This window comes from Microbacterium sp. KSW4-4 (genome assembly GCF_023091185.1).
Classification (GTDB): Bacteria; Actinomycetota; Actinomycetes; order Actinomycetales; family Microbacteriaceae; genus Microbacterium; species Microbacterium paraoxydans.
The window spans coordinates 1,675,264-1,730,700 of the sequence record NZ_JAHWXJ010000001.1 but is presented as its reverse complement, the minus strand read 5'-3'; the positions used below and the strand labels follow the sequence as shown (position 1 = coordinate 1,730,700).

At 71.1% G+C, this 55,437-nt stretch carries 53 protein-coding genes and 1 riboswitch (2 of these 54 cut by a window edge); of the genes, 36 read left to right on the top strand and 17 right to left on the bottom strand.

Going from position 1 to position 55,437, the window contains the following annotated elements; all coding sequences use genetic code 11:
* On the bottom strand, window positions 1-638 hold the 5' portion of the coding sequence (locus tag KZC57_RS08650) for an MATE family efflux transporter (protein ID WP_247641502.1). Its footprint begins 685 nt before the window's first position; only the first 638 of its 1,323 coding nucleotides appear in the window; it begins with the start codon at window positions 636-638; the stop codon falls past the left edge of the window.
* A 94-nt stretch (window positions 639-732) separates the two neighbouring features.
* Here KZC57_RS08650 and KZC57_RS08645 point away from each other — a divergent pair, with 94 nt between their 5' ends.
* The 4 genes from KZC57_RS08645 (at window position 733) to KZC57_RS08630 (ending at window position 5,045) form a co-directional block, all read left to right on the top strand.
* Complete coding sequence (locus tag KZC57_RS08645; RefSeq protein WP_060921513.1) at window positions 733-1,278, top strand: DUF1992 domain-containing protein; 546 nt, start codon at window positions 733-735, stop codon at window positions 1,276-1,278.
* 45 nt (window positions 1,279-1,323) lie between these two features.
* A complete protein-coding gene (locus KZC57_RS08640; protein ID WP_247641501.1) occupies window positions 1,324-3,309 on the top strand; it encodes a M13 family metallopeptidase in 1,986 nt (661 codons plus the stop codon).
* A gap of 111 nt (window positions 3,310-3,420) precedes the next feature.
* A complete protein-coding gene (locus KZC57_RS08635; RefSeq protein WP_060921515.1) occupies window positions 3,421-4,386 on the top strand; it encodes a serine hydrolase in 966 nt (321 codons plus the stop codon).
* A 260-nt stretch (window positions 4,387-4,646) separates the two neighbouring features.
* Entirely contained in the window at window positions 4,647-5,045 is a 399-nt protein-coding gene (locus KZC57_RS08630) for a hypothetical protein (RefSeq protein WP_060921516.1), read from the top strand.
* Between the two features lie 90 nt (window positions 5,046-5,135).
* Here the strand turns inward: KZC57_RS08630 and KZC57_RS08625 are convergent, their stop codons facing one another.
* Window positions 5,136-6,575 carry an MFS transporter gene (locus KZC57_RS08625; RefSeq protein WP_247641500.1) on the bottom strand — a complete coding sequence of 480 codons (1,440 nt, stop codon included), beginning with the start codon at window positions 6,573-6,575 and terminating at the stop codon, window positions 5,136-5,138.
* 56 nt (window positions 6,576-6,631) lie between these two features.
* Here KZC57_RS08625 and KZC57_RS08620 point away from each other — a divergent pair, with 56 nt between their 5' ends.
* Window positions 6,632-7,252, top strand: coding sequence for a hypothetical protein (locus KZC57_RS08620; RefSeq protein WP_247641499.1), 621 nt, complete (start codon window positions 6,632-6,634; stop codon window positions 7,250-7,252).
* A gap of 47 nt (window positions 7,253-7,299) precedes the next feature.
* The gene (locus KZC57_RS08615) at window positions 7,300-7,989 is read left to right on the top strand and encodes a GNAT family N-acetyltransferase (protein WP_247641498.1); all 690 of its coding nucleotides are present in this window, start codon (window positions 7,300-7,302) and stop codon (window positions 7,987-7,989) included.
* A 12-nt stretch (window positions 7,990-8,001) separates the two neighbouring features.
* Here KZC57_RS08615 and KZC57_RS08610 read toward each other — a convergent pair whose 3' ends face one another.
* Complete coding sequence (locus tag KZC57_RS08610) at window positions 8,002-9,471, bottom strand: peptide MFS transporter (protein WP_105950549.1); 1,470 nt, start codon at window positions 9,469-9,471, stop codon at window positions 8,002-8,004.
* A gap of 116 nt (window positions 9,472-9,587) precedes the next feature.
* Between KZC57_RS08610 and KZC57_RS08605 the strand changes: the two genes are divergently transcribed.
* The 3 genes from KZC57_RS08605 (at window position 9,588) to KZC57_RS08595 (ending at window position 13,649) form a co-directional block, all read left to right on the top strand.
* The gene (locus KZC57_RS08605) at window positions 9,588-10,973 is read left to right on the top strand and encodes a glycine--tRNA ligase (protein WP_060921520.1); all 1,386 of its coding nucleotides are present in this window, start codon (window positions 9,588-9,590) and stop codon (window positions 10,971-10,973) included.
* Between the two features lie 46 nt (window positions 10,974-11,019).
* Window positions 11,020-11,691, top strand: coding sequence for a hypothetical protein (locus KZC57_RS08600; protein WP_060921521.1), 672 nt, complete (start codon window positions 11,020-11,022; stop codon window positions 11,689-11,691).
* A gap of 278 nt (window positions 11,692-11,969) precedes the next feature.
* Window positions 11,970-13,649, top strand: a complete 1,680-nt coding sequence (locus KZC57_RS08595; RefSeq protein ID WP_247641497.1) for an ABC-F family ATP-binding cassette domain-containing protein — start codon at window positions 11,970-11,972, stop codon at window positions 13,647-13,649.
* A gap of 90 nt (window positions 13,650-13,739) precedes the next feature.
* On the opposite strand, the gene KZC57_RS08590 is transcribed toward KZC57_RS08595, so the two are convergent.
* Genes KZC57_RS08590 through KZC57_RS08580 form a run of 3 tightly spaced genes read right to left on the bottom strand, consistent with a single transcriptional unit; the run spans window position 13,740 to window position 16,115 of the window.
* Entirely contained in the window at window positions 13,740-14,165 is a 426-nt protein-coding gene (locus KZC57_RS08590) for a DUF1801 domain-containing protein (RefSeq protein ID WP_247641496.1), read from the bottom strand.
* On the bottom strand, window positions 14,165-14,773 hold the full coding sequence (locus KZC57_RS08585) for an HhH-GPD-type base excision DNA repair protein (protein ID WP_247641495.1): 609 nt from the start codon (window positions 14,771-14,773) through the stop codon (window positions 14,165-14,167). The genes KZC57_RS08590 and KZC57_RS08585 overlap by 1 nt, the downstream gene beginning before the upstream one ends.
* Window positions 14,774-14,798: 25 nt before the next feature.
* Complete coding sequence (locus KZC57_RS08580; RefSeq protein ID WP_247641494.1) at window positions 14,799-16,115, bottom strand: glutamyl-tRNA reductase; 1,317 nt, start codon at window positions 16,113-16,115, stop codon at window positions 14,799-14,801.
* A 72-nt stretch (window positions 16,116-16,187) separates the two neighbouring features.
* Between KZC57_RS08580 and hemE the strand changes: the two genes are divergently transcribed.
* Entirely contained in the window at window positions 16,188-17,210 is a 1,023-nt protein-coding gene (gene hemE, locus KZC57_RS08575; RefSeq protein WP_060921526.1) for a uroporphyrinogen decarboxylase, read from the top strand.
* Between the two features lie 51 nt (window positions 17,211-17,261).
* On the opposite strand, the gene KZC57_RS08570 is transcribed toward hemE, so the two are convergent.
* Window positions 17,262-18,155: an NAD(P)H-binding protein gene (locus tag KZC57_RS08570; protein ID WP_247641493.1), complete on the bottom strand. Its 894-nt coding sequence runs from the start codon at window positions 18,153-18,155 to the stop codon at window positions 17,262-17,264.
* 66 nt (window positions 18,156-18,221) lie between these two features.
* On the opposite strand from KZC57_RS08570, the gene KZC57_RS08565 reads away from it, so the two are divergent.
* From KZC57_RS08565 to KZC57_RS08515, 11 genes are all read left to right on the top strand, one after another.
* The gene (locus KZC57_RS08565; RefSeq protein ID WP_060921528.1) at window positions 18,222-18,533 is read left to right on the top strand and encodes a metalloregulator ArsR/SmtB family transcription factor; all 312 of its coding nucleotides are present in this window, start codon (window positions 18,222-18,224) and stop codon (window positions 18,531-18,533) included.
* A 92-nt stretch (window positions 18,534-18,625) separates the two neighbouring features.
* Complete coding sequence (locus KZC57_RS08560) at window positions 18,626-20,134, top strand: NAD(P)/FAD-dependent oxidoreductase (RefSeq protein ID WP_247641492.1); 1,509 nt, start codon at window positions 18,626-18,628, stop codon at window positions 20,132-20,134.
* Between the two features lie 169 nt (window positions 20,135-20,303).
* Complete coding sequence (locus KZC57_RS08555; protein WP_060921530.1) at window positions 20,304-20,717, top strand: hypothetical protein; 414 nt, start codon at window positions 20,304-20,306, stop codon at window positions 20,715-20,717.
* A 1-nt stretch (window position 20,718) separates the two neighbouring features.
* A complete protein-coding gene (locus tag KZC57_RS08550) occupies window positions 20,719-21,126 on the top strand; it encodes a phage holin family protein (protein ID WP_025104873.1) in 408 nt (135 codons plus the stop codon).
* Window positions 21,113-21,385, top strand: coding sequence for a hypothetical protein (locus KZC57_RS08545; protein ID WP_144881912.1), 273 nt, complete (start codon window positions 21,113-21,115; stop codon window positions 21,383-21,385). Before KZC57_RS08550 ends, KZC57_RS08545 begins: the two co-directional genes overlap by 14 nt.
* 79 nt (window positions 21,386-21,464) lie before the next feature.
* Window positions 21,465-22,142, top strand: coding sequence for a hydrogen peroxide-dependent heme synthase (hemQ, locus tag KZC57_RS08540; protein WP_174521419.1), 678 nt, complete (start codon window positions 21,465-21,467; stop codon window positions 22,140-22,142).
* 5 nt (window positions 22,143-22,147) lie between these two features.
* Window positions 22,148-23,149 carry a hydroxymethylbilane synthase gene (gene hemC / locus KZC57_RS08535; protein ID WP_247641491.1) on the top strand — a complete coding sequence of 334 codons (1,002 nt, stop codon included), beginning with the start codon at window positions 22,148-22,150 and terminating at the stop codon, window positions 23,147-23,149.
* On the top strand, window positions 23,146-23,943 hold the full coding sequence (locus KZC57_RS08530) for a uroporphyrinogen-III synthase (protein WP_060921535.1): 798 nt from the start codon (window positions 23,146-23,148) through the stop codon (window positions 23,941-23,943). The genes hemC and KZC57_RS08530 overlap by 4 nt, the downstream gene beginning before the upstream one ends.
* On the top strand, window positions 23,940-24,917 hold the full coding sequence (gene hemB, locus KZC57_RS08525) for a porphobilinogen synthase (RefSeq protein WP_062637133.1): 978 nt from the start codon (window positions 23,940-23,942) through the stop codon (window positions 24,915-24,917). The genes KZC57_RS08530 and hemB overlap by 4 nt, the downstream gene beginning before the upstream one ends.
* A 90-nt stretch (window positions 24,918-25,007) precedes the next feature.
* Window positions 25,008-26,330, top strand: coding sequence for a glutamate-1-semialdehyde 2,1-aminomutase (locus tag KZC57_RS08520; protein ID WP_247641490.1), 1,323 nt, complete (start codon window positions 25,008-25,010; stop codon window positions 26,328-26,330).
* A 298-nt stretch (window positions 26,331-26,628) separates the two neighbouring features.
* Complete coding sequence (locus KZC57_RS08515) at window positions 26,629-27,078, top strand: hypothetical protein (protein ID WP_025104866.1); 450 nt, start codon at window positions 26,629-26,631, stop codon at window positions 27,076-27,078.
* A gap of 55 nt (window positions 27,079-27,133) precedes the next feature.
* Here KZC57_RS08515 and KZC57_RS08510 read toward each other — a convergent pair whose 3' ends face one another.
* Complete coding sequence (locus KZC57_RS08510; RefSeq protein WP_247641489.1) at window positions 27,134-29,125, bottom strand: ATP-binding cassette domain-containing protein; 1,992 nt, start codon at window positions 29,123-29,125, stop codon at window positions 27,134-27,136.
* A gap of 110 nt (window positions 29,126-29,235) precedes the next feature.
* Between KZC57_RS08510 and KZC57_RS08505 the strand changes: the two genes are divergently transcribed.
* Complete coding sequence (locus KZC57_RS08505; RefSeq protein ID WP_247641488.1) at window positions 29,236-30,297, top strand: enoyl-CoA hydratase/isomerase family protein; 1,062 nt, start codon at window positions 29,236-29,238, stop codon at window positions 30,295-30,297.
* Window positions 30,298-30,305: 8 nt separating this feature from the next.
* Here the strand turns inward: KZC57_RS08505 and KZC57_RS08500 are convergent, their stop codons facing one another.
* Window positions 30,306-30,701, bottom strand: a complete 396-nt coding sequence (locus tag KZC57_RS08500) for a GntR family transcriptional regulator (RefSeq protein WP_105950536.1) — start codon at window positions 30,699-30,701, stop codon at window positions 30,306-30,308.
* Window positions 30,698-31,720, bottom strand: coding sequence for a hypothetical protein (locus KZC57_RS08495; protein ID WP_247641487.1), 1,023 nt, complete (start codon window positions 31,718-31,720; stop codon window positions 30,698-30,700). The genes KZC57_RS08500 and KZC57_RS08495 overlap by 4 nt, the downstream gene beginning before the upstream one ends.
* Window positions 31,721-31,923: 203 nt before the next feature.
* Between KZC57_RS08495 and KZC57_RS08490 the strand changes: the two genes are divergently transcribed.
* Both KZC57_RS08490 and KZC57_RS08485 read left to right on the top strand, forming a co-directional pair.
* Window positions 31,924-33,651 (top strand): ABC transporter ATP-binding protein, encoded by a 1,728-nt coding sequence (locus KZC57_RS08490; RefSeq protein WP_247641486.1) that lies wholly within the window; start codon window positions 31,924-31,926, stop codon window positions 33,649-33,651.
* Entirely contained in the window at window positions 33,648-35,957 is a 2,310-nt protein-coding gene (locus tag KZC57_RS08485) for an ABC transporter ATP-binding protein (RefSeq protein WP_060923392.1), read from the top strand. The genes KZC57_RS08490 and KZC57_RS08485 overlap by 4 nt, the downstream gene beginning before the upstream one ends.
* A gap of 58 nt (window positions 35,958-36,015) precedes the next feature.
* On the opposite strand, the gene KZC57_RS08480 is transcribed toward KZC57_RS08485, so the two are convergent.
* Window positions 36,016-37,503 carry a D-alanyl-D-alanine carboxypeptidase gene (locus KZC57_RS08480; protein WP_247641485.1) on the bottom strand — a complete coding sequence of 496 codons (1,488 nt, stop codon included), beginning with the start codon at window positions 37,501-37,503 and terminating at the stop codon, window positions 36,016-36,018.
* A gap of 70 nt (window positions 37,504-37,573) precedes the next feature.
* Window positions 37,574-37,683: riboswitch (TPP riboswitch) on the top strand.
* On the opposite strand from KZC57_RS08480, the gene KZC57_RS08475 reads away from it, so the two are divergent.
* From KZC57_RS08475 to KZC57_RS08455, 5 genes are all read left to right on the top strand, one after another.
* A complete protein-coding gene (locus KZC57_RS08475) occupies window positions 37,676-38,317 on the top strand; it encodes an ECF transporter S component (RefSeq protein ID WP_247641484.1) in 642 nt (213 codons plus the stop codon). Its footprint overlaps the riboswitch before it by 8 nt.
* Window positions 38,317-39,771 (top strand): ABC transporter ATP-binding protein, encoded by a 1,455-nt coding sequence (locus tag KZC57_RS08470; RefSeq protein ID WP_247641483.1) that lies wholly within the window; start codon window positions 38,317-38,319, stop codon window positions 39,769-39,771. The genes KZC57_RS08475 and KZC57_RS08470 overlap by 1 nt, the downstream gene beginning before the upstream one ends.
* The gene (locus tag KZC57_RS08465; protein WP_060923373.1) at window positions 39,768-40,559 is read left to right on the top strand and encodes an energy-coupling factor transporter transmembrane protein EcfT; all 792 of its coding nucleotides are present in this window, start codon (window positions 39,768-39,770) and stop codon (window positions 40,557-40,559) included. The genes KZC57_RS08470 and KZC57_RS08465 overlap by 4 nt, the downstream gene beginning before the upstream one ends.
* Window positions 40,560-40,660: 101 nt before the next feature.
* Entirely contained in the window at window positions 40,661-42,031 is a 1,371-nt protein-coding gene (locus KZC57_RS08460; protein WP_247641482.1) for a glutamate decarboxylase, read from the top strand.
* Between the two features lie 9 nt (window positions 42,032-42,040).
* Window positions 42,041-43,513, top strand: a complete 1,473-nt coding sequence (locus KZC57_RS08455) for an amino acid permease (RefSeq protein ID WP_247641481.1) — start codon at window positions 42,041-42,043, stop codon at window positions 43,511-43,513.
* Window positions 43,514-43,526: 13 nt separating this feature from the next.
* Here the strand turns inward: KZC57_RS08455 and KZC57_RS08450 are convergent, their stop codons facing one another.
* Window positions 43,527-44,252, bottom strand: coding sequence for an aminoglycoside 3'-phosphotransferase (locus tag KZC57_RS08450; protein WP_247641480.1), 726 nt, complete (start codon window positions 44,250-44,252; stop codon window positions 43,527-43,529).
* A gap of 133 nt (window positions 44,253-44,385) precedes the next feature.
* Between KZC57_RS08450 and KZC57_RS08445 the strand changes: the two genes are divergently transcribed.
* Together KZC57_RS08445 and KZC57_RS08440 are read left to right on the top strand one after the other, a co-directional pair.
* Window positions 44,386-45,144: an SDR family NAD(P)-dependent oxidoreductase gene (locus tag KZC57_RS08445; RefSeq protein WP_144881931.1), complete on the top strand. Its 759-nt coding sequence runs from the start codon at window positions 44,386-44,388 to the stop codon at window positions 45,142-45,144.
* A 79-nt stretch (window positions 45,145-45,223) separates the two neighbouring features.
* Window positions 45,224-46,057, top strand: coding sequence for an NAD(P)-dependent oxidoreductase (locus KZC57_RS08440; protein ID WP_247641479.1), 834 nt, complete (start codon window positions 45,224-45,226; stop codon window positions 46,055-46,057).
* 118 nt (window positions 46,058-46,175) lie between these two features.
* Here KZC57_RS08440 and KZC57_RS08435 read toward each other — a convergent pair whose 3' ends face one another.
* The 3 genes from KZC57_RS08435 to KZC57_RS08425 are packed head-to-tail and all read right to left on the bottom strand — an operon-like array spanning window position 46,176 to window position 48,296.
* Complete coding sequence (locus KZC57_RS08435) at window positions 46,176-46,925, bottom strand: sulfite exporter TauE/SafE family protein (protein WP_247641478.1); 750 nt, start codon at window positions 46,923-46,925, stop codon at window positions 46,176-46,178.
* Window positions 46,922-47,620 carry an ankyrin repeat domain-containing protein gene (locus KZC57_RS08430; RefSeq protein WP_247641477.1) on the bottom strand — a complete coding sequence of 233 codons (699 nt, stop codon included), beginning with the start codon at window positions 47,618-47,620 and terminating at the stop codon, window positions 46,922-46,924. Before KZC57_RS08430 ends, KZC57_RS08435 begins: the two co-directional genes overlap by 4 nt.
* 37 nt (window positions 47,621-47,657) lie before the next feature.
* Window positions 47,658-48,296: a bifunctional 4-hydroxy-2-oxoglutarate aldolase/2-dehydro-3-deoxy-phosphogluconate aldolase gene (locus KZC57_RS08425; RefSeq protein ID WP_060923635.1), complete on the bottom strand. Its 639-nt coding sequence runs from the start codon at window positions 48,294-48,296 to the stop codon at window positions 47,658-47,660.
* A gap of 131 nt (window positions 48,297-48,427) precedes the next feature.
* On the opposite strand from KZC57_RS08425, the gene rlmN reads away from it, so the two are divergent.
* Window positions 48,428-49,717, top strand: a complete 1,290-nt coding sequence (rlmN, locus tag KZC57_RS08420) for a 23S rRNA (adenine(2503)-C(2))-methyltransferase RlmN (protein WP_247641476.1) — start codon at window positions 48,428-48,430, stop codon at window positions 49,715-49,717.
* Between the two features lie 122 nt (window positions 49,718-49,839).
* Window positions 49,840-51,330 carry a DUF4407 domain-containing protein gene (locus KZC57_RS08415; protein ID WP_144881935.1) on the top strand — a complete coding sequence of 497 codons (1,491 nt, stop codon included), beginning with the start codon at window positions 49,840-49,842 and terminating at the stop codon, window positions 51,328-51,330.
* Here the strand turns inward: KZC57_RS08415 and KZC57_RS08410 are convergent.
* Window positions 51,318-51,647 (bottom strand): hypothetical protein, encoded by a 330-nt coding sequence (locus KZC57_RS08410; protein WP_247641475.1) that lies wholly within the window; start codon window positions 51,645-51,647, stop codon window positions 51,318-51,320. The two genes, KZC57_RS08415 and KZC57_RS08410, sit on opposite strands and share 13 nt — an antisense overlap.
* A gap of 19 nt (window positions 51,648-51,666) precedes the next feature.
* On the opposite strand from KZC57_RS08410, the gene KZC57_RS08405 reads away from it, so the two are divergent.
* Genes KZC57_RS08405 through KZC57_RS08395 form a run of 3 tightly spaced genes read left to right on the top strand, consistent with a single transcriptional unit; the run spans window position 51,667 to window position 54,733 of the window.
* On the top strand, window positions 51,667-53,160 hold the full coding sequence (locus KZC57_RS08405; protein WP_247641474.1) for a PLP-dependent aminotransferase family protein: 1,494 nt from the start codon (window positions 51,667-51,669) through the stop codon (window positions 53,158-53,160).
* A 9-nt stretch (window positions 53,161-53,169) separates the two neighbouring features.
* Window positions 53,170-53,667: a hypothetical protein gene (locus KZC57_RS08400; RefSeq protein WP_247641473.1), complete on the top strand. Its 498-nt coding sequence runs from the start codon at window positions 53,170-53,172 to the stop codon at window positions 53,665-53,667.
* 52 nt (window positions 53,668-53,719) lie between these two features.
* Window positions 53,720-54,733 (top strand): aldo/keto reductase family protein, encoded by a 1,014-nt coding sequence (locus KZC57_RS08395; RefSeq protein ID WP_144881943.1) that lies wholly within the window; start codon window positions 53,720-53,722, stop codon window positions 54,731-54,733.
* Window positions 54,734-54,799: 66 nt separating this feature from the next.
* Here the strand turns inward: KZC57_RS08395 and KZC57_RS08390 are convergent, their stop codons facing one another.
* Window positions 54,800-55,437, bottom strand: the 3' portion of a protein-coding gene (locus KZC57_RS08390; protein WP_199787660.1) for a carbohydrate ABC transporter permease. 283 nt of this gene lie beyond the right edge of the window; the window shows 638 of its 921 coding nt (coding positions 284-921); its start codon lies beyond the right edge, outside the window — the gene reads right to left on this strand; its stop codon occupies window positions 54,800-54,802.

The following is a 55,437-nucleotide window of genomic DNA, read 5'->3' as shown; positions in this document are numbered from 1 at the left end:
GTCGCCAGGCGCCGGACCACGAGCGCGTACGCCGCGACCATGCCCCATTGCGCCGTCACCGTGCCTGCCGCGGAGCCGGCGATGCCCCAGCCGAGGCCGTAGATGAAGAGCCAGTTCAGCAGGGCGTTCGCCGCGAAGCCGAGTCCCGCGATCCACAGCGGGGTCATGGTGTCCTGCATCCCGCGCAGGAGACCGGTGGCCGCGAACACGATGAGCATCGCGGGGAGACCCCACATCGAGATCACGAGGTATTCGTTCGCCTGTGCCGCCACCTCGGCGCTCGCCCCGAACAGGGAGACGAGCCAGGGGGACGAGACGGCGCCGACGACGGCGAGCACGGCACCCAGGCCGAGTGCGAGCCACATGCCGTTGATCCCGACCGAGACCGCCTCCCCCGGACGCCCGGCCCCGAACCGACGCGCGACCGCGGGAGTCGTGGAGTACGCGAGGAACACCATGAGGCCGACGATCGTCTGCAGCACGGCTCCGGCGATGCCGAGCCCGGCGAGGGGGACGGTGCCGAGATGGCCGACGAGGGCGGCGTCGACGATGAGGAAGGCCGGCTCCGCGATGAGCGCACCGAGGGCGGGGACCGCCAGGCGCAGGATCTCGCGGTTCAGGGAGGTGCGGGCGGCCATCCTCCGAGCCTATGACCTGTCGTCGACACCCGAGACCGCCGGCCTCGACCGGACGTAGGGTGAAGGAGGAGCTCCCAGCGGACGGAGGCGCACCATGACGGATCCCCGGGAGGCGGCCGCGCGCTATCGAGCGCGGCAGCAGCAGGGCGGCAGTGCTGAAGACGACAGCGAAACCGGCACCCCGTCCGCGGCCGCGGCGGTCGATAGAGCCGCCTTCGTCGAATCCGCCATCCAGGTCGCCATCCGTCGCGGCGACTTCGACGATCTGCCGGGAGCCGGGAAGCCGCTCGAAGGGCTCGGCGACCACCACGACCCGGACTGGTGGATCCGCCGGAAGATCGAGACCGAGGGTCTGACCGGGCTCGGCCCTCCCGCCATCCTCCTGCGCACGGAGGACCGCGAGCTCGACGGGCAGCTCGACCTCCTCGGTCGCGAGTCCGACGTGCGCGAGGTGCTCGAGGACTTCAACCGGCGTGTGCGCGAGGCCCGGCGCCAGCTCCAGGGTGGACCTCCCGTCGTGACCGCGCTGCGCGACGTCGACGCCGAGGTCGTCGCGTGGGCGGAACGCCGGGCCGCGCGGACACCGGTGCCAGAGACGTCACCCCGGCGCCGACGCTTCGGGCGCCGACCCCGGGACTGACCTCTTCTGGACACCGTGGGGGACCCCGGCCATAGGCTGGAGCGCATGACCGACGTGCTTCCCGCGGGCCTCGCGCTCGACGACCTCAGCCCCGACATCCGCCCGCAGGACGATCTGTATCGTCACGTGAACGGCGCCTGGATCGCTCGCACCGAGATCCCCGGAGACAAGGCGCGCTGGGGCTCCTTCCATCTGCTGGCCGAGCAGGCCGAGAAGGACGTCCGTGCGATCGTCGAGGAGTCGCAGGACGCGGAGGAGGGCACCCTCGCCCGCAAGATCGGCGACCTCTTCGCGAGCTTCATGGACACCGACCGCATCGCCGCGGCCGGCGTGACCCCGCTGGCCGAGACGTTCACCGAGATCGACGCGATCGACGGCATCCCGGCCTTCCTGCGCACCGTCGGCACCTACGACCGGGAGGGCCGGGCGGCGGTGATCGGCCTCTACGTCGACGGCGACCCCGGGAACCCGGAGCGCTACCTCCCGGTGCTCGTGCAGGCCGGGCTCTCGCTGCCGGACGAGAGCTACTTCCGTCTCGACACCTTCGCGGAGACCCGCGCGGCGTACCGGGAGCACCTGGAGCGCCTGCTCGCCCTCGCCGGTGTGACCGATGCCGCGGCGCAGGCCGAGCGCTCCATCGCGCTGGAGACCGAGCTCGCCGGACACCACTGGGACAACGTGCGCAGCCGTGACGCGGTGGCGACCTACAACCTCAAGACGTGGGACGAGCTGCAGGAGCTCGCCGGCGTCGACCTCACTCCGTGGCGCGAAGCCGTGACGCCGACGAACCCGCAGGCGTTCGACGAGGTCGTCGTCGCGCAGCCGAGCTTCTTCGAGGGGCTGGGCGCTCTGCTCACGCCGGAGCGGCTGGACGACTGGAAGGCCTGGCTGCGCGCGAAGGTCGTGCACGCGGCGGCGCCCTACCTCACCGACGAGCTCGTGCAGGAGAACTTCTCGTTCTACGGCACCCAGCTCACCGGCGTCCCGACGCTCCGCGAGCGCTGGAAGCGCGGCGTCTCCGTCGCCGAAGGGGCCCTGGGCGAGGCGATCGGCAAGGTCTACGTCGAGCGGCACTACCCGCCGACGGCGAAGGCGGCCATGGACGAGCTCGTCGCGAACCTCGTCGAGGCCTATCGGCAGAGCATCGAGACCCTGGAGTGGATGGCCGCGGAGACCCGGCAGCGGGCGCTGGCGAAGCTGGACGCGTTCACCCCGAAGATCGGGCACCCCGAGGTGTGGCGCGACTACTCGGCCCTCGTGATCGACCGGACCGATCTCCTCGGCAACGTGCGCCGCGCGGCGATCTTCGAGCACGACCGCAACATCGACAAGGTCGGGAAGCCGATCGACCGCACCGAGTGGCACATGCCGCCGCAGATGGTGAACGCGTACTACAACCCCTCGATGAACGAGATCGTCTTCCCCGCGGCCATCCTCCAGTACCCGTTCTTCGACGCCGGGCGGGACGCGGCGGCGAACTACGGCGGGATCGGCGCCGTCATCGGGCACGAGATCGGCCACGGCTTCGACGACCAGGGCAGCCGATACGACGGCGAGGGGCGCCTGCAGGACTGGTGGACCGACGCGGATCGCGCGGCCTTCGAGGAGCGCACGAAGGCGCTCATCGCGCAGTACGACGCCCTCGTGCCGGAGGGGCTGGACGCCGAGCATCACGTGAACGGCGCCCTCACCATCGGTGAGAACATCGGCGATCTGGGCGGCCTCGGGATCGCGCTGAAGGCGTACGAGCTGTCGCTGCGGGCCGATCCGTCGGTGCCGGAGCGCGTCGAAGGGCCGGTCATCGACGGCTACACCGGGGTACAGCGGCTGCTCCTGTCCTGGGCGCAGGTCTGGCAGCAGAAGAGCCGCGAGGCCGAGACCCTGCGTCTGCTGACGATCGATCCGCATTCGCCGAACGAGTTCCGGTGCAACCAGATCGTCCGCAACATCGACGCGTTCTACGAGGCCTTCGGGGTCACCGAGAACGACGCCCTGTGGCTGCCGGAGTCGTCACGGGTGACCATCTGGTGACGAACCTCCGGACTCTGTGAGGTGTGCCCCGGCGGTGGGGTTACGATATCCCTGCCGCCGGGGCACCCTTCCCGGATGCGCAGTATCCCTCCCCCTCCTGAAGGACCACGCGTGGGTGCGACCGACCCTGGTGACGCGTTCCGGAACCCCTCGGCTCCCGGAGCGTCCGGGAGTGCGCCTGAGTCGTCCCGCGGTCGGCGTTCGCAGCGGCCGGGAGCCCGTCGGCTGCCCCGCCGCGTGGCCGTCGGCCGGCGGTCGTTCACGTCGACGCTGAAGGCTCTCGAAGGCCTCGCGAACTCCGGAGCGCAGGTGTCGGTGCACGTGGTCGACCTCGACTCCCATGTGCACGTGCTGGCGGGAGACGACCACGTCACCATGCCCGTCGCCGGCCTCGGTGTGGTCCCGCTGCTCATCGAGGTGGCGGCGGCGTTCGAGTCCGGTGCCCTCGACCCTCTCGAGATCGTGGAGCGCACGAGCGTCGAGGCCGTGGAGAGCTCCGGGCTGTGGCGGCACCTGCGGGCCCCGGCGCTGCCGCTGGAAGACCTCGCCGTGCTGGCCGCGACCGCCGGCGATCCGATCGCCGTGAACATCCTGCTGGAGAAGGTGGGGCACGACCGGGTGCGGGAGCGCATCGAGGGCTTGGGTCTGCGACGCACCGCCCTGCTCGACCGGTTCCGCGACCGCCGCGGTCCGGACGACGCCCCGCAGGTCGCGGTGGGGTCGGCACGCGAGCTCGCCGGGCTGTTCTCCGCGCTCGTGAACTCCCAGGTCGTGGATGCCGCCGTCAGCGCCCAGGTCTCGGAGTGGCTCAGCCTCAACCAGGATCTCAGCCTCGTGGCCGCCTCGACCGGGCTCGACCCCTTCGCACACGAGCACGACGCGCACGGCCTGCTGTTCGTGAACAAGACCGGGCGCGACCGGGGAGTGCGCGCCGAGGCGGGGGTGCTCGCGGGGCCGCGCGCCGGGGTCGCCTACTCGATGATCGTGTGCTTCGACGACCTGTCGATCAGCCACCGTCTCCGCGCGCACGACGCCTTCCGCGTGCTCGGCGTCGAACTCATGGAGTACACGCACTGACCCCCTGACCTCGCGCGAACAGGCATCCGCGCGAGATCAGGCTTCCAGAGTGACAACGAGCCTGACCTCTCGCGCTCGCCTGACCTGGCTTGTTCCCCTGTTTCCACGTCCCCTGGATCCCGCGCGCGAACGCAGACATTCGCGTCGCATCAGGCTTTCGGGGGCGCAACTGCCTGATGTCGCGCGAGAGCCCGCTGTCGCGCGCTCGCCTGATGTCGCGCGAGAGCCTGATCGTGCGACGCGCGGGCTAGCATCGGGGCATGCCTCATGCCTGGACCCCGCACCGCCGCGACGACGGCGAGCTGCTCGGCTGGATCCGTCCGGAGGGCGAGGACTGGATCGCCGTCGATGTCCTCGGGCGCAGGGTCTTCGGCCCCGGTGAGTGGCTCGACGCGGAGGCCGCGCTGGATGAGCACGGCATCGCCTGGCTCGCCGATCCGTGGATGCTCGAGGGAGAGGGTGACCGCCCGCTTCGGGTGCGCATCCTCGAAGTCACGCCGGACGAAGAGGGCACGCCGGGGCGCATCGTCGTGAAGGTCGACGACTTCGGGGACATGACCCGACCCGCGACCGCGCGGTTCACCCTGCCGTGGCCGCTTCCCGCCCGGCTGCGGCCACCGCGTACCGACGACCCGGATCCGCGCACGATCTTCCGCTGACCCTCCGCCGCAGGTCGCAGATCCGCTGCAGGTCGCACGCTCTGCGGGAGTCCCTGCGACCTCGATGCGAATCCACGACCGCCGAACGGGTCAGCGCAGCGAGGGGTGCGGCTCCTCGGCGCGTCGTCGCGGGATGAACAGGGACAGGACCACGGCCAGGATGCCGGCGGCGATCGCGAGCCAGAAGCAGACCTCGAACGCGGCCCTCGTCGGCACGGCCACGCCGCCGACGTCCACGCTCATCGCCGCGAGTACCCCGCCCATCACGGCCGAGGCCGTGGATGTGCCCACGGAGCGGAACAGCGCGTTGAGGCCGTTCGACGCCCCGGTCTCGTTCGCGGGCACGGAGCGCATGATGATCATGGGCATCGCGGCGAAGGTGAACCCGATGCCGACGCCGATGAAGATGTTGGCGACGAAGATGTGCCACACCTCGGTCGACCACAGCAGCACGAAGACGTAGGCGAGGACGATCGCGATGGCCCCGACGGTGAAGAGCGGCCGCGGCCCCACGGTGCGCTCAAGCCACCCGGACAGGGGCGAGATCACCATCATGACCAGACCCGCCGGCATGATCACGAGGGAGGCCGCCACCATGTCGAGCCCGAATCCGGCGCCGCCCACCGCCGGCATCTCCAGCATCTGCGGGAACGTGACGTTCGAGGCGAACAGGGCGAAGCCCATGCCGATGGCGGCGATGTTGGTGAAGAGGACGGCGGGCCGGGCGGCGACGCGCAGGTCGAGCAGCGGATCGTCCGTGCGCAGCTGGTACCAGCCCCACAGCAGCAGCACCGCGACGCCGCCGATCACGCAGACGAGCGTGAGCGGCGCCGTCCAGCCCCACTCGGCGCCGCGCGACACGAACAGCAGCAGACCGGTGAGGCCGATCGCGAGTCCGATGGCCCCGAGCACGTCGAGCCGACCGGGGGAGCGGAGCACGTCCTCCGGCACCACGGCGAGCACCAGGAGCAGCCCGAGGACTCCGAGGGCGGCGGCGAGCCAGAACAGCATGTGCCAGTCGGCGTTCTCGGCGAGCAGCGCGGCGACGGGCATGCCGATCGCCCCGCCGACGCCCATGGTGGCGCTCATCAGGGCCACCGCGGTGCCGAGGCGTTCGGGAGGCAGCACGTCGCGCATGATCGCGATTCCGAGGGGCACGACGCCGGTCACGGCCCCCTGGAGGGCACGGCCGATGATGACGCCGACGATGGATCCGGAGAGCGCGGCGATGATCGAGCCCACGATGAGGATCGCGAGGAGCCCGATGACGACGCGGCGCTTGCCGTACATGTCGCCGAGACGGCCGGAGATCGGGGTCGCGACGGCGGCCACGAGCAGGGTGATCGTCACCACCCAGGTGGTGTCCTCACGGGAGGAGTTCAGCAGCTGCGGAAGCTCGGCCTGCAGCGGCACGACGAGCGTGAACATGAACGAGGAGCACAGGCCCGCGAACGCGAGCACCGCGATGATCGCCCACCGCGGAGGGGTACGGGAGAGGCGTTTCCTGGCTCTGTCGTCGTTCGCACCCACCGGCTCAGGCTATCGGCGATCCCGGAGGGGAGGGGCCGATGTGGTTGCATGGCCGGATGACCGACGACATCGCGCCCGCGCAGCACCCCGCCGACTCCGCGTACCACCGCCGGCTCCCGATCGGCGAGGTGCTCGACGCCTCGGCGGTCGCGGAGGGTCTGCCGTGGGCGTTCGAGAGCGTCACGATGCGACCGCTGGAGCCGATGCTCGTGCCGGAGAAGCCCCGCGCCGGCGAGCACGACCCGGCTGCGTGCGGTCACTGCGGTCCGAGCGTGCACACCATCTGGCACGACGACCTCTGGCAGGTGCGTGCCGGGTGGGACGTCGGCGGTCTGCCCTTCATCGGCGGCGTCGCACCGCGCGAACACTGGCTCCTGGAGAACGCGCCGCAGGACGTGCTCGCCGCGCTCGGGCCGCTGATGCAGCGCGTGTCCGAGGCGGTCAAGAGCATCCCCGGCGTCGCCCGCTGTCACTTCGGGCGCTGGAACGACGGCTCCGCGCACATGCACATGTGGGCGCTGGGCCGTCCAGCCGGGATGATGCAGGGCCGCGGCGCGGTGCTCGCGTTCTGGGACGGGATCCTGCCGCCGCTGCCGGCGGAGATGGCCGAGGACCACCTCCGCATCGTCGCGGAGGCGCTCGCCGCGGGCGGGGGTGAGGCGTTCCCGTACCGCTGAGCCGGGTCGGTTTCCGCGAACGGGCGGAGGAGGGGCAGACTGGGCTCGTGCGAACCATCCGCGATCTCGACACCGTTGAACTGATCCTCGACGCCCAGAGCCTGCTCGACTCCATCCGGGGCCCGCAGCGCGTGGTGGACGCCGGGACCCTCCGTGCCCTGCAGCAGTCGGGCAACTACGTCGTCGGCTTCTTCGACGGCGAAGGCGACGAGGAGCGCATGGTCGGCGCCTCGATCGCCTTCTTCGGCGAACCGGCCCGCCGCGCCATGCACTCGCACATCACGGCTCTGCTGCCCGAGTACCGGGGGCGCGGATGGGGCCGGGAGCTCAAGGAGCACCAGCGGCAGTGGGCGTTCTCCCGCGACGTCGGGCGCATCACCTGGACCTTCGACCCGCTGGTCGCCCGCAACGCGCACTTCTTCCTCACCGTCCTCGGCGCGCGCGCCACGGGCTACTCGGTGAACCGGTACGGCATCTTCGGCGGCGGCGACGCGGGCGACGAGAGCGACCGCCTCGACGTCGAGTGGGCCCTCGCGGACATCGCCAAGCCGCCGGCGAAGGACGCCGTCGTGGAGACGCTGGAGATCCCAGACGACATCGAGGGCATGCGGGAGTCCGACCCCGCGGCCGCGCAGGAGTGGCGGCTGCGGCTGCGCGCGCAGATGGAGGGCCTGCTCGGCAGCGGCCTCCACATCGCGGGCTTCGAGACCGGCCGGGGCTACCTCTTCACCGCGTGATCGCCGGGGCCGTCACCGCACGCCCCGCATGAGCCGCAGCACGGGCTTCACGCTCAGCAGTAGGCCGATGCCGACGAGGATCGCGATGCCGCCGAGGATCGAGAAGTACGGCACCTCGTTCTCCGGATCGTAGAACTTCACGAGCTCGCCCGAGATGGCGGTGCCGAGGGCGATCGACAGGAAGAACAGCGCGACCATCTGCGTGTGGAACACGGCCGGGGCGAGCTTCGTCGTCACCGACAGCCCCACGGGCGAGAGCAGCAGCTCGGCGACCGTGAACACGAAGAGGATGCCGACGATCGCGAGCAGCGGCGTCGAGTTCGCACCGCCGCCGGAGAACGGCAGGAACAGCAGGAACGCGGAGCCCATGATGATGGCGGCCAGTCCGAACTTGACGGGGGTCGACGGCTGGCGCTTCCCCAGCTTGGTCCAGATCGCCGCGAACACCCCGGACAGGATGATGATGAACACCGGGTTGATGGACTGCACCCACGACACCGGCATCTCCCACCCGAACAGGTCGCGGTCGAGTCGCTTGTCGGAGTAGATCGTCAGCACCGTGAACTGCTGCTGGTACAGCGACCAGAACGCGACGCTCGTGAGGAACAGCGGCAGGAACCCCCAGACCCGCGAGCGCTCGGTGGCATCGATGCGGCGGCTGCCGAGGATCACCGCGAAGTAGGCGACCGCGGCGACCACGGTGACCGCGATCACGATGGTGGCGAGGTTGTCGGCCTGGATGACTCCGGTCAGCACGAGCACCGCGATCACGACGACCGCACCGACCGCGATGCCGGCGACGAGCGGGTAGCGCGCGCGGGGGAGCGGGTTCGGCACCTCGCGCGCGGAGGCGGGCAGGCCGCGGCGGCCGAACGAGTACTGCACGAGACCCAGCGTCATGCCGAGGGCGGCGAGGCCGAACCCCCAGTGGAAGCCCAGGGTCGACTGGAGCAGTCCGGTGAGGATCGGACCGAGGAAGGCGCCGAGGTTGATGCCGAGGTAGAACAGCGAGAACCCGGCGTCGCGTCGTTCGTCGTCCGGACGGTACAGCGTCCCCACGACCGACGTGGCGTTGGCCTTCAGGCCGCCCGAGCCCAGGGCCACGAGCACGAGTCCGACCCCGACGCCGACGAACCCCGGCAGGAGTGCGAGGGCGAGGTGGCCCGAGACGATGACGATGGCGCTGACGAACAGCACCCGCTCGGAGCCGAACAGTCGATCGGCGAGCCAGGCCCCGAGGATCGTGGACAGGTACACCGAGCCGCCGTACGCGCCGACGATCCCGCCCGCCACCGCTTCCGGGAGGCCGAGGCCGCCATCGGCCACCGAGAAGTACAGGTAGATGAGCAGGATGCCCTGCATGCCGTAGAAGCTGAAGCGCTCCCACATCTCCACGCCGAAGATGTGCACGAGCGACCACGGCTGTCCGAAGAAGCGGGTGTCCTCGTCGCGGGAGGCGGGCGGCTGCGCGGTGGTGCTCATGCGTGGGACGGTACTCCTCCCGCGGGTCCCGCGGCCAGGGGTTGCGCTCAGGCCCCGGATAGAATGGGGGTGCCCGTGCTCACGGGCATTCTCCGCATCCGACCATTGGAGCCACCGTGGCCGAACAGTCCCGCCTCGACAAGGTCATCGCCCTCGCCCGCCACCGCGGTTTCGTCTTCCAGGCGGGTGAGATCTACGGCGGTTCCCGGTCGGCCTGGGACTACGGACCCCTCGGCACCGAGCTGAAGGAGAACATCCGGCGGCAGTGGTGGCAGACCTTCGTGCGCGGCCGCGGCGACATGGTCGGCCTCGACTCCAGCATCATCCTGCCGAAGCGCGTGTGGGAGGCCTCGGGTCACGTCGCGACCTTCACCGACCCGCTCGTCGAGTGCCTGCAGTGCCACAAGCGCTTCCGTGCCGACAACCTCATCGAGGACTTCGAGGCGCGCAAGGGCCGCAAGGCCGAGAACGGTCTCGCCGACATCCCCTGCCCGAACTGCGGCACCAAGGGGCAGTACACCGAGCCGAAGGCCTTCTCCGGTCTGGTGAAGACGTACCTCGGCGTCGTCGATGACGAGTCCGGCCTCTACTATCTGCGCCCCGAGACCGCGCAGGGCATCTTCGTGAACTTCTCGAACGTGCTCACCGCGAGCCGCAAGAAGCCGCCGTTCGGCATCGGCCAGGTCGGCAAGGCGTTCCGGAACGAGATCACCCCCGGCAACTTCATCTTCCGCACCCGCGAGTTCGAGCAGATGGAGATCGAGTTCTTCACGCCGCCCGCCGAGGCGCCGCAGTGGTTCGACCACTGGGTCGAGGCGTGCTGGAACTGGTTCATCGACCTCGGCATCGACCCGGAGAACATGCGCCAGTTCGACGTGCCGGAGGAGGACCGCGCGCACTACTCGGCCGGCACCATCGACGTCGAGTACCGCTTCGGCTTCGCAGGCAAGGAGTGGGGCGAGCTCATGGGCGTCGCCAACCGCACCGACTACGACCTCTCCAGCCACAGCGAGGCCTCCGGCCAGAGCCTGACCTACTTCGACCAGGCCACGGGCGAGCGCTATACGCCGTACGTGATCGAGCCGTCCTTCGGCCTCACCCGCGCGATGATGGCCTTCCTCGTCGACGCGTACGTGGAGGAGCAGGTGCCCAACGCCAAGGGCGGCACCGACACCCGCACCGTGCTCAAGCTCGACCCGCGCCTGGCTCCGGTCAAGGCGGCGGTGCTCCCGCTGTCGCGCAACGAGAACCTGTCGCCGCTCGCCCGCGAGGTCGCCGACACGCTCCGCGGCTCGTGGGCCGTCGACTTCGACGACGCCGGTGCGATCGGCCGCCGCTACCGCCGCCAGGACGAGATCGGCACGCCGTTCTGCGTCACGGTCGACTTCGACTCGCTCGACGACCGTGCCGTGACCGTGCGCGACCGCGACACGATGGCGCAGGAGCGCGTCCCGATCGACGAGCTGCACGCCTACCTGACGGAGCGCCTCCGCGGCGCCTGACGTGACGGCACCGGGGGGAGCCGGCGCACGGGGAGAAGCCTCGCCCGTGCGTCCGGTCGCGGCCATCGTGCTCGGGGCGCTCGCCGTGTCATGGATGATCCTCACGGTGCTCGACCTGCGGGAGAACGACGGCGCCGGGCCCATCATCGCGATGTTCGGCATCCCGGCGCTCGCGGCGGCGGTCATCATCCAGATCGTGATGACGCGGCTGGGGGACCGGAAACGCGTGCCGAAGGCCGTGTTCTGGTGGGTTCTCGCGGTGCTGCCGCTGGGCACCCTGGCGGGCTTCGTCGTCGCGATCCTCCGCGACCCCGACTACTTCATCGCCGACGAAGGCCCCTGGATGCTCCTCTGGGTGCCGGTCTTCATCGTCGTGGGGCTGCTGCTCGGGGCCCTCGTCTGGTTCTTCTTCGTGTTCCCCCTCGTCTCGATCGTGACCGTGATCCGCTTGATCGCGCGCGGGGAGGCGAAGCCCGGCGCCCTCATCATGCCGATCGTGCTGCTGAGCCTGGGCGTGCTGAGCATCGTGGGTGGACTCTCGATCGACACCGACAGCAGCGGTCGCGCGTCGTGGGGCTCCATCATCGCCGCGTTCCTCGGCCTCCCCGGGAACTACGAGGTGATCTGGGAGCCCGGCCTCTGGATCGTCCGCGGCATCGTCCTCGCGATCATCCTCCTCTTCGCCCTCCCCCGCCTCTCCTCCCGCCCCCGCCATTGACGCTGAGACCCCGGGTCCTCGCCGAGACCCCGGGTTGCATGCGGGCACACGTCGGGGTCTCGGCGAGAAAACGGGGTCTGGCGGGCGCTGAGCGACCCTGCTATGGTCGCTCCTCGTGGGTACTCTGATTCGCTAGATCGGGACGCCGCGTCGAGAGATCCTCTCCGCGGTGGGTCCTGAGCGAACGCGCCCGACTCCGGGTGCGGTCGAGGTTCCTGTTCCCCGCGTCATCGACGCAGATCCCGGCGGTGCGCGTGCGCCGCTGGAGAGGACCCCTCATGTTCCCTGTACTCTCGATCCCTTCCGAGTCCTCGGCCCGCGCTCATCGCGAGTGCGCGCTGCAGGCCGCCTCCGTCCGGTTCGCCGACCGACTCGTCCTGGACCGGATCGACCTCGTCGTCGGCCCCACCGACCGCCTCGCCGTCATCGGCGACAACGGCGCGGGGAAGTCGACGCTGCTCGATCTGCTCGCCGGTTCTCTCGCTCCCACGTCCGGGGAGGTCCGGATCGACCTTCCCGGCGGGATCGCGCACGCCCGGCAGAATCCGGTGTTCGCGGAGGGAGCGACGGTGGCCGACGCCATCGACGAGCTCCTCGGCGACCTCCGCGCGCTGGAGCGCGAACTCGGCCATGCCTACGACCTCCTCGCCGCCGCGACCCCTTCCGAGCGCGCGTCGCAGATGGCCGTTGTGGCCCTGTTGCAGGACCGTTTCGAGTCCCGTGGCGGATACGAGGTCGACCATCGCATCGACACCGCCCTCGAACAGCTCGGAGTGGGCGGGCTGGATCGCGGGCGACCGGTGGCCGCGCTGTCGGGCGGAGAGCGGGCGCGGCTCGCTCTCGCGGTCGCCCTCTCTTCCGGAGCCGAGCTGCTGCTCCTCGACGAGCCCACGAACGACCTCGACGACCGGGCGCTGGCCTGGCTCGAGGAGCGTCTCGCGGCGCACCGGGGAGCGCTGGTGGTCGTGACGCACGATCGTGACTTCCTGGACCGTTTCGCGAAGGCTGTCGCGCAGGTGGAGGACGGACGGATCCGGCGCTACGGCGATGGCTACGCCGGCTTCCTGCGGGCGCGCGAGGCGGAACGCCGGGCGGCGGCTGCGCGCCACGAGGAGTGGAAGGCCGAGGTCGCCCGCACCGAGGCCCTGCTCGCCGCCAACGCGTTCCGGCTGCAGTCGATCCCGCGCAAGCTCGAACTCGACGGCTTCGGTCATGGCGCGTTCCGGGCGCGGAGCCGCGACCACGGTGCCGTCGGACGCATCCGCATGGCGAAGGAGAGGTTGTCGCGGCTGCGGGAGAACCCGTGCCCGGCGCCGCCCGAGCCGCTGCGGTTCGTGGTCGCGGCAGAGGATCGGGCACCGCTCGACGACCCGCTCCTGACCCTCGATGCCGTCTCCCTCCGCGCACCGGGACGACGGCTCGACGTGTCGCGGTGGACGATCGAGGCCGGTTCGCGGTGGCTCATGACCGGGCCGAACGGAGCCGGGAAGACGACACTCCTCCGCCTCCTCGCCGGCGAGCTCCTCCCCGCATCCGGGACGCTCGTCCGCGGGGACGGGCTGCGGATCGCGTTCCTCCGGCAGGAGGTCGACGCGCGCCTGCGGGGTTCAGCCGTCGAGGTGTTCGCGGCTCGGACCGGGACGCCGCCGGTGGATGCACAGGATGCTCTCCTGGCTCATGGACTCTTCCGCGGGTCGGAGGTGGAGCGCGACGTGCGGGCTCTTTCCGTCGGGCAGCGTCGGCGGCTGGATCTCGCGGTGGCCCTGGCGTCGCCGTTCGATCTGCTGCTGCTCGATGAGCCGACGAACCACCTCGATCCCGAGCTCGTGGAGCAGCTCGAGGGCGCCCTCGTCGACCATCCTGCCGCCGTCGTCACGGTGACGCACGACCGGCGGTGGCGTCGTCACGCGGCGGACGCACGGCGCGTGCAGGTTGAAGAGGGGGTGGCCACCGCCTGAGACCCCGCCTTCCCGCCGAGACCCCGGGCTCCGCACGTCCGCACGCCGGGGTTTCGGCGGGAACCCGGGGTCTCGGCGACAGGACGAGAGCTACGACGAGACCGTCAGCTGCATGCGCGCGTCGCCGCCGGACTCGACCCAGGCGCGCGAACGCTCGAGGATCCCGCGCAGCACGTCGAGGTCGACCTCGTCGAGGTCCTTGAGGTAGAGGCAGCCCACCCCCGTCGTGTGCGGGCCGAGCGCGCCGAGAGCCTCCGCGTGGGCGTCCACCCCGTCGAGGAGGTAGATCGTGGTCGCGGCCTTCCGGGGGGCGAAGCTCAGAATGCCGCTGTCGCCCTCCGTCCCGGTGGGGTAGCGGTAGTGGCAGGAGTCGAACCCGATGATCGACCCCCAGGTCTGCGGCTCGCGCCCGGTGATGTCCTGCAGGAGAGCGGTCAGCGTCTCCGCATCACGGCGACGCACGGCCGGGGAGGAGCGGGCGATCAGCCCCGCGACGTCGTCCCCGGTCGGCTGCACTACTTCGCCGCCTTCGCCGCGGCCTTCATCGCCTTCTTGTACTCGCGCACCTTCGTCAGCGAGTCCGGCGACACGATGTCGGCGACGCTGCGGTACGAACCGTCCTCGCCGTAGGGCGCCGAAGCCTCCCGCCAGCCCTCGCCGGTGAACCCGTACTGCTTGCCGAGGAGGGCGAGGAAGATCTTCGCCTTCTGCTCGCCGAAGCCGGGAAGGGCCTTGAGTCGCTCGAGTACCTCGGTGCCGCTCGGCTGGGTCCCTGAGCCTGTCGAAGGGCTCGAGCCTGTCGACGGGCGCGTCCACAGGGCCGCGGCATCCCCGTCCCAGTCGTCGACGAGCGCCTGGCACAGGGTCTGCACCCGCGTCGCCATGGAGCCGGGGAACCGGTGCACCGCGGGGGTCTGGCGGAAGGCCTCCAGGAACTCCTCGGGTGCCATGCCCGCGATCGCCGCAGCATCCGCGGCTCCCGTCCGCTGCTCGATCTTGAGCGGTCCGGTGAACGCGGTCTCCATGGGGATCTGCTGGTCCAGCAGCATGCCGATCAGCAGAGCCGTCGGGTTCTCTGTCAGCAGGGCGTCGGCGGCGGTGTCTCCGGTGATGTGAAAGGCCATGCCTCCAGTCTCCCACCCCGCCGGATCAGGCAGTGGCGGCGTCTTCGACCGCGTCCGCGGCGGGGGCGATCCCGTACAGCGTCGCGAGCGCGGCGGCGAACTCGTCCGCGCGACCGGCGGCGGCGAGCTCATGAGCCCGCACGGTCGGCGTGTGCAGCAGCACGCCCGAGAGGTGCCGCAGGGCCTGCTCGACCTTGCCGTCCTCGTCGCCACGCGCACGCGCACGATCGATCTCGCGCTCCAGCAGTTCGAAGATGTGCGAGCGGAACGCGACGACCGACGGGGTCACGCTCTGGCGGGCACCGACCACGTGGAAGGTCTCCGCGGCTTCGCGGACGACGCTCCGGGCGGCGTCCGTCGCCTGCAGCTCCTCCAGCGGAGCGTGCAGGCGGATGGTCTCCAGGTCGAGCAGCGCGACGCCCTCCAGCGCGGCCACGGCCGGGTCGACGTTCCGCGGCATGCCGAGGTCGACCACCAGCCGGCTCGGGACCCCGGTGGTGCCGCTGGTCGCGGCGACGGGGCAGCCCGCGGCGGCGAGGCCGACCGGGAGCTGCAGGTGCTCCGGGCCGAGCACGGGCTCGGTCGCGGTGGTGCAGGTGATCAGCAGCGTGGAGTGCGCCGCCGTGCGGGCGTACTCCTCGGCCGGCACCGGGCGGATGTCGTGCTTGGCTGCGAAGATCTCCGCGCGGCCGGACGGGGAGTAGACGGAGATGTCGACGGCGCCGCGCTCGCGCAGGGTCGCGAGGGTGACCGCCGCGTAGGCGCCCGTGCCGACCAGCAGCACGCGCTCGGCGGACCAGTCGGCGATGCGGCTGTCGGCGAGCTCCAGCGCGAGGCGCACGAGCGAGCGACCGGCGCGGCCCAGGGCGGTGACGTTCTTGACCTTGCGCTGCGCCTGGCTCGCGCGCTGGAACAGCCGCTCGAGTTCGGGGGAGGTGGTGCCGTCCTTCCGGGCGGACTTGAGCGCCCGACGGACCTGGCCGGCGATCTCGCCCTCACCGGAGACGACGGACTCGAGGCCCGAGGCGACGGAGAACAGGTGCTCGGCGACGCGGCGGCCGGAGTGCACGGCATAGGCGCCGTCGAGATCGGCGGCGGAGATGCCGGTCGCGGACTCGACCGCCTCGATCACGGCTTCCACGCCGATGGCGCCGGCCGCTGTCACCGGCTCGTCCATCTCCACGTACGCCTCGAAGCGGTTGCACGTCGCCAGGACCACGGCACCCTGCACGCACGGCGCCATGCCCACGATGGTGGGAGCGACGTCGTCGGGGGTGCGGCTCAGGCGTTCGAGCAGTTCGAAGGAGGCGGTCTTGTGACTCGCCGTCACACACAGCAGCACCCTTCGATTGTACCCGAGCATCCGAAGCCGGGACTCGGCTGCTCCCTATACGCCGGATGGGAGGATGGACGCATGGCACTCTCCGACGCCCCGCTGTTGCGCGCCCTCACCGGCGACCGCCCCGCCACCGCTCCGGTCTGGTTCATGCGCCAGGCCGGCCGCTCTCTGCCCGAGTACCGGGAGCTGCGGGTCGGCACGAGGATGCTCGACGCCTGCCTCACTCCTGACCTCGCCGCCGAGATCACCCTCCAGCCGGTCCGACGGCACGGCGTTGACGCGGCGGTGTTCTTCAGCGACATCGTCATCCCGCTGCGTCTCGCCGGCGTGGAGGTCGAGATCGAGCCCGGCCGCGGCCCCGTCTTCGCGAACCCGGTGCGGACGGTCGCGGACGTCGACCGCATCACGGCGATCGATCCGGAGAGCCTGGACGGCAGCGCGATCGCGGAGGCTGTCGGCATCGTCGTCGCGGAGCTCGGCGACACCCCGGTCATCGGCTTCGCGGGAGCCCCCTTCACCCTCGCCGCGTACCTCGTCGAGGGCGGTCCGTCCAAGGAGCACCTGCGCGCCCGCGGCATGATGCACGCGGAGCCCGAGGCCTGGCACCGTCTCGCGGGCTGGCTGGCGCAGATCTCGCGGCGGTTCCTGGAGACGCAGCGCGATGCCGGCGCCGCGGTCGTGCAGCTCTTCGACAGTTGGGCGGGCTCGCTCAGCCCCGCCGACTACCGCGCCTTCGTGGCGCCGCACTCACGGACCGCTCTGGACGGCATCGGCGTCCCGACGATCCACTTCGGCGTCGGCACCGGTCCCTTCCTCGGCGATATGCGGCTCGACGGCATCGCGGACGGCGTGGGGGTCGACTGGCGGCTGCCCCTCGACGAGGCCGCCGCGATCCTCGGCCCCGACGTCTCGGTGCAGGGCAACATCGATCCGGCGTTCCTCGGCGCGCCGTGGCCGGTGCTCGAGGCGCATGTCCGCGACGTGCTCGAGCGCGGTCGCGCGGCCCGCGGGCACATCCTCAACCTCGGCCACGGCGTGCCCCCGGAGACCGACCCCGATCAGCTCACGCGCATCGTCGAGCTCGTGCACGCCGGCTGACCTCCGTTCGAATCGCCTGCTTTGCGGCATCTGCGGCCCAGATGCAGCAAATCAGGCGATTCGAAGCGCGCGCGCCAGCCGCAGGTCCGACAGGCCGAAGCGCCCGGTGGGCAGTGCCGCGCGGATGCTGTCCTCGTCGAACGGCCGTGAGGGGCGGATGTCCTCCGGCGGCTCCGGCGCCCACGGGGCCGGCTCGCTCACACCCTCCGCGAGCATCCGCGCCTGCGCCTTCGCCACTAGGGGCACGACCATGGTCCACTCCGTGAGCTGCGCGAGCACCCGTACGACCCAGGTCGGCACCGGGAGGAAGGCGGGGCGGCGTCCGGCGACACGGGCGATCCGGCGGATGGCCTCTCCGAGCGTCACCTCGTCCGCGCCCATCACCGCAACCGTCGGCTCCGGGATCCGCCCCTCCAGCGCGGCCACCAGCACGTCCGCGGCGTCCTCGACCGGGACCGGGCGGGCGGTGCGTTCGCGGTAGCCGACCGTCCAGAAGAAGGGGAGGGTGCGGACGGCGCGGGTCACGTGATCGACCATGTGATCGCCGGGGCCGTAGATCATCCCGGACTTCAGGATCGTGTGCGGCAGCCCGGAGCCGCGGACGATCTCTTCGGCCTCCCACTTCGACTCGTGGTAGCCGGAGCCACAGTCGGGACGGGCGCGGAGGAAGCTCACCATGACGAGGCGTCGGACACCTGCGCGGCGGGCGGCTTCGACGACGGCAGCCGTCCCCTCCACGTGCACGCGGCGGAAGGTCTGGTCGCCGATCTCCCGGTTGATCCCGGCGCAGTGGGCCACCGCGTCGCATCCGGCGAAGGCCGCGGTCAGCGCGTCGACGTCCGTGATGTCCGTTCCGGAGCGTCGGGAGATCACCACGGGCTCCTCCAGGCGATCGGCGAGGGCGCGGCCGACGAATCCACTGCCTCCGGTGATGGCGACCTTCATGGTGTTCTCCTTCGCTAATTAGCTACCTGGCGAAACTGTATCTAGCGAAGGTGCTATATTGCAAGCATGGCCGACAGCGCATCCGACATCTTCGCGGCGCTCGCCCATCCCACCCGGCGGCAGATCCTGCAGGACCTCAAGGAGGGGGAGCTCGCCGCGGGGGAGATCGCGTCCCGGTTCTCCGCGAGCGGACCGACCATCTCCCGGCACCTGAGCGTGCTCCGGCAGGCGGGCCTCGTCAGCGAGCGTCGCGACGCCAACCGCATCTTCTACTCGCTCGTCGGCGAGCGCCTCGCCCTCTCCGTCGGCGACTTCCTCTCCACCGTCTGCCCCGAGCAGATCGTGCTCCGCGAGGTCCGCAAGCGGGGTCGGGCCTGACCTCCGTTCGAATCGCGCACCTGGCTGCATCCGCGGCGATTATCCGGCCAATCGGGCGATTCGAAGCACAGGGGCGGTGAAAGGATGGAGGCATGAGCCCCGAGCACCCCGCACCCGCCGAACCGGCCGACCTTGCCGCCCGCGCCGCACGGAAGCACGTCGTCGTGGTGGGCGGCGGCGTCGGCGGACTGGTGGCCGCCCGCGAGTGCGCGAAGGTCGGCATGCGGGTGACGCTGCTCGAGGAGTCAGACGCCCTGGGTGGCGTGATCCGCCGGGTCGCCCTGGACGGGGTCGTCGTCGACGCCGGGGCGGAGAGCTACGCGACGAAGGGCGGGCACGTCCGAGCCCTCGTGGACGACCTCGGCCTCTCCGACCGCGTCGTGACGCCGCAGGCGGGAGGGGCGTGGCTCGCCGGACTCCCCGGCGGTGGCGCGGCTCCGCTCCCGGCCGGCGGCATCCTCGGCATCCCCGGCAATCCGTTCCAGGACGACGTCCGCCGCATCATCGGCTGGTCGGGCGCCTGGCGGGCCTATCTCGACCGGGTGCGCCCGCCGCTCACGATCGGGCACCAGCTCAGCCTCGGTCGCCTCGTCGCCTCGCGCATGGGGGAGAAGGTGCGCGACCGCCTCGTCGCGCCTGTCACCACGGGGGTCTACTCCGCCTCCCCGGACGACGTGGACATCGATGTCGCCGCCCCCGGACTCAACGCCGCCCTGACCCGCGTCGGATCCCTGTCCGGTGCGGTGCTGGCCCTCCGCGGAGAGGGTGCGTCGCGCGGCGCGAAGACTCCGGGTGCCGCCGTGGAGGGCCTCGTCGGCGGCATGAGCGAGCTCGTCGACGCCCTCGCAGCCGACCTCGACGAACTCGGTGCGACCGTCCGCACTCGCGTCCGAGCCCGTCGTCTCACCACCGACGGCACCATTTGGCGCATCGTGGTCGAGGAGCCCGCCGCAGACGAGCCGATCGAGGGGGAGGAGGCGACCCAGGAGGCGGAACTCGTCGCCGACGCGGTGATCGTCGCGACCTCCGAGCACACGGCGCGGGAACTGCTCGCGGGTGCCGTGCCTGCCCTCGTTGCCGCCGACGCTGCGCCCGCCCCCGAGATCGAGATCATCAGTCTGCTGCTCGATGCGCCCGCGCTGCGCACCCCGCCCCGCGGCACCGGCGTGCTCACCGTCCCGCACAGCCACACGGCGAAGGCGCTCACGCACTCCACGGCGAAGTGGTCGTGGGTGCGGGAGGCCGCGGGCGACCGTGAGGTGGTCCGCGTCTCCTTCGGTGCGCAGGGGGAACCGGCGGCCACCGCGGCGCTGGATGACGAGGCCGCGATCGACCTCGCCCGTCGGGAGGCCTCGGCGCTCCTGGGTGTCCCGCTGTCGCCCGACCAGGTCGTGGCGGGTCATCGTGGGCGCTTCGTGCAGGCACAGCCCGCGTCGATCATCGGCTCGGGGGAGCGGCGTGCCGCGGCGCGTCAGGCCGTGCAGGCCGTGCCAGGGCTGGCCGCTGTGGGTGCCTGGCTCGCGGGCACGGGGCTCGCGCAGGTCGTGCCGGATGCTGTGGAGGAGGCGGACCGCCTGCGCCGCGCTCTCCTCTGGGACTGAGCGTCCGCCGAGCACGCGCGAGTGCGCTCGGCGGCTCCGTGTCAACCCTCTGATCGATTGATGCCGAAATCGGCATACGGCGTTACGCTGGGTACCTGATCGCGGTGGAGACGCGGGCGATCGGCGTCCCCCGGGACGGACCACAGCCGGAACAACGTGAGGAGACCCCATGAAGGGGAAGATCGGACTCGTCGTCGGACTCGGCGTCGGCTATGTGCTCGGCACCCGCGCAGGACGCGAGCGCTACGAGCAGATCAAGACGCAGTGGCTGAAGGTCTGGAACACCGACCCCGTGCAGGAGCGCGTCGACAAGGTCAAGGGCTTCGTCGGCGACAAGGCCGCCGCGGTTCCGGGTGCCGTCTGGACGGGCGCCGTGAAGATCGTCAAGTCGGTCACCGGGGACGGCACGCCCGGGCAGAAGCTCGATGCCGTCATCGCCTCCGGCAAGGACGCGGCCGAAGAGATCTCGGACGCCGCGGAGGACGCGGTCGACGAGGTCAAGGAACGCGCCGCCGAGGCCCAGAAGCCCGCTGCCTCGAAGCCGGCCGCGAAGAAGCCCGCCCCGCGGAAGTCCGACGACTGACATGCCCCGCGGATATCGGGATCGCGCCGACGACAGTCTGCTGACGCTGCTCGGCGACCTGCCGGAGCTCGTCACCAATCTGGTCAAGGCCGAGATCGACGCGGCCAAGGCGTGGGTGTCGCGCACCGCGAAGGACGCGGGGGTCGGCTCCGTCTGGTTCCTCGTCGCGCTGTTCTTCCTGTTCTGGGCCGTGCCCGTCATCCTCGTCTTCGCGATCGCGGGACTGTCGTCATGGTGGCCGGTGTGGCTGTCCGCGCTGGCGGTGTTCGGCATCCTCATCATCGCCGTGCTGCTGTTCGCACTGCTCGGCATCCTGAAGTTCCGCAAGGTGCTCCGTCGCCAGAACCCGGCACAGGCCGTGGCCGAAGACATCCGAATCGTGAAGGAGGCCGGCGATGAGCACCCCTGAGTCGCTGCCGCGCACCGCGGTCCCCGCGGGAATCGTCGATCCCGTCGCCTCCGCGCGCGCCGAGCTGAAGGCGGCCCTCGCCGCCATCGAGGTCAAGGGGAACATCCCGCGGCGCGTCGAGAAGGCGTCGGCGCAGGCCGCCGTCAAGGCGCGTGCGTTCGCGGACCGCAACCCGGCTGCCGCCATCGCCGCGACGGTCGGGATCGCCGCCGCCGTCGGCGGGGCGGTGTGGGCCATCGCCCGCGCCATCGCGCGTTGAGCCACCACCGCACCGCCCTCGGGCGGGGGCAGTATTCCCCTGATTAGCGGCGCCTCCGCAAAGGGGGCAGACTGGGATCATGTCCGACCTGCGCGAAGAGAACCCGTCCGGTTACACCCTCTGGGCCGTCTGGCGACGCAACCCCGACGCCCCCGTCACCGAGAACGATGCGACCGAGCTCGAGTCGATCGTCTCGCACATCGAGGACTCCGGCGTCACCGTCCGCGGCTTCTACGACGTCTCCGGGCTCAAGGCCGATGCCGACCTCATGGTGTGGCTGCACGGCGCCACCGCCGAGGAGCTGCAGAAGGCTCTCCGCCGCCTGCGCCGCACCGAGATGCTGCGCTCGCTCCTCCCGGTGTGGAACGTCATGGGCGTTCACCGTGACGCGGAGTTCAACCGCGCGCACGTCCCCGGCTTCCTCCGCGGCATCGAGCCCAAGGACTGGCTCTGCCTCTACCCGTTCGTCCGCACGCCGGAGTGGTACCTCGCCCCGGAGAGCGAGCGTCGTGCGATGCTCGCCGATCATGGGCGCAAGGGTGCGGCATTCACCGGCGTCATCGCCAACACCGTGGCCTCCTTCGCCCTCGGTGACTACGAGTGGCTGCTGCCGCTCGAGGCCGACGAGCTGACCGATCTCGTCGACATGATGCGCGATCTCCGCTACACCGACGCCCGCATGTTCGTGAAGGAGGAGGTGCCGTTCTACACCGGGCGCCGCCTGCGCTTCGACGAGATCGCGGACGTGCTGCAGTAAGCGCCATGAGCACCCCCATCCGTCTCGGCACCCGTCGCAGCGCGCTCGCGCAGGCGCAGTCCGGTCATGTCGCCGCCGCACTGGAGAAGGTCACCGGTCGTCGCGTCGAGCTCGTCCCGATCACCAGCGAGGGCGACACCAACCGCGCCTCGCTGTCGGAGATCGGCGGCCTCGGCATCTTCGCCACCCGTCTCCGCGAAGCCCTCCTCGCCGGCGAGTGCGACTTCCTCGTGCACTCGCTGAAGGACCTCCCGACCGCGGTTCCGAAGTCGCTTGTCATCGCCGCGACGCCCCGGCGGGAAGACGCCCGCGACGTCGTGCTCACCCGCCACGGCATTCCCCTGCACGAGCTCCCGGCGGGGAGCGCCGTGGGTACCGGGTCGCCGCGACGCATCGCCCAGGTCCACCGTCGTGCGCCCCGCGCCCACGTCGTCGACATCCGCGGCAACGTCGACTCCCGTCTCTCGCGGGTCGCGTCCGGCGAGCTGGATGCCGTGATCCTCGCCGCCGCCGGCCTCTCGCGCCTCGGCACGGACTCGCCGCTGCATCGCGAGGAGCTCGGCCTCGCGGAATGGCCGACCGCTCCCGGCCAGGGGTCCCTGGCCGTCGAGACACGGGCGGACGCGCCGGAGGAGCTGCGCACGGCGCTGTCGGCGCTGGATCATCGGGAGACCCGGCTCGCCATCACCGTCGAGCGCGCCATCCTGGAGGGACTGGACGCCGGTTGTCAAGCCCCCATGGCGGCGCACGCCGTCGTCCAGGACTCCGAGATCCGCGTCAGGACGGTCGTCTACGCCCCGGACGGCGGTCGGCGGATCGGTCTGGACGTCACGGAAGCCCTGAACGGGGAGTATATTCATCGGAACGGCAGTGGCAATGGTGCGGATGCTGCCGATGGTGCAGACCCGATGCACGCAGCGCGTGAGCTCGGGCTCGCTGTTGCCCGTCGGCTGCTCGATCAAGGGGCGGCCGACCTCGTCCCTCAAGAGCAATCCGAATTGTCATGACCACTTCTGAAAGCAAGCAGGACCGACCGCTGGACGGCTGGCGCATCCTCGTGCCCCGTGGCGGCCCCTGGGGTGACAGCGTCGCCGCGAGCCTCCGCGCTCTCGGCGCCGTCCCCGTCGTCGCCCCGCTCATCAACTTCGCTCCGACCACGGATCAGGCGACCCTCGACCGCGCGCTGGAGCAGCTCGCGGCCGGCGAGTTCGACTGGCTGACCGTCACGAGCGCGACCACGGTGGATGTGCTGTTCGCCCACCGTGCCGTCGTGCCGAAGACCACGAAGATCGCGGCCGTGGGGGAGACGACGGCCGCGGCGCTGCAGGCCGTGGGCTACGAGGTGGCCCTGGTCCCCGAACAGGACAACTCCGCGCAGGGCATGGCGCAGCAGCTCATCGCTCTGGAGCACGAGCCGCGCCGCATCCTGGCGCTGCGCAGCGAGATCGCCAAGCCCGTCCTGAGCATCCTGCTGTCCGACGCGGGACACGACGTGCACGGCGTCGTCGCCTATCGCACGGTCGGCGTTCCGGTGACGGAGCGCATCCGCCGCGACGTCGAGAACGGCCGGATCAACGCGATCCTCATCACCAGCGGTTCGGTGGCCGAGCAGGTGCGGGAGCAGTTCCCCGAGATCCCGGACGAGACGCTGCTCGCGGCGATCGGCCCGCGCACGGCCAAGGACGCCGAGCGCGCCGGCCTGCCCGTCTCGGTGGTCGCCGATCGGCAGACCATCGATGCGCTGATCGATGCCGTGTCGCAGTTCACCCTTCCGCACGCGGCAGACGAGTTCGCGCCGTGAGCTTCCCCGACATCCGTCTGCGCCGACTGCGTCAGTCGCGCGCCGTCCGCGACCTCGTGCGTGAGACCTCTCTCGAGCCGCGTCAGCTCGTGCTCCCGCTCTTCGTCCGCGAGGGGATCAGCGAGCCGGTCGCCATCGGGTCGATGCCCGGCGTCGCCCAGCACTCGATCGACTCGCTGCGTTCCGCGGCCGTCGAGGCCGCCGAGGCCGGAGTGGGCGGCGTCATGCTGTTCGGCGTTCCCGCGGTCCGTGACGCGCGAGGCTCCGGTGCGGACGACCCGCAGGGCATCCTGAACGTCGCCACCGAGGCGCTGGCGGCGGAGGTCGGCGACGCGCTCGTCGTGCAGACCGACCTCTGCCTCGACGAGTTCACCGATCACGGTCACTGCGGCGTCCTCGCCGCAGACGGCTCGGTGGACAACGACGCGACCCTGGAGCGGTACGCCTCGATGGCCCTCGCCCAGGCACGTGCGGGATCGCAGCTGCTGGGGCTGTCCGGGATGATGGACGGCCAGGTCGCCGTGATCCGTCAGGCGCTCGACGCCGAGGGCTTCACCGACACCCTCATCCTGGCGTACGCCGCGAAGTACGCGAGCGCGTTCTACGGCCCGTTCCGCGAGGCCGTGGACTCGCAGCTCCAGGGCGACCGCCGCACGTATCAGCTCGACCCCGGCAACCGTCGCGAGGGCGTGCGGGAGGCGCTGGTCGACGAGGACGAGGGCGCGGACATCGTCATGGTGAAGCCGGCGATGGCCTTCCTCGACGTGCTCCGCGAGGTCCGCGACGCCGTGACCGTCCCGGTCTGGGCGTACCAGGTGTCGGGCGAGTACGCGATGATCGAGGCCGCCGCCGCGAACGGCTGGATCGATCGGCGCGCCGCGGTCCTCGAGTCGCTGCTGTCGATCCGCCGGGCGGGCGCCGACGCGGTGCTGACGTACTGGGCCACCGAAGCGGCCCGCTGGCTGCGCGGCTGAGCCTTCGTCGGCCGCGGCCTCGGAAGGGCAGGGGGCGGGTTAGCCTGGAAGGGATGCCGGGAGAGCGCCGTGCATCACGGAGGAGCCTCGATGACCGACCGCAATGACGACCTTTTCTCTGCCGCCCGTGCGGTGATCCCCGGCGGGGTGAACTCTCCGGTGCGGGCCTACGGGTCGGTCGGCGGGACGCCGCGGTTCCTCGCTTCGGCGCGCGGCGCCACCGTGACCGACGCCGCGGGTCGTGAGTACGTCGACCTCGTCGCGTCCTGGGGTCCCGCACTGCTCGGACACGCGCAGCCCGAGGTCGTCGCCGCCGTGCAGGAGGCCGCCACCCGCGGGCTCTCCTTCGGCGCTCCGACCGAAGGGGAGGTCGAGCTCGCCGCGCTCATCGCCGACCGTGTGCGCTTCGGCGAGATCCGTCCCGTGGAGCGCGTCCGTCTCGTCTCGACCGGCACCGAGGCCACCATGACCGCGATCCGCCTCGCCCGCGGCGCGACCGGCCGTGATCTGCTCGTGAAGTTCGCGGGTCACTATCACGGCCACTCCGACGGCCTGCTCGCGGAAGCCGGATCCGGGGTCGCCACGCTCGCGCTGCCCGGTTCGGCCGGCGTGCCCGCGCCGATCGCCGCGCAGACGCTCGTGATCCGCTACAACGACCCCGAGGCGCTCGCCGCCGTCTTCGCCGAGCACGGTCCCCGCATCGCGGCCGTCATCGTGGAGGCCTCGGCCGCGAACATGGGCGTCGTCCCTCCGCTGCCGGGCTTCAACCGCCTCATCGCGGAGACCGCGCACGCCCACGGTGCGCTGATGATCCTCGACGAGGTCCTCACCGGCTTCCGGGTGCACCCCGCGGGTTTCTGGGGGCTCCAGGCGCAGGCGGGAGAGGACTACCTCCCCGACATCCTGACTTTCGGCAAGGTCGTGGGCGGCGGTATGCCGCTCGCGGCCCTCGGCGGTCGTGCCGAGGTCATGGATCTCCTCGCGCCGCTCGGCCCCGTCTACCAGGCGGGCACGCTCTCCGGGAACCCGCTGTCGGTGGCCGCGGGCCTGGCCACGCTCCGCCTGGCGACGCCGGAGGTCTACGCGACGGTCGATGCCGCGGCGGCTCGGGTCTCCTCAGCCCTCGACCGCGCGCTCGCCGACGCCGGGGTGACCCACTCTCTGGCGTCCGCCGGGAACCTCTTCAGTGCCTCGTTCCGCGCCTCGGCCCCGCGCGACTATGCCGAGGCGCAGGCGCAGGAGTCGTTCCGGTACGCGGCGTTCTTCCACGCGATGCGCGAGCACGGCGTCGCGCTGCCGCCGAGCGTCTTCGAGGCCTGGTTCCTCACCGCCGCGCACGGCGAGGACGAGCTCCAGCGGATCGAGGAAGCCCTGCCGCACGCCGCTCAGGCGGCCGCCACCGCGCGCCCCTGACCGCCGCCGCTGCCTTTTTCCCGCGAGGACAGGCGTCCGCGCGGGAACAGGCACCGCTGGACCCTGCTGCCTGATGCCGCGCGGATGCCTGCGTAGGGAGCGGTGGTCGCGAGGTCGTCGGCATCAGGTCTTCCCGCGGAGTCAGGCTTACGCCCGCGGCAGCGCCTGTTCCTGCGCGGGAGCCTGTTCTCGCGAAGGAGTTGTGCGCGCGGAGCGTGGGGGATTCCGACAAGGGATCGTTGCGTTCCTGTGAGCAACTTCCAGCCAACCGGGAGGACGGCGCTGGCAGACTGGGGGCATGGTGACGTTGTTGCTGGACCAGACGCAACTCGAGGTCGTGCTCTCGCCCATCGAACGTGCCGCCACCTTCCACCGCGAGAACGTCCGCATCGTGCGCGACACGATCACCAAGGTCCAGCTGACGGATGACGCCTGGACCTGGCTCCGCGGAGTCCCCAACCCGGGTACGCACATCCCGGGCGTCCTGGCAGCCGGGAGCTGGAAAGCGGCAGGCAGCCTCGACTTCGTGCTGATCCGCCGCCGACGCCCCAGCGTGGTCGTCGATCTCGAAGGCGACCCGCAGTACAACCGCCTGATCCTGACCACACGGCACGGCCTCGCGCTGACGCAGGCGCTGCGCCTCCCGGTCTCCGAGGAGCCCACGACGGTCGAGGAGATCGTCGCCACGGCTCCGACCCCGGTGTCGAAGGGCAGCCGGCGCCCGGTCATCCGACCACGTCCGGCCTGATCCCGGATGCAGAACGCCCTCCCGGTGGACCGGGAGGGCGTTCTGCTGCGGGGGCTCAGTCGCGGTGTTCGTCGTCGTGGTGCTCGTCCCCACGGTCGTCCGCGGGGGTGTGCTGTTCCGCCGCGGTCTCCGTGTCGTCTGCAGACTCGTCGCTCCCGATCTCGTCCTGCGGAGCCCCCTCGGCGGACGACGTCTCCTCCGCCGGAGCGAGCGGGTAGTCGCGCGGTTCGTCCTCGTAGTAGGCACGCGCGGCGGCGGCCAGCATCGAGCTCACGGCGGCCGATCGTGGGTCGTCGTCGGACGCAGGAGAGGCGTCCTCGCCCTGCGCTGTGGCCTCGGCGGTGTCCTCGGACGGCGCGGTCTCGTCGTCCGCCGACGAGGCGTCCAGGCTGGTGAAGAACTCCACCCCCGCGGGCTCCTCGTCACCGGAGGCGCCGTCGGGCGCGTCGGTGCTCGTGCTGTCGGCCGGTGCATCGGCAGCGGAGCCGACGGCCTCGGCGGGGGTATCGTCGGTCGTCGACGGCGACTCGGACTCGGTCTCGGTCGTCGACGGCGACTCGGTCTCGGACTCGGTCTCACCGGGAGCGTCCGTCGCCGCCGGCTGCGCGGACGACTCGGCCTCCGCGTCCGCAGACGCCGTTGCGAAGAGGGCGGCGAAGGACCGCCGCGGGGACTCGGCGGCGGGCGCGGGCGCACCGAAGAGGATGTCGTCGAACGACGGCGCGTCCTCGGCCTCCGTGTCCGCGCCCTCTTCGGCGTGTTCCGCCTCTGCAGGCTGCGTGTCTTCGGCCGCGTCGATCACCGGCAGGATCCGGGTGGTGTCGGCGTCCGCGGCGACGACGGGAAGAGCGCGGGTCGCATCCTCGTCCGCGGCGACCTCCACCTCCGCCTGCTCCGTCGGGGCGGCGTCGGCGGCGATCGTCCCGGAGGTCACGGGGCCCGTGGCCTGAGTCGTCAGGTCGTCGGCGAGGGCGGCGGTGCCGCCGGCTGCGAGAGCCGCAGCGGCGGTGCCCGCGGCGGCCTCATCCGTCGACACGGCGTCCGTCGGAGCTTCCTCCGCAGGCGCCTCGGCGTCGGTCGCGGACTCGGCCTCCACCTCGGCATCGGCCTCCGTCGGAGACTCCGTCTGATCGAGCGCCGGGGCGGTGTCGAAGCGCCCGCCCCGCATGAGGTCGATGAACACATCCTCCAACGTCGGACCGCGCTGCACGAGGGTGCTGAGAGCGATACCGGCGTCCGCCGCAACGGCGCCCACCCGGCTCGCGTCCGTCCCCCGCACGGTCAGACCGGAGCGGAGCACCTCGATGTCGAATCCCGCGGCGACCAGGGCGGTCGTGAGGCCGGGGCGATCGACGGAATCGACCACCACCGAACCGCCGGCCGGGTCGGCCAGCGTCTCGATGCCGCTGGACAGCACGAGGCGTCCCTTGGAGAGCACGAGCACGTGGTCGGCGACCTGCTCGATCTCGCTGAGCACATGGGAGGAGACCAGGACCGTGCGGCCTTCGTCGGCGAGACGACGCATCAGCAGGCGCATCCAGCGGATGCCCTCCGGGTCGAGACCGTTCGCCGGCTCGTCGAAGACGAGCGCTCCCGGGTCGCCGAGGAGTGCGTGGGCCACGCTGAGTCGCTGACGCATGCCGAGCGAGAATCCGCCGATGCGCGTGTCCGCTTCGCCCTCCAGGCCGACGAGGGAGATGACCTCGTCGACGCGCGCCAGGCGGATGCCGTTGGCCTTCGCGGCGATCGTGAGCTGACGGCTGGCCGTGCGGCGTGGACGGTAGGCCGTCTCCTCCAGCACCGCGCCGATGGTGCGCAGCGGCTGGCGCAGCTCGGCGTACGCGACGCCGCCGATCGTGGCGGTGCCGGACGTGGCGCGCACCTGGCCGAGCAGGATGCGCAGGGTCGTCGTCTTGCCCGCACCGTTGGGGCCGAGGAAAGCAGTGACCGCGCCGGGCTCGACCCGTGCGGAGAAGTCCGAGACGGCCGTCACCTCGTTGAAGCGCTTCGTCACATTCGTGAATTCGAGCACCTGTCCTTCGGGCATCCGGGACCTCTCGTTGCGATGAACAGTTCCTCCTATCCTGCCGGAAAACCGCCCCGGAACCCGCATTTCGTGCGGAATCCGGCCGCATGCGACGGGGTAGCCTGGCACCCGTGACCGATACCCCCGCCGCGCCCCGTGTCCTCATCCGCACCGAAGGAGCGCTCGGGCGGCTCACGCTCAACCGCCCTGAGGCGATCAATGCGCTCGACGAGGACATGATCGCGATCATCACGGAGGCGCTCGTCGCCTGGCGCGAGGACTCCGACGTGCAGATCGTCCTCATCGACGGCGAAGGCGAGCGTGGGATGTGCGCAGGTGGCGACGTGCGCCGCCTGCACCGCCAGATCACCTCGGGTCATCCGGAGCAGTCCGCGGAGTTCTTCCGAGCCGAGTACGCGATGAACGCCATGATCGCGGAGTATCCGAAGCCCGTCGTCGCGCTCGCCGACGGCATCACGATGGGGGGTGGCATCGGTCTGGCGGGGCACGCCGCGATCCGCGTGGTCACCGAACGCTCGAAGCTCGCCATGCCGGAGACCCGGATCGGTTTCACGCCCGATGTCGGCGGAACGTGGCTGCTGGGGCGGGCGCCGGGGCGCCTCGGCGAGTACCTCGGTCTCACGGGGACGACGATGAACGGTGCCGATGCCGTGTACGCGGGTTTCGCGGATCATTTCGTCCCCTCCGACCGCCTCGACGCGCTGCGCGAGGCTCTGGCCTACCGCGCCGACCCGACGAGCCCCAGCGAGATCATCCTGCTCTTCGACGAGACGCCGGAGCCGTCGTCGCTCCCCGCTGCGCGGGAGTGGATCGACGAGGCGTTCGCCGCCCCGACCGTGCCCGAGATCCTGGCGCGGCTCCGCGGGCTCGGCACCGACGAGGCGGCGGCCGTCGCCGACCTGCTCGACGGGCTGGCCCCGACCGGTCTCGTCGTCACTCTCGACGCCGTGCGGGAGGCTCGGGAGATGTCCGGGCTCCGCGCCGCGCTGGAGGGCGAGTACCGCCGGGTGCTCTGGTTCGTGAACGAGCACCCCGATCTCGTGGAGGGCATCCGCGCGCAGCTCGTGGACAAGGACCGCAACCCGCGGTGGCAGCCCGCCACCCTTGCCGAGCTCGGACCCGACGCCGGGGCGGCCGCCCGCGACTACGTCCCGCAGCCGGCGCTGTTCTGACGCGCGCCTCAGCTCTCTTCGGGGACGACGGCGGCGCGGCGGCGGGAATCCCAGGTCGCCCGGATCACGTCGGTGACATCGCCGGGTTCGAGGCCGGCCTCCTGCGCGGTGTCGACCAGCTCGCGGATCCTCCGGATCACCGCCGCCGGCAGCACGGCGGCGGAGTCTGCGACGCGCGTGCCCGCCGCGGTGCGTGAGACGACCAGGCCGTCGGCTTCGAGCATCTTGTAGGCGCGCGCAGCCGTCCCCGGAGCGACGCCGAGGTCGCCGGCCGTCTGCCGGACCGAGGGCAGCCGTTCGCCGGCGCCGAGTTGGCCGGAGACGATGAGCCCGCGGAACTGCCGATAGATGTCCCGGGCCGGAAGCGTATCGTCGGCGGCGGACAGCGGAGAGCGCGGCGTCATCGCGCGCCCTCGGGCTGCCGCGTCGCCGCCGTCGCGGAACCCCTCGACCTGCGGGCGCCGTCCGGCAGCAGGGCCGGTGCCGCGAGCACCAGGAGTGCTACGGCCACGACCTCCAGCACCGGGGCCGCCGCACCGACCGCGCGGGCGATGTCGGCATACCGCCAGACGATCTCGAACGTGCCCTCGCCCTCGATCGTCAGGGGGCCGATCCGCCCCGCGCTCCCGATGAACCGCCAGGCGGCGGCCATCGTGAGCAGGATGCCTCCGGTCGCGACCTGGGCGACCCCGGCGGCGATCCGGCGACGTTCGCGGTGTTCGGCGGGAACGGTCTCGGGGCGGAGGAACGGACGCGTGGCGTTCGTCGACAGCGCCCAGACGACGGACGCGGCGACCAGCGCGCAGCACAGCAGCACGGCGACGCCGTACGCCCATCCGTAGAACCACAGCCGCACCGGGTCGACGTCGGTGTTCGGCGCGGGGATCTCCAGGAACACGAAGGGCCCGCCGTCGATGTTCGAGGAGGCGCAGCCGGCCGCGATCGTCGTGAGGATGAGCCCGAGCAGCGCGATACCCGCCGCCACGGTGCCGCCGCGGGGGCTGAACGAGAGCCAGGTCCGCCGGGTCCCGGTGGCCACCGGCTGCGTCGCGTGGCGCGCACCCCGCACGCTGATCGCGAGCGCCAGCGCGGCGATGACGGCGGCGGTGGCGAACACGGGGGCGGCGTAGCGCCACCAGGACACCTCGCCGTTCAGCGGCAGCACGTACCGGGCGAGCACCTCCACCGTCACCCCCGTCCCGAGGACCACCAGGGCGCCGCCGGCGAGGAGCCGTCGCTCGGGCGAATAGCGTGCGCCGACGGCGACCGCTTCATCGCGCGTCAGCCGGGTCGCCGTCGCCGCACGCGCTCGCCACCAGGGCGTGAGGCACAGCAGCGCGGCGATGACGAGGCCGACGACGAAGGAGACGGCCGGTGACGAGAGGGCGGCGCCGACGATGTCCGGCGGGGTGGGGTTCGGCATGGCGGACTCCGTTCTTTGTGCCATATGTCTATCACAAGTTGTGTCATTCAATCGATACATATGGTGGTTCGCTCTGAGCGAAGGTCCTCCCGGAGGGGGATCCGAATGTCGCCGCTTCGTGGCACCCTGTCCTATGGTCGGTCGTCGGTCGGCATCCGTCTGCCGGGAGACCCGCCGCCTCCTCCTTCCGAGAAAGTACGCCTGTGCTGGGAAAACTCCTCCTCCGATATCTGTCTCGCTACAAGTGGCTCCTCGTCGCCGTGCTGGTCTTCCAGTTCGCCAGCGCGGCCGCCACTCTCTACCTGCCCCGCCTCAATGCCGACATCATCGACAACGGCGTCGCGCAGGGCGACACCGCGTACATCTGGCGCACCGGTCTGTTCATGCTGGCGGTGTCGCTCGGCCAGATCGTCGCCTCGGTCATCGCGACCTACTTCGCCGCCCGCGCCGCGATGGGGGCGGGCCGTGACATCCGCGCCGACGTGTTCGGCAAGGTCAGCGGCTTCTCCGAGCGCGAGGTCTCGCAGTTCGGCGCCGGTTCCCTCATCACCCGCAACACGAACGACGTGCAGCAGGTGCAGATGCTCGCGATGATGGGCGCGACCATGCTCGTCACGGCGCCGCTGCTCGCGATCGGCGGCATCATCTTCGCCGTGCAGACCAACGCCGGGCTGAGCTGGCTGATCGCCGTCTCCGTCCCGGTGCTGCTCCTGCTCGCGGCACTCGTCATCGGCCGGATGGTGCCGCTGTTCCGCAGCTACCAGGGCAAGCTCGACAACGTGAACCGCATCATGCGGGAGCAGCTCACCGGAGTGCGCGTGGTCCGGGCCTTCGTCCGCGAGCGCATCGAGGAGGAGCGCTTCCGCGGCGCGAACACCGACATCATGATCGTCGGCCGCAAGGTCGGCTCGCTGTTCGTGCTGCTCTTCCCGCTGTTCATGCTCATCCTCAACGTGACCGTGGTCGCCGTCATCTGGTTCGGCGGCATCGAGGTCAACAACGGAACCGTGCAGGTGGGCACGCTGTTCGCCTTCATGCAGTACATCGGTCAGATCATGGGCGGCGTCATCATGGCCAGCTTCATGGCGATGATGATCCCGCGCGCCGCCGTCTCGGCCGAGCGCATCGGTGAAGTGCTGAACACCGAGTCGACGATGACGCGTCCGGCGGACGGCGTCACCGCCTTCCCGACGCCGGGAGCGGTCGCGTTCGACGACGTGGAGTTCACCTACCCGGGCGCCGACGCCCCGGTCCTCAGCGGCATCAGCTTCGCCGCCGAACCGGGCGAGACCGTCGCGGTGGTCGGCTCCACCGGCTCGGGGAAGACCACGCTCGTCTCGCTCATCCCTCGCCTGTTCGACGTCTCGGGCGGTGCGGTGTACGTAGGGGGCACGGACGTCCGCGACGCCGACGTCGAGGCGCTGTGGGACAGCATCGGCCTCGTGCCGCAGCGTCCCTTCCTCTTCACGGGCACCGTCGCGTCCAACCTGCGCTATGGCCGCGAGGACGCCACCGACGAGGAGCTCTGGCACGCGCTCGAGATCGCTCAGGGGCGGGACTTCGTGGAGGAGATGCCGGACGGCCTCGACTCACGCATCGCCCAGGGCGGCACGAACGTGTCCGGCGGCCAGCGACAGCGCCTCGCGATCGCGCGGGCCCTCGTCCATCGCCCGCAGGTGCTCGTGTTCGACGACTCGTTCTCCGCGCTCGACCTCACCACGGACGCCCGGCTGCGGCAGGCGCTGTGGCGGGAGCTTCCGCAGGTGACGAAGATCGTGGTCGCGCAGCGCATCTCCACCATCACCGATGCCGACCGCATCGTGGTGCTGGAGGGCGGCACGATGGTCGGAGTCGGCACCCATGAGGAGCTGCTGGAGACCAGCGAGACCTACCGGGAGATCGTCGAGTCGCAGCTGGGGGTGGACGCATGAGCGAGCAGGATCCTTCCACAAGCCCAGGGACCCAGGGAGCGGGCCCTTCGACAAGTTCAGGGACCCAGGGCCAGCGGCGCCGCGGACGGGGCAAGACACCGGCTCCCACGGCCGAGCGGGAGCTCACCGCCGAGGAGCAGTACGAGGCCGAGCTCGCCGAGCAGGCACGGCAGAACTCCGGCGACTGGGACAGCGTCGCACCGGGCAAGGCCGACCACTTCGGCCCGAGCTTCGCCCGGATGATCGGGCTGCTCAAGCCCTCCGCGGTCTGGTTCGTCTTCGTGTCGATCCTCGGAGCGATCGGGGTCGTGCTGACCGTCGCCGCCCCGAAGGTGCTCGCCGAGGCGACGAACATCGTCTACCGCGGCTTCATCTCCATCCAGCTCGGTCAGCCCAGCGGCGACTTCCCGGGATTCCCGGCGGGGACGCCGCAGGACGTGGTGGTCGACGCCCTGCGCGACGCCGGACAGACCGACTTCGCCAATCAGGTCGGAGCGCTCGGCGACTTCCGAGTCGGCGACGGCATCGACTTCGACGCGCTGCGCTGGGTGATCGCCGCCGTCCTCGCGATCTACGTCGTGGCCGCATTCCTCAGCTGGCTGCAGGGGTACGTCATCAACGTCATCATGGTCCGGACCATGTGGCGCCTACGCGAGTCCGTCGAGGCGAAGATCAACCGGCTCCCGCTGGCGTACTTCGACAAGGTGCAGCGCGGCGAGCTGATCTCCCGCGTGACGAACGACATCGACAACATCACCCAGACCATGCAGCAGTCGCTGTCCGGTGCCCTCACCGCCGTGCTGACGGTGATCGGCGTGCTCGTGATGATGTTCTCGATCTCGTGGCAGCTCGCCCTCGTGGCGCTCGTGGCACTCCCGCTCATGGGCGTGATCTTCGGCGTCATCGGACCGCGCTCGCAGAAGGCCTTCGGCACGCAGTGGCGCAAGGTCGGCCGGCTCAACGCCCGGGTCGAGGAGGCCTTCTCCGGGCACGCGCTGGTCAAGGTGTTCGGCCGTGAGCAGGACGCTCTGGACAAGTTCAAGGCCGAGAACGAGGAGCTGTTCCAGGCGAGCTTCAAGGCGCAGTTCCTCTCCGGCATCATCATGCCGGCGATGACCTTCGTCGGCAGCCTGACCTATGTCGGCATCGCGGTGCTCGGCGGCCTCATGGTCGCGAGCGGGCAGCTGCGACTCGGCGACGTGCAGGCCTTCATCCAGTACTCGCAGCAGTTCACCCAGCCGCTGTCGGAGCTGGGCGGCATGGCCGCGGTCGTGCAGTCCGGCACCGCGTCGGCGGAGCGGGTGTTCGGCCTGCTCGATGCCGACGAGCAGGAGGCCGACGATCCTGAGGCCCCCGCGCTTCGCGAGGGGGAGGGCGTGATCGAGTTCGAGAACGTCTCGTTCTCGTACTCGCCGGAGCGGCCGCTCATCACCGATCTGTCCTTCCGGGTGGAACCGGGACAGACCGTCGCCATCGTCGGGCCCACCGGCGCAGGCAAGACGACGCTGGTGAACCTCATCATGCGGTTCTACGAGCTCAGCGGCGGGCGGATCACGCTCGACGGTCAGGACATCTCGACCATCACGCGCGACGAGCTGCGGTCCCGCACCGGCATGGTGCTCCAGGACCCCTGGCTCTTCGCCGGGAGCATCCGCGAGAACATCCGCTACGGACGCTCGACCGCGACGGACGAGGAGGTGCTCGCCGCGGCGAAGGCGACCTACGTGGATCGCTTCGTGCACGCACTGCCGGACGGGTACGACACCGTGCTCGACGAGGACGCGTCGAACGTCTCGGCCGGTGAGCGCCAGCTCATCACGATCGCACGGGCCTTCGTGGCGCATCCGTCGATCCTCATCCTGGACGAGGCCACATCGGCGGTCGACACCCGCACCGAGCTGCTGCTGCAGCACGCGATGGCCGCGCTCCGGCAGGGGCGCACCTCGTTCGTCATCGCCCACCGCCTGTCGACCATCCGCGACGCGGACCTCATCCTCGTGATGGAGCACGGTGACATCGTGGAGAAGGGCACGCACGACGAGCTGATCGCCGCGCAGGGCGCGTATTGGCGCCTGTACCAGTCGCAGTTCGAGCAGGCGGCGACCGACCTCGACGCCGAAGCGGCTCTCACCGGATCCTCGCCGGTCGTCGTGACCGGCGACGCGGACGAGGAGGCGAGCGCGCAGGAGCAGGCGGCGGACGCGGTGGCCGGAGCGGCGGTCGGCGCCCAGCTCCCGGCGGCCGAGACCGCAGCGGCTCGGGCACTTCTCGACGACGGCGCTGACGGCTCCACGTCTCCGTCCTGACCCGCCTCACGCACGACGCCCCACTCCGGATCCGGAGTGGGGCGTCGTGCGTGAAACCTCAGTCGTCTCCGGCGATGCCGAGGAGTTCGAGGGGGTGGGTCAGTCGCCACCATGGGCTCGGACCGTCCAGGTCCTCGTCGAGGACGAGGGCGGTGTCCGTGCTGTCGACGGGACCGGTCGTGGTCAGGGTGCCGACCGTCCCGTCCGCTTCGCGTTCCTCCCCGAGATCGAACACCGGCGTCGCCGTCGCGCTCGCTCCGTTCCACAGCACGACATCGGCGTCCTCACCGGCGACCACATCGACGCGCTCGCCCCAGACGGTGAGGACGCGCCCGACCACCGTGCCTGCCGGGACGGCCGGGCCCTGGGCCTGCAACGCCGCTTCCGTCTGAGCGAACAGGGCGCGGGTGAGGGCGAGGCGCGCCTCGTCGTCCTCCTGGTTCAATGCCGCGGCGTAGAGCCGGACCGTCGCGTCGCCGATGACGACGTCCTTGGCGGTCAACAGGTTCCAGCCGACGAGGGTGCCCGTCTTGATGCCGACGACTCCCGGATCGGCGAGCATGCCGTTCGTGTTCTCGACCGTCCCGGCCCCCGGCAGGTCGACGGACCGGGTACCCACGATCTCGGCGAACACCGGATTCCGCATCGCCATCTCGCCCAGGGCCACGAGGGCCTCCGGGGTGGCGACGTTGCGCTCGTCGAATCCGGACGGCGTGACCACGGTGATGCCGGAGAGTCCGCGCTCGCCGAGCCAGACCTCGGCCGCGGCGGCGAATTCGCGGTCGGACCCCCAGATCTCCGACGCCAGCCGGTCGATGTAGTTGTTGGCCGAGCCGAGCAGGGTGCCCTGCAGAAGCTGGTACTCGGTCAGCACTCCGCCCACCGGCACATCGAGCGCCGACTGATTGGCGATCCGATAGTCCCAGTAACGGACGCTGTCGGCGTAGGTGAAGGAGAACTCCGGGCCCTGTTCGCCGGGGGCCAGCGGCAGCCGGTCCAGCACCATGAGACTGCTGACGACCTTCGTGATGCTCGCGATGCTCACCGGCGCGGTGGTCGACGCCGCGGTGGTCATCCCGGCGATGCCGACCGCCCCGTCGCCGACCGCCGGCCAGGCGAGCGCGGCGGTGGGGGCGGCGACCGGGGTGAACTCGACCGCCTGGACGGTCGGGGCGACCTCGTGCAGCGGCCAGAGCAGCGTGGTGCCGGCGTAAAAGGCGATGAGGCCGGCGAGGACGCCGAGGGGGACGAGCAGGCCGGGTCCGGCGATCGCCGGGCGCAGCCGGGCGTCGCGCAGCAATCCCGTCTCCTCCTCCGTGCCGGCCGAGGCATCGAACTCGGGCGTCGATGACGCCGCAGCGACGATCGACGGGTCCACCCAGGTCAGCGCGGTCGGCGGTGCCGAGGCATCGGCCCACGCCGCAGCTTCCGGAACCGGACCCGGCTGATCGTCCGCGGGCGCGGCAGAGGCGGGTGCGGAGTCTTCGGGCCGCGCGTCGACGCCCACGCCGCCGGACGCCTCTTCAGGGGGATCGGAAGCGGTCACTCGCTTACGGTACCGAATCCGGCCCCGAATCCGCCGTGCGCGGCGCGGGACGCGCGGACGGTAGGATCGACAGCACAACCACGGGAGTCCGGCGAGCCGGGCTGAGAGGGAGCGAATCGCGCTTCGACCGTCGAACCTGATCTGGGTCATGCCAGCGCAGGGAGGAGTTCACATGAGTACGTCCACGTCCGCATCCCCGTCGAGGAACACCACGGCCGCTCCGGCGCGCGGCTACCTGCGCTGGCGCGTCATCGACATCGTCGTCGCCAGCGTCCTCGGTGTCGCCGCCGGTCTGATCTTCCTGGCCTGGAACGTCGGATACCTGGGGCCGAAGGCCCTGCTCGAGCCGCTGCTTCCCGGCCTCCAAGGGCTCCTCGACGGCCCGTGGCTCTTCGCGGGTGTGCTCGGCGGGCTCATCATCCGCAAGGCGGGTGCCGCGATCTACGTCGAGCTGCTGGCCGCCGTCGTCTCGGCGCTCATCGGCAACCAGTGGGGCGGCTTCCTCACGCTCGAGGCGGGTCTCGTGCAGGGCCTCGGCGCCGAGCTGGTCTTCTTGCTGTTCTTCTACCGCCGCTGGTCGCTGCCCGTCGCGATCCTCGCCGGGGCCGGTGCCGCGCTCGCGGGCGGCATCAACAACCTCGTCCTCTGGTATGCCGGGTCCGGTCCCGCCTTCACGACGATCTACCTCCTCAGCACCGTGATCTCCGGGGCGGTCGTCGCCGGTGCGCTGTCGTGGGTGCTCGCCCGCGGCATCGCGGCGACCGGGGCTCTGGACCGCTTCGGCTCCGGGCGCGAGGCGCGCGTCCGCGTCTGATGTCCGCGCAGTTCGCTCCCGCCGGCGTCGAAGCCCGCGGCTGGGGTTGGCGACACGCGAGCCGCCACGCCTGGGCGCTGCGCGACGTCTCGTTCCGCATCGAGCCCGGCGAGCGCGTGCTCGTGCTCGGCGCCTCCGGCGCGGGGAAGTCGACGCTGCTGCACGGCCTCGCCGGTGTGCTCGGCGGTGAGGAGGAGGGGGAGAGCGAAGGCGCGCTGCTCGTCGGCGGCGACCCCGCCGCGGCGACCCGCGGGCGGGCCGGGCTCGTGCTCCAGGATCCCGACTCGCAGGTGATCCTCGCCCGTGCCGGCGATGACGTCGCTTTCGGGTGCGAGAACCTCGGTGTGCCGCGTGCCGAGATCTGGCCCCGCGTCGAGGCCGCGATGGCCGGCGTCGGACTGGAAGTGCCGCTCGATCACCCGACCGCGGCGCTCTCCGGCGGTCAGAAGCAGCGGCTCGCCCTGGCCGGCATGCTGGCGATGGGCCCCGGGCTGGTGCTGCTCGACGAGCCGACGGCGAACCTCGATCCGGAGGGCGTGCGCGAGGTTAGGGATGCCGTCGAGCGGATGCTCGCCACGCGTCCCGCCACCCTCGTGGTCGTGGAGCATCGGCTCGAGGTGTGGTTGCCGCTCCTCACGCGGGTGATCGTGCTGGGTGCCGGCGGGGTGGTGGCGGACGGCACTCCCGCGGATGTGCTCGGCGCGCAGGGCGAGCGTCTGGCCGCGGACGGCGTCTGGGTGCCCGGCCGACCGCCCGCCGAGCCGCCGGCACCGCGGACGGCTCCCGGGGAGGTGCTGCTGTCGGCCCGCGGGCTCGCGGTCGCACGGGTGAAGGGGCGCCCCGTGGCACAGGGCATCGACCTGGAGGTGCGTGCGGGGGAAGCCGTCGCGATCAGCGGGCCCAACGGTGCGGGCAAGTCCACGCTGGGTCTGACCCTCGCCGGACTCCTCCCTCCCGTCAGCGGTGCCGTGTCCGCGGCCCCGGTGCTCGCGCAGGGGGCGGACCCGTCCCCGATCCGCTGGGCCTCCCGCGAACTCCTCACGCGGATCGGGATGGTTTTCCAGGAGCCGGAACATCAGCTCCTCGGCAAGACGGTGCGCGAGGAGCTCGCGGTCGGCCCCCGCGCCCTGGGCCTCCCCGAAGGCGAGATCGAGGCCCGCATCGACGAGCTGCTGGCCCGGCTGCGGCTGGCGCATCTGGGGGCCGCGAATCCGTACACGCTCTCGGGTGGAGAGAAGCGCCGGCTCACGGTCGCGGCCGCGATCGCCACGCGCCCCCGGGTGCTGATCCTCGACGAGCCGACGTTCGGCCAGGACGCCCGCACCTGGGCTGAGCTCGTCGCGATGCTCGCCGCCCTGCGGGACGAGGGCTCCGCGATCGTCGCCATCACCCACGATCTCGACGTGGTGCGCGCCCTGCACGCCACGCGGTTCGCGCTAGGGGCACCGGCATGACGGCTCTCGCCCCCGCGTCCGCCCGCACCGGCGTCGTCGCCCGGATCAATCCGGTCGCGAAGCTGGGGGTCAGCGCGCTCATCGCCGTGCCGCTGGTCCTCACCCTCGACCCCGTGTCGGCGGCTGTCGCGCTGGTGCTCGAAGCGGTGCTGTTCCTCTTCGCGGGCATCGGCTGGCGGGAGTTCTGGGTGCGCACGTGGCCGGTCTGGCTCGCGGCGCCGCTGACCGGTCTCACCATCGCCCTCTACGGCGAGACGAGCGGCACCGTCTACGTCGACTGGTTCGTGCTCCGCATCAGCGAGGGCTCGCTCGCGCTCGCCGTCGCCACGATGCTCCGGGTGCTCGCGATCGCCCTGCCCTCGGTGGTGCTCTTCATCACGGTCGATCCCACGGACCTCGCCGATGGCCTCGGGCAGATCCTTCGGCTTCCGGCCCGTTTCGTGCTGGGCGCGCTCGCCGGACTGCGCATGGCCGGACTGTTCCTCGACGACTGGCGTGCCCTCGAGCTCGCCCGTCGCGCGCGCGGCGTGGCCGACCGCGGGCGCATCCGGCGCTTCCTCGGCATGGCCTTCGCCCTGCTCGTGCTGTCGATCCGCCGCGGTGCCAAGCTCGCGACCGCGATGGAGGCACGCGGCTTCGGGGCGGCGGGACGACGGACGTGGGCGCGGGAGTCGCGCTTCGGCGCGCCGGAGTGGCTTCTGCTCGCCGTCGGGGCGGCGATCTCCGCGACGGCGATCGCCGCCGCGGTCGCGACCGGGGCCTGGAACTTCATCCTCGGGCCGTCCTGACCCTCACCCGTTTCGGACGAGGGTCCCTGGAGGTCGGTCGGTGGCCGGTCTAGCGTCCGCTGGAGACAGTGCCAATCGACACCGACCGAAAGGGACGTCCCATGAGCATCTCCTCCGCCGACGACCAGCCGCTCTTCACGCGGCCGGGCGAGGCCACCGTCGCACCGCGACACGTCATCCCGGATTCCGAGTCGCTTCCCGCGACGGCGAAGCAGATCGTCGAGGACGAGACCATCCTCGACGGCAACGCACGCCTCAACCTCGCCACCTTCGTCAGCACCTGGATGGACGACGAGGCGAAGCAGGTCTACGTGGCCTCGTTCGACAAGAACATGATCGACAAGGACGAGTATCCGCAGACCGCCGCCATCGAGGACAACTGCTGGCACATGCTCGCGAACCTCTGGAAGGCTCCGGACGCGACGAAGAGCATCGGCACCTCGACCATCGGCTCCTCCGAGGCGTGCATGCTCGGCGGTCTCGCGTTCAAGCGGCGCTGGCAGCAGGCGCGCCGTGCCGCCGGCAAAGACGCCTCCGCGCCGAACCTCGTGATGTCGAGCGCCGTGCAGGTGTGCTGGGAGAAGTTCTGCAACTACTTCGACGTCGAACCGCGCTACGTGCCCATCAGTGAGGAGCACAAGACACTCGACGGCCATGATCTCGAGAAGTACGTGGACGAGAACACCATCGGCGTCGTCGCCATCATGGGTGTCACCTACACCGGCATGTACGAGCCGGTGGCGGAGATCGCCGCGGCGCTGGATGCGATCCAGGAGAAGACCGGCCTCGACATCCCGATCCACGTGGACGGCGCCTCGGGAGCGATGATCGCCCCGTTCCTCCAGCCCGACCTGGTCTGGGACTTCCGGCTGGAGCGCGTGCACTCGATCAGCACCTCGGGGCATAAATACGGTCTCGTCTACCCCGGTCTCGGCTGGGTGGTCTGGCGCGACACGCAGTGGCTGCCGGAGGATCTGGTGTTCAAGGTGAGCTACCTCGGCGGGGAGATGCCGACCTTCGCCCTGAACTTCTCCCGCCCTGGGGCGCAGGTGCTGCTGCAGTACTACCTGTTCCTCCGCCTCGGGTTCGAGGGCTACCGGGCCATCCAGCAGGCCTCGCAGGACGTGGCGAAGTTCCTGTCCGCGGGGATCGCGAAACTGGACGCGTTCGAACTGTGGAACGACGGCAGCGACATCCCCGTCTTCGCCTGGCGCCTGAAGGACGGGCACACCGACAAGTGGACGCTGTACCACCTGCAGGATCGACTCCGGATGCGCGGCTGGCTCGTCCCCGCGTACCCGATGCCCGCCGATCTGGAGGACCTCACGGTGCAGCGGATCGTCGTGCGCAACGGGCTCAGCATGGACCTGGCCGCCGAGCTGCTCGACGCCATCACCGCTGAGGTGGCCCACCTCGACGCGCTCACGGCACCCATGCCGTCCGACCACCCCGACTCGGCGTTCCACCACTAGGGGGCTGACATGTCCGCCCCGCAGTCCGGTGCCGCCGGCGCCGCCTCCACGCCGCGCGCCTCCCGTCCCGCCGTCGCCGTCCTCGGCATCGGCCAGCTCGCCCTGCTCACCCTCGTCGTCGTGGCGAGCCTGCGGTCCCTGCCCGCGATGGCGATCTACGGCCTCGGTAGCATCACGCTGTACCTCATCCCCGCGGTGCTCTTCCTCGTCCCCACCGCCCTCGTCGCCGCGGAGCTGGCGACGGGGTGGAAGGGCGGGGTGTACGTCTGGGTGCGGGAGGCCCTCGGCAACCGCTGGGGGTTCACCGCAGTGTGGCTGCAGTGGATCCAGAACGTCGTCTGGTTCCCCACGCAGCTCGCGTTCGTCGCCGGCGCTCTCGCCTTCGTGTTCCTCGACCCCTCGCTGTCCAGCTCCGGCTTCTTCACGGCGGTCATCATCATCGTCTGCTACTGGGGCGCCACCCTGGTCACCCTCCGCGGCGGCGACCTCTTCGCCAAGCTGGGCTCCTGGGGCGGCATCATCGGCACGCTGTTCCCGGCGGTGCTGCTCATCGTTTTCGGGGCGGTGTGGGTCTTCAGCGGGGAGAAGAGCCAGGTGCCGCTGGATGCCTCGGCGGTGATCCCGCCGTTCACCGGTCTCGCGTCCATCGTGCTGATCGTCTCGAACGTGCTGGCCTACGCCGGCATGGAGGTCAACGCGGTGCACGTGAACCAGATGAAGGATCCGGGCAAGGGCTACCCGCGTTCGGTGTTCCTCGCCGCCGGCCTGATCCTGCTCGTCTTCATCCTGCCCACCATCGCGATCGCGGTCGCTGTGCCGAAGAAGGAGCTCGGGCTGACGAACGGCATCATGCTCGCGTTCGGGGAGTACTTCGACCACTGGGACATGGGGTGGGCGACGGCCGTCGTCTCGGCCCTGATCGCCGCCGGTGCCCTCGCCTCGGTCGTGACGTGGGTCGCCGGTCCCTCCAAGGGTGTGCTGGCGGCGGCGGAGACGGGACTGCTCCCGCCGCTGCTGCAGAAGCGCAACAAGGCCGGTGTGCAGTCCGGCATCCTCATGCTCCAGGGAACCATCGTCACGATCCTCGCGGCGATCTTCATCATCGTGCCCAACGTCAGCGCCGCCTTCGTGGCGCTCATCGACATGGCCGCCGCGCTGTACCTCATCATGTACATGCTCATGTTCGCCTCGGCGATGGTGCTGCGGCGGAAGGCGCCGGACGTCCCCCGTGCCTACCGCGTGAAGGCCCTCCCGTTCGTCGCCGGGGTCGGGTTCTTCGCCTGCCTCGCGGCGTTCCTGCTCGCCTTCATCCCGCCCGACGGCTTCACCGCCTTCCCGGCGGCCGCGTACCCGTGGATCGTCGGAGCGGTGATCGTCGTGCTGGGTGCCCCGCCGCTGCTCTTCTACGCGCTGCGGAAGCCCTCGTGGGATCGGCGGCCCGCCGACGGGAGCCTCCTGAGCGACGCGCACCCGGAAGCCTGAGCCGGGGGCCGGATCACGTCTCGTTCCAGAGGCGTCGGTAGTACTCCAGCCGGACGTGGTCGGGCTCGACGCCGTAGGCCGCGATGAGGGTGTCCTCCCACCCGGGTCCGAAGTTCCACAGCGTGCTCATGGCGGCGACGGCGATGTCGGCCCATCGGTCGGCGACCCCGAGCGCGGCGAGGTCGACATGGGCGAGGGGTCGGCCGTCGTCGTCGAGCAGGGTGTTCGGCAGGCATGCGTCGCCGTGGCAGACCACCAGCCGGTCGACCGACGGCGGCGTGTGCAGGTCGGTCGGCACCGTCGTGCCGCGGGCGGCGGCGTTCGCGATGCGCTCTGCCGTGCTCCACGTCCACGGACACTCCGCGACGGGGAGGGCGTCGTGCAGCAGGCGCAGGCCGAGCCCGACCGCGCGGACGGCGGCCTCGGGAGAGGCGGCCCACCGCGGATCCACGGCACTGCTGCCGGGCAGGGCCGCCGTGACGAGCCACTCGTGTGCCTCGTCCTCGCCCTGGGAGAGCACCTCGGGCACGGTGGTCCAGGTGCGGGCCCAGCGCATCCGCTCGGCCTCGTCGCGCATGTTCGCCTCAGGATCGAGGGGGCCCCATTTGATGTAGCGGCCGTCGTCGGTGCGGAAGGTCAGGCCGCCGAGCGCGTTGCGCCACGCGGGGGTCAGCGCGGCCCCGGCGGCGAGTTCGCGGACCCGGGCGGGGACCTCGACGGAGGCGGCGGGGATGCTCACCACTCCATCCTGCCGGAACCTCGGTGTCGTAGGCTCGGGTCGACGCACTGGGCCTGCGGTGACACCAAGAACCGCATAGGCTGGGACTGCGTTCCAGGCATGTCGCACGACGACGTTCGAAGGAGAACATCAGATGCAGATCAGCGGACAGGGTGCCCTCGTCACCGGCGGCGCCTCCGGACTCGGGCTGGCCACCGCCCGTCGGCTCACCGCCGCGGGAGCCCACGTCACCATCATCGACCTCGCCTCGTCGAAGGGGGAGGAGATCGCGTCCGAGCTCGGCGGTCTCTTCGTGCCCGCGGACGTGACGAGCGTCGACGAGGTCAAGGCCGCCGTCGCCGCGGCACAGGCCGCCGCGCCGCTGCGGGTGGTCGTGAACTGCGCCGGCATCGCCCCGCCCGCCAAGGTGCTCGACCGGGACGGCACGCCCGCCGTGCTCGCCGACTTCGAGCGCATCGTGCGCATCAACCTCGTCGGCACGTTCAACGTGATCTCCCAGGCCGCGGCTGTGATCGCCGCGAACGAGCTGCACGACGAGGAGCGCGGGGTCATCGTCAACACCGCGAGCGTCGCCGCGTTCGACGGGCAGATCGGGCAGCCGGCGTACTCGGCGTCCAAGGGCGGCGTGCACGCCATGACCCTGCCGATCGCTCGCGAGCTCGCCCGTCACGCCATCCGCGTGTGCACGATCGCCCCCGGCATCATGGAGACGCCGATGCTCATGGGCCTTCCGCAGGAGGCGCAGGACTCGCTGGGACAGCAGGTGCCGTTCCCCGCTCGCCTCGGACGCCCGGACGAGTACGCCGCCCTCGTGCAGCAGATCGTCGAGAACGGCTACCTCAACGGCGAGACCATCCGCCTCGACGGCGCCATCCGCATGGCCCCGCGGTGACCCCTCCCGGCTTCGAATCGCCTGAATGACCCGATTCGACCCGGAAATCCAGCCAATCAAGCGATTCGAAACGAGAACCATGAGCACACTCGCCGGAAAGACCATCCTCATGTCGGGCGGCAGTCGCGGGATCGGCCTCGCGATCGCCCTGTGCGCGGCCGCGGACGGCGCGAACATCGCGATGCTCGCCAAGACCGACTCCCCGCACCCGAAGCTCGAGGGCACCGTGCACAGCGCGGCCGAGCAGATCCGCGCCGCCGGCGGCCAGGCCCTGCCGATCGTGGGCGACGTGCGGGACGACGACCACATCACCGAAGCCGTCATGAAGACCCAGGGTGAGTTCGGCGGGATCGACATCGTCCTCAACAACGCCAGCGTCATCGACCTCTCCCGGTCGCTCGACCTCTCCGCGAAGAAGTACGACCTGATGCAGGACGTGAACGTCCGCGGCACCTTCATGCTCTCCCGGGCCGCGGTGCCCATCCTCAAGGACGCCGAGAACCCGCACATCCTCTCGCTCTCGCCGCCCCTGAACCCCACCCCGAAATGGCTGGGCGCGCACACCGGGTACACGCTGGCGAAGTACGGGATGACGATGGTCACGCTCGGACTCGCGGCGGAGTTCGCGGCCGACGGCATTGCCGCCAACACGCTGTGGCCGCGCACGACGATCGCGACGGCCGCGGTGCAGAACCTCCTCGGCGGCGACAAGGTGATGGCCGCGAGCCGGACGGCCGACATCTACGCCGACGCCGCCTACGCCGTGCTCACCCAGCCGGCGCGCACGTACACGGGACAGTCGCTGATCGTGGAGGACGTGCTCGAGGCGAACGGCGTCACCGACTTCGCGGGCTACGCCGCCGTCCCCGGGACCCCGGACAGCGCGCTGTTCCCGGACATCTTCCTGGACTGACGCGCTTCGACAGGCTCAGCGACCCAGATCTGGGTCCCTGAGCCCGTCGAAGGGTGGGTCCCTGAGCCCGTCGAAGGGTGGGTCCCTGAGGCCGTCGAAGGGTGAGCCCGTCGAAGGGCTAGAGCAGCAGGTACACGGCACCGAGGATCGTCAGCACGATCACGATGCGGTCGAAGAGCCGCTGGTCCAGGCGCCGCGCGACCCGCAGACCGAGCAGCGCGCCGAGCACCACGAGCGGCGCGAGGATCGCATCGGTGAGCAGCACGGGGCCGGTGAACAGTCCGATCCCGGCCAGGAACGGCACCTTGATCACGTTGATGATCGCGAAGAACCAGGCGGAGGTGCCGAGAAAGACCTGGACGGGCGTCCGCGTAGCGAGGAAGTACATCGACATGACCGGACCGCCCGCGTTCGACACCATGGTCGTGAAGCCGCCGAGCGTGCCGTAGACGCCGGCCAGCAGCGCGCCGCCCCGCGCCGCAGCCTCCTGCTCCGCCCGCGCCTGCCGCCATCGCCGCCACAGCGTCACGGCGATCATGAGCAGCAGGATCACGCCGATGGCGCGGCGCACGACCCCGTCTCCGGTCAGGGCGAGGAAGGCGAAGCCGAGGAGGAGTCCCGCCACCACCGCCGGTGCGAGGCGGAGCAACGTCGGCCAATGCGCGTGCCGTCGGTAGGCCAGCAGCGCGAACACGTCGCCCACCATCAGCAGCAGGAGGGTCGCGGCCGTGGAGGTGCGTGCGGGGAGGACCGCGGCGAACAGGGCGATCGCGAGGATGCTGCCGCCTGGAAGAGCGGTCTTCGAGATCCCGATGACGACCGCGGCCACGCCGAGCGCGGCCCAGGCCCAGGGATCGAGCGCTGTCACCGCCGGAGCTCGGCGGCGATGGCGTCATACCCGCGGTCGGTCGCGAGGTCCAGCGGCAGCACGCCGTCGCCGTCGCGGATGGTCGCATCGGCGCCGCCGTCGAGGAGCGCGCGCACCACCTCGACGTAGCGGGCGGAGCCGTCGCCGAGCACGATCGCCTCGTGCAGGGCGGTCCAGCCGAGGTTGTTGATGTGATCCGGATCGACTCCTGCGTCCAGCAGGATCTCGACCGTCGGCAGCAGACCGCGCTCGGACGCCGGGATCAGCGCCGTGCCGCCGAAGCGGTTCGTGCTGCGGAGGTCGGCCCCGTGCGCCAGGGTCATCCGCAGGATCTCGTCATGCCCGCGGGCGCCGGCGTAGAGATACGCGGAGTCCTGGATGTCGTCCTTCGCGTTCACGTCGGCGCCGGCCTCGATCAGGAGCCGTGCCGCGTCGACGCGGTTCGCCTTGGTGGCCGCGACCAGGGGAGTCATGCCGCCGTCGCCGCGGGCCTCGATGTCGGCGCCCGCGTCGAGCGCGCGGCGGAGGGCGTCAGCGTCGCCCGCGGCGGCCGCGGCGAGCAGATCGGACGTGGCGTCGGTCATGGGAGCCTCCGGGGTCGGTGGTGCGGGATGCGACGGCGCGGCTGTGCAGGCCGAGGCGAGCAGCAGCGCGCCCGCGAGCGCGACAGCCGCCGCCACCCGTCTCATCCGCATGCATCCGGTATACCAAATGATCCCGGAGGTGGGCGGTTCAGCCTCGCGTGGCAGCGAGGGCGGCCGCGAACCGCGAGGCCCGCTGCTCGATGTCCGCCCAGTCCGCGTTCGCGATCGCGGCGCCGTTCGCAAGGTCGCCACCGGCCCCCACGGCGACCGCGCCGGCCGCGAACCAGTCGGCGAGGTTGTCGGGCTTCACGCCGCCCGTGGGCATCAGCGGGGCGTCGGGGAACGGTCCGCGCAGGGCCCCGAGGTAGGACGGGCCGCCGAGGGAGGCGGGGAAGATCTTCACGACGTCGACGCCCAGTTCGAGGGCCCCCATGACCTCGGTCGGCGTCATCGCACCGGTCATCACCACGCGGCCGGTGTCGAGCATGGCGCGCGTGAGGTCGGGGAGGGTTCCCGGGCTGACGAGGAAGGCGGCACCCGCGTCGGCGGCCTGGGTCGCCTGCTCCGCCGTCGTGACGGTGCCGGCGCCGATGTACGCGGCGTCCCCATGGCGGGCGATGAGCTCGCGGATCACGGCCGGCGCGTCGGGGGTCGAGAAGGTCACCTCGATACCCGAGACGCCGCCGCGGATGATCGCCTCCGAGGCCTCCAGGGCCAGCTCCGGCGACGGGGCGCGGAGGACGGCGAGGATGCCGGTGGTGCGGGCGCGGGCGAGACGGTCGGACATGCTGCTCCTTGATCGAGGGGATGCGCCCATTCTCCCGTACCGCAACTTGTCATTACAAGTAGCCGCGGAGCGGCCGGGCGACAAGGATCGTGCCCAGGCGCCTCCCACCCGCATCCCGGTACCCTGGAGGGATGGCCGAGAACCCCCGCACACCCGAGACGCGCCCCGCGACAGCGCCCGCGTCGTCCCGTTCGGGGGCGATCCGCGAGACCCGTGCCCCGCAGGTGCGCCCCGCGACCGAGGGCTGGACCCAGAAGAAGGACGCCGAGGGGCGCCCGCTGCTGCAGTTCGCGAGCCCGAAGCGCGGCAAGCCGCCGGTCCACCTCGCCGACCTCACCCCGGCCGAGCGCATCGAGAAGGTGAAGGAGCTCGGACTCCCCGGGTTCCGCGCCAAGCAGCTCGCCACGCATTACTTCCGCCACTACACGTCCGACCCCGCGGAGATGACGGACCTCCCCGCCGGCATCCGTGAGGAGCTGGTCGCCGGCATGCTCCCGCCCCTCATGACCGAGGTGCGGCGATTGGAGACCGACCGCGGCGACACCATCAAGTTCCTCTGGCGTCTGCACGACGGCGCGCTCGTCGAGTCCGTCCTCATGCGCTACCCCGGCCGCATCACGCTGTGCGTGTCGAGCCAGGCCGGCTGCGGCATGAACTGCCCGTTCTGTGCCACGGGCCAGGCGGGGCTGACCCGCAACATGTCCACCGCCGAGATCATCGAGCAGATCGTCAGGGCCAACCGGGCCATCGCGAACGGCGAGCTGGGCGGCAAGAAGCGCGACGACCACAGCATGGAGCGCGTCTCGAACATCGTCTTCATGGGCATGGGGGAGCCGCTCGCCAACTACAAGCGCGTCATGGACGCGGTGCGCACCATGGTCGCCCCGCAGCCCGACGGTCTCGGCATGAGCGCCCGCGGCATCACGGTGTCGACGGTGGGGCTCGTGCCCGCGATCAGGAAGCTCGCCGACGAGAACATCCCCGTCACGTTCGCCCTGTCGCTGCACGCCCCTGACGACCACCTGCGGGACGAGCTCATCCCCGTGAACTCGCGGTGGAAGGTCGACGAGGCGCTCGACGCGGCCTACGACTACTACGCCAAGACCGGGCGCCGCGTGTCCATCGAGTACGCCCTCATCAAGGACATGAACGACCACGCCTGGCGGGCCGATCTCCTGGCGGACAAGCTCAACCAGCGCGGTCGCGGGTGGGTGCACGTGAACCCGATCCCGCTGAACCCGACGCCGGGCTCGATCTGGACCTCGTCAGAGAAGGACGTCACCGACGAGTTCGTGCGACGGCTGAACGACGCCGGCATCCCGACGACCCTCCGCGATACCCGCGGCAAGGAGATCGACGGCGCCTGCGGACAGCTCGTCGCGACGACCGAGGACGAAGCTGCCGCCGCGGCGATGGCCTGACCCCGGTTCGAATCGCTCACCTGGCTCCAAATCCGGCCCGGATGCCGCCATTCGCGCGACTCGAAGGCCCGTCCAAGGGATCTTCCACGGTATGCACAGGCGGAGTTTCGTAGATTGTCGGGATGCCCTATTCCGCCCACCGCCCGGGTCGCTTCGACTCGCAGGGTCGGATCATCCTCGACGGCGACCCGAACGCCGAGACGGATGACCTCGACTTCCTGCGCGAGTACGAGCCGACCGGCGACACGTCCGCGCAGTCCGACGTCGCGTCCGACGACCCGACGCCCGAGCCGGTGACGGCGCCGGATGCCCCGGCCGACGCGGAGCCCGTCCCCGACCGGAAGGCGCGTCCGCCGCGCGTCCGGAAGCCGCGTCGCCGTCGCACCGCCGCCGAGCGCCTCCGTGCTCTCGCGATCCTCGGCGGGGCGGAGGGCGAGATCCTCGACCGGGTCCCCGGCGAGACCCCGCGCTTCGTGCAGATGTTCTTCGTGCTCGCCGGGACCGCCCTGGTCAGCGCGATCTCCATGCTCTTCGCCCTCACGACGGGCGTGCGCGCGGCGGTCTGGTTGGCGATCCCGCTCGCGATCGTGTGGGCGCTGATCATCTTCAACCTCGACCGGTTCCTGACGTCGACCATGACGTCGACCCGCAACGTCTGGAAGCTCATCGGCCTCGCGATCCCCCGCGTCATCATGGCGGCGATCATCGGTTTCGTCGTCGCGGAGCCGCTCGTGCTGCAGATCTTCCACAACGACATCTCCCGCGAGGTCGCCGCGACCAACATCGTCCAGGCGCAGGCCGACCAGGAGGCGCTCGAGACCGGCCCGGAGAAGAAGGCGCTGGACGCGGCGTCCGAGCGGGTCGCGGCGCTGGAGAACCAGGCGGCGACGGGCATCGTCGCCGGGACCGAGTCGTCGTCGGCGACCGAGTCCGCCGCCCAGTCCACGGTCGATGACCTGACGGCCAAGCTCACCGAGCAGCAGGCCGTGATCGACCAGGCGCGGACGCTGTACCAGTGCGAGCTCACGGGCGAGGGTGCGGGCACCGTCCCCGGCTGCACCGGCGTGAACGGCGAGGGCGCGAGCTCTCAGGCCGCCCAGGCCCAGCTCGCCGAGGCCCAGCAGACCTACGACGCGCTCGCGGCCCAGCTTCGCACCGCGAACGAGGAGCTCGCCGCTGCCGGAAGCGCCGCCAAGGAGAACACCACGGCCTCGGAGTCGCAGAACCGTCAGCAGGCGAAGGATGAACTCCCCGCCGCGCGCGACACGTACGAGCAGGCGCTCGCGGCCTACAACGCCCGCGCGGACTCCGTGGCGCAGGGCAACGCCGGGGCGGTGGGGCTGCTGAGCCAGATCAGCGGCCTCAACCGCCTGAGCGAGAAGGAGCCCGCAATCCTCTGGGCGCACATCCTCATCGCGGCGCTGTTCTTCATGATCGAGCTGCTGCCGGTGCTGGTGAAGGTGCTCACGAGCTACGGCGACCCCAGCCTCTACGAGAAGGCCCTGGCCATCCGCAAGCAGGTCGCGCTGGACAAGGTGACGGCGGAGGGCTTCCGCGACCGCGCCGACATCGTCACCACTCCCGCCTCCGGCGCGGGGGCTCAGGCCACCTGACTCGTTTCGAGTCGCGCACTGTGCTCCATTCCGGCCGGATTCGGAGCAAAGTGAGCGATTCGAACGCGGGAGAGGCCTCCGGACCGGGACGCGAGCGCGAGAGAACGGATCAGGGCGACCGTGGACGGGGCGACCGTGGACGGCGCGGTCGACCACGGGGTGCCGGTCACGGCGGCCTCGATGCGCGCCAGCGGTTCGCGGAGGGCCGGGTCGTGCGTGCGGGTATCGTCCTCGAGCCACGCGAGGAGTTCGCGGATGGTCCAATCCCGCTGAATTGGACCGAGATCGAGACCGAAGCTGGTCGTGGAAGCTGTCATTGGTCCAGAATCGGATCTCATGGACACCCTCGACAGGGCCAATGCGACGCCGGTGGGCCACGGATCGGCCTCCGGGCCCCTCGTCCAGGCCGGGGAAGTCTCCGCGACCGCCCTCGCCGCACGCCTCGGACGCTGGTCCCACGGCGACGGCACCCTCTCCACCCGACTCGCCGCGGCGATCGCCGCCCTGATCGGCAGCGGTGAGCTGCGCCCCGCCGACCGCCTGCCTGCCGAACGCGCCCTCTCCGCGGCGGTCGCGGTCTCGCGGGGCACCGTCGTGTCGGCCTATGCGTCCCTCGCCGAGCAGGGCCTCGTCGAGCGCCGGCAGGGGAGCGGGACCAGGGTGTCGGGGGCGAGGACGGCGCCCGCGGCGGACCGCCGTCCCGGCCGCGGCGAGGCCCTGTTCTCCGCTCTCCCCAACGCGATCGATCTGCTCCGCACGGTGCCGCAGATCCCGGACCTCGGTGTGCAGCTCATCCGCGACCACCAGCCGCGGCTCGACCTCGCCCTGCTCCCGGAGACCGACCCCGCGGGGCTCCCCGCGCTCCGCGAACTCATCGCCGACATGTACCGCGCCGAGGGGACGCCGACCACGCCCGAGCAGATCCTCGTGACCCACGGCGCGCAGCAGGCCATCAGCCTCGTCGTGAACGCGCTCGTGGAACCGGGTGACGTCGTGCTCGCGGAGGAGATCACCTGGCCGGGCGTGACCGACTCCGTGGGGCTGCGCGGCGGCACCGTGCACGGCGTGCCGATGGGCGCGGACGGCCTCGACGTCGACGCGCTGGAGCAGGCGATGGCCCGGCTGCGTCCTGTGCTCGTCGCGCTCAACCCGCACCACCAGAATCCCACGGGGACGCGACTGCCCGCGGCGGCCCGGCACCGCGTGGCCGAACTCGCCGCGCAGTACGGGGTGCCCGTGATCGAGGACCGCGTCGTCGCCGGCATCTCGTTCGACGGGGTCGTGCCGCCCACGCTCGCCTCGGAACGGCCGGATGCCCCGGTGCTCGTCGTCGAGTCCGTGTCGAAGTGGGCCTGGGCCGGGCTGCGGATCGGGTGGCTGCGGGCCGATCCCGTGCTGGTCCGGCGGCTCCGCGGCGCACGGCAGCTCGCCGACCAATCCACGAGCGTGCCCGGCCAGCTCCTCGCGCTCGACCTCATCGCGCACGCGACGGAGCTCCGCCGCGCCAACAGCCGCGTGCACCAGCAGCGGCTCCTCCTGCTGCAGGAGCTGATGGCCGCGCACCTCCCCGATTGGACCTCCGACGCCCCGCGGGGTGGACTCTCGCTGTGGGCGGCGCTGCCTCGGGGCTCCGCATCGGCTCTCGCGCGCGTCGCCGCGGCGCACGGGGTCTCGATCGCGGGCACCGGGGCCTTCGCGGTCTCGGCCGCCGCGCCGGACGACCACGTGCGCCTGCCGTTCACCGCACCGGACGACGTGCTCACCGAGGGGGTGCGCCGCTTGGGCGACGCCTGGCGTGAGTACCGGGAGACTCTCAGCAGCCCTGCCTAGGGTGACCGCATGACACCGGTGCCGCGCCCCACCCTCTGGATCTGCGTCGCGGGCGTGCTCGCCGTCACCGCGTACGCCGCCCTCGCCGCGGTGCAGATCCTCGTGCTCAACCCGATCGCCGCGGCTCCGGGCAGCCTCTCGCTGGACGAGGTCCGGGCCGCGATGTCGAACGCCGGGGAGAGCCTCATGGCGCCGACCGTCCTCGGCATCCTCGGTGCGGGGGTGTGCCTGGCCATCGGGACGGCCGTCGTCTGCCTCCTCACCCGGGCGCCCGCGGTGGTGGCCGGCATGACGTTCCTCGCGCTGCTCATGGGCGGGGCGCCGGCCTACTTCGTCGCGTCGTTCGGCCCGGGCATGGGGCTCGCCGACACCTTCGGCATCAGCGGCGCCGATGCCTCCCCGTGGGCCCTGCCCCTGTACGCCGTCAGTGCGCTCGCCGCGGTCGGGGTGCTGGTCGGGGCCGCGCTCACGTCCCGCCGCCGCGGACCGGCGCCTGCCACCGCCTGACGATCACGGTCGATCCGGCCCGCCGGCCCGCCGGCGGGACTAGCGTTGGTCCATGGTCAACTATCGCTATCTCGGCAACAGCGGTCTCAAGGTCTCGGAGATCACGTACGGCAACTGGGTCACGCACGCCTCGCAGGTCGAGGACGACGCCGCGGTCAAGACCGTGCACGCCGCCCTGGACGCCGGCATCACCACGTTCGACACCGCGGACACCTACGCCAACACGGCCGCCGAGGTCGTGCTCGGCAAGGCTCTGGAGGGCCAGCGTCGGGAGGGCCTCGAGATCTTCACCAAGGTCTACTTCCCGACCGGCCCGAAGGGTCCGAACGACACCGGTCTGAGCCGGAAGCACATCATGGAGTCGATCAACGGCTCGCTGCAGCGCCTCGGCACCGACTACGTCGATCTGTACCAGGCGCACCGCTTCGACTACGAGACCCCGCTGGAGGAGACGTTCCAGGCCTTCGCCGACGTCGTCCGGCAGGGCAAGGCGCTCTACATCGGGGTCTCGGAGTGGACCGCGGAGCAGCTCCGCGAAGGGCACGCCCTGGCCAAGCAGCTCGGCATCCAGCTCATCTCCAACCAGCCGCAGTACTCGATGCTGTGGCGGGTCATCGAGGGCAAGGTCGTCCCGACGTCGGAGGAGCTCGGCATCTCGCAGATCGTCTGGTCGCCGATGGCGCAGGGCGTGTTGAGCGGCAAGTACCTGCCGGGGCAGCCGGTGCCGGAGGGGTCTCGGGCGACGGATCAGAACTCGGGAGCGGGCTTCATCAAGAGCTTCCTGCAGGACGACATCCTCACCGCGGTGCAGCGCCTCAAGCCGATCGCGGAACAGGCGGGGCTGTCGATGCCGCAGCTCGCGATCGCGTGGGTGCTGCAGAACCCGAACGTCGCGGCTGCCCTCGTCGGCGCCTCCCGTCCGGAGCAGCTCGCCGACACGGTCAAGGCCTCCGGCGTGAAGCTCGACGCCGACACGATGACCGCGATCGACGAGGCCCTCGGCGACACGGTCAACCGCGACGCCGAGCACACGTACTCGGTGTCGCCGAAGTCCCGGCTCGTCTAGGCCTTCGAAGAGCGCAAATGGTCCCATTCCGTCGCGGAATGGGACCATTTGCGCTACTCGGGCGGGTTACTCCTTGACGGCCCCGGCCGTGAGGCCCTGGACGATCCAGCGGCTGGCGAGCGCGAACATCACCATCGTCGGGAGGATCGTCAGCACGGCCGCAGCGCTCATGGAGCCCCAGTCGATGTTGAACGTCGAGATGAAGCCGTTGAGCGCCGAGGGCACGGTGCGGTTCGCATCGGTGTTCATCAGCACGACCGACAGGAACAGCTCGTTCCAGCAGTTCACGAAGTTGAAGATGAACGCGGCGATGATGCCGGGGGTCATCACCGGCACGAGCACCCGGAACAGCGCGCCCAGCCGCGAGCAGCCGTCGATCATCGCCGCCTCCTCCAGCGCATCGGGGACGTTCTCGAAGAAGCCCCGCAGCATCACCGTGGAGAACGGGATGCAGATCGCGATGTAGACGAGGATGAGCCCCGGCTTGGTGTCGACGAGTCCGAGGTCGGTCATCATCGAGTACAGCGGTCCGAGGGCGATGAACGCCGGGATCATCTGCGTCAGCAGGAACGCGATGAGCACCGTGCCTTTGCCGCGGAACTCGAACCGCGCCAGCACGTAGGCGCTGAGCAGGGCGATGAGCGTCGCCACCGCGCCGGCCGACACCGCCACGATGGCCGAGTTCGCCAGGAACGTCCCGAAGG

What these genes read in the sequence shown, in the direction of transcription:
- KZC57_RS08645 (WP_060921513.1), top strand. Translation starts at nt 733, where the DNA reads ATGACGGATCCCCGGGAGGCGGCCGCGCGCTATCGAGCGCGGCAGCAG.
- KZC57_RS08640 (WP_247641501.1), top strand. Translation starts at nt 1,324, where the DNA reads ATGACCGACGTGCTTCCCGCGGGCCTCGCGCTCGACGACCTCAGCCCC.
- KZC57_RS08630 (WP_060921516.1), top strand. Translation starts at nt 4,647, where the DNA reads ATGCCTCATGCCTGGACCCCGCACCGCCGCGACGACGGCGAGCTGCTC.
- KZC57_RS08620 (WP_247641499.1), top strand. Translation starts at nt 6,632, where the DNA reads ATGACCGACGACATCGCGCCCGCGCAGCACCCCGCCGACTCCGCGTAC.
- KZC57_RS08610 (WP_105950549.1), bottom strand. Translation starts at nt 9,471, where the DNA reads ATGAGCACCACCGCGCAGCCGCCCGCCTCCCGCGACGAGGACACCCGC.
- KZC57_RS08595 (WP_247641497.1), top strand. Translation starts at nt 11,970, where the DNA reads ATGTTCCCTGTACTCTCGATCCCTTCCGAGTCCTCGGCCCGCGCTCAT.
- KZC57_RS08585 (WP_247641495.1), bottom strand. Translation starts at nt 14,773, where the DNA reads ATGGCCTTTCACATCACCGGAGACACCGCCGCCGACGCCCTGCTGACA.
- hemE (WP_060921526.1), top strand. Translation starts at nt 16,188, where the DNA reads ATGGCACTCTCCGACGCCCCGCTGTTGCGCGCCCTCACCGGCGACCGC.
- KZC57_RS08570 (WP_247641493.1), bottom strand. Translation starts at nt 18,155, where the DNA reads ATGAAGGTCGCCATCACCGGAGGCAGTGGATTCGTCGGCCGCGCCCTC.
- KZC57_RS08565 (WP_060921528.1), top strand. Translation starts at nt 18,222, where the DNA reads ATGGCCGACAGCGCATCCGACATCTTCGCGGCGCTCGCCCATCCCACC.
- KZC57_RS08560 (WP_247641492.1), top strand. Translation starts at nt 18,626, where the DNA reads ATGAGCCCCGAGCACCCCGCACCCGCCGAACCGGCCGACCTTGCCGCC.
- KZC57_RS08555 (WP_060921530.1), top strand. Translation starts at nt 20,304, where the DNA reads ATGAAGGGGAAGATCGGACTCGTCGTCGGACTCGGCGTCGGCTATGTG.
- KZC57_RS08550 (WP_025104873.1), top strand. Translation starts at nt 20,719, where the DNA reads ATGCCCCGCGGATATCGGGATCGCGCCGACGACAGTCTGCTGACGCTG.
- KZC57_RS08545 (WP_144881912.1), top strand. Translation starts at nt 21,113, where the DNA reads ATGAGCACCCCTGAGTCGCTGCCGCGCACCGCGGTCCCCGCGGGAATC.
- hemQ (WP_174521419.1), top strand. Translation starts at nt 21,465, where the DNA reads ATGTCCGACCTGCGCGAAGAGAACCCGTCCGGTTACACCCTCTGGGCC.
- hemC (WP_247641491.1), top strand. Translation starts at nt 22,148, where the DNA reads ATGAGCACCCCCATCCGTCTCGGCACCCGTCGCAGCGCGCTCGCGCAG.
- KZC57_RS08530 (WP_060921535.1), top strand. Translation starts at nt 23,146, where the DNA reads ATGACCACTTCTGAAAGCAAGCAGGACCGACCGCTGGACGGCTGGCGC.
- KZC57_RS08520 (WP_247641490.1), top strand. Translation starts at nt 25,008, where the DNA reads ATGACCGACCGCAATGACGACCTTTTCTCTGCCGCCCGTGCGGTGATC.
- KZC57_RS08515 (WP_025104866.1), top strand. Translation starts at nt 26,629, where the DNA reads ATGGTGACGTTGTTGCTGGACCAGACGCAACTCGAGGTCGTGCTCTCG.
- KZC57_RS08510 (WP_247641489.1), bottom strand. Translation starts at nt 29,125, where the DNA reads ATGCCCGAAGGACAGGTGCTCGAATTCACGAATGTGACGAAGCGCTTC.
- KZC57_RS08500 (WP_105950536.1), bottom strand. Translation starts at nt 30,701, where the DNA reads ATGACGCCGCGCTCTCCGCTGTCCGCCGCCGACGATACGCTTCCGGCC.
- KZC57_RS08495 (WP_247641487.1), bottom strand. Translation starts at nt 31,720, where the DNA reads ATGCCGAACCCCACCCCGCCGGACATCGTCGGCGCCGCCCTCTCGTCA.
- KZC57_RS08485 (WP_060923392.1), top strand. Translation starts at nt 33,648, where the DNA reads ATGAGCGAGCAGGATCCTTCCACAAGCCCAGGGACCCAGGGAGCGGGC.
- KZC57_RS08475 (WP_247641484.1), top strand. Translation starts at nt 37,676, where the DNA reads ATGAGTACGTCCACGTCCGCATCCCCGTCGAGGAACACCACGGCCGCT.
- KZC57_RS08470 (WP_247641483.1), top strand. Translation starts at nt 38,317, where the DNA reads ATGTCCGCGCAGTTCGCTCCCGCCGGCGTCGAAGCCCGCGGCTGGGGT.
- KZC57_RS08465 (WP_060923373.1), top strand. Translation starts at nt 39,768, where the DNA reads ATGACGGCTCTCGCCCCCGCGTCCGCCCGCACCGGCGTCGTCGCCCGG.
- KZC57_RS08460 (WP_247641482.1), top strand. Translation starts at nt 40,661, where the DNA reads ATGAGCATCTCCTCCGCCGACGACCAGCCGCTCTTCACGCGGCCGGGC.
- KZC57_RS08455 (WP_247641481.1), top strand. Translation starts at nt 42,041, where the DNA reads ATGTCCGCCCCGCAGTCCGGTGCCGCCGGCGCCGCCTCCACGCCGCGC.
- KZC57_RS08445 (WP_144881931.1), top strand. Translation starts at nt 44,386, where the DNA reads ATGCAGATCAGCGGACAGGGTGCCCTCGTCACCGGCGGCGCCTCCGGA.
- KZC57_RS08440 (WP_247641479.1), top strand. Translation starts at nt 45,224, where the DNA reads ATGAGCACACTCGCCGGAAAGACCATCCTCATGTCGGGCGGCAGTCGC.
- KZC57_RS08430 (WP_247641477.1), bottom strand. Translation starts at nt 47,620, where the DNA reads ATGCGGATGAGACGGGTGGCGGCGGCTGTCGCGCTCGCGGGCGCGCTG.
- KZC57_RS08425 (WP_060923635.1), bottom strand. Translation starts at nt 48,296, where the DNA reads ATGTCCGACCGTCTCGCCCGCGCCCGCACCACCGGCATCCTCGCCGTC.
- rlmN (WP_247641476.1), top strand. Translation starts at nt 48,428, where the DNA reads ATGGCCGAGAACCCCCGCACACCCGAGACGCGCCCCGCGACAGCGCCC.
- KZC57_RS08415 (WP_144881935.1), top strand. Translation starts at nt 49,840, where the DNA reads ATGCCCTATTCCGCCCACCGCCCGGGTCGCTTCGACTCGCAGGGTCGG.
- KZC57_RS08410 (WP_247641475.1), bottom strand. Translation starts at nt 51,647, where the DNA reads ATGACAGCTTCCACGACCAGCTTCGGTCTCGATCTCGGTCCAATTCAG.
- KZC57_RS08405 (WP_247641474.1), top strand. Translation starts at nt 51,667, where the DNA reads ATGGACACCCTCGACAGGGCCAATGCGACGCCGGTGGGCCACGGATCG.
- KZC57_RS08400 (WP_247641473.1), top strand. Translation starts at nt 53,170, where the DNA reads ATGACACCGGTGCCGCGCCCCACCCTCTGGATCTGCGTCGCGGGCGTG.
- KZC57_RS08395 (WP_144881943.1), top strand. Translation starts at nt 53,720, where the DNA reads ATGGTCAACTATCGCTATCTCGGCAACAGCGGTCTCAAGGTCTCGGAG.